A 57,671-nucleotide genomic window follows, 5' to 3' on the forward strand; every position below is an offset into this window, starting at 1 on the left:
GGTGCTGCCGCGTCGCGAAGTGCGCAGCAACTACGGCGTGGAAGGCGTGCCGATCCGCGAGCAGATCGTGCTGCGCGACGGCGACGTCATCATCACCCGCAACAGCTATGGCGCACTGTGCCTCAACAGCCCGGACGTACTGTTCGCCGACATCGACCATGCGCAGCCGCCAGCCGGCTGCGTGATGCCAGCCATCGTTGCGGCGGTCGTGCTGCTTGCCGGCGCCGTCACCGGCACGCTGCTGTGGCATTGGCTGGTGGGACTGGTGCTGGGCGTGGCGGCGGTGGTTCTGGTCAATGCCGCATTGCTGATGCGCCGCAGGCAGCGGCTGGCCGCCGCCGGGGGCGCCGAGGGGTTGGCGCTGCGACGCGTGGAAGCCTTCAGCGAACAACACCCCCACTGGCATCTGCGCGCCTACCGGACGCCTGCGGGACTGCGCGTACTGGCGATGCATGCCACGTTCTCCCCGGAGGACGAGCAGCTGCAGGCATTCTTCAAGGCACTGGGCACCGATACCCTGTACGCGCGCATGTGCCGGCTGCAGCATTGCTTCCGTGCGCGACTGACACCGAAGCCGTGGCGCGTCGGCCTGAAGTACCGCATCCGCCCGCCAGTGGCCGCGTGGTCATCCGAACAGGCCAACAATCCGGATCGATTGGCTTGGATTGCCGAGTACGAAAAGAAGAGCGCCGGCTTCGCAGCCTGCGCTTATCTACGCAGTTTCGGCGATACCACCCGGGTGCATGCCAAGGCCGAGCACGTGCGCGACCTGCATGACGGGTTATCCCACGCGCAGGACCGCCTACCGCTGGCGTGAGGGCGGGTGCTCAGTCAGCGCTCTGCACGAACGGCTGCCCTGCCAGGGTAGTGCCCAGCCGCACCGCGATCTGTTGACCGTCCTTTTCGAAGGTCGTCGCACACTGCTTTCCGTCCTTCTGGCATCCGACTTCCGGAAAGCCCTCCAGCGACTCCGGCGCGCCCTGCGCAGGTTTCGCCTGCCAGCCTGCAGCATCCAGCAGGCGCTTGGCCTTGGCGTAAGGCATGCCGGCGATGATGCCCAATTGCGTCAGCTCAGCGGGAAACGACTGAGCATATGCCGTTGAAACCTGGGCCAACGACAACGTTGCAGCAAGGAGAATGGCTTTCATTGCACCGACCTGGAACGAGCGATCAGGTTCAGCCTAGACCATTTGCGTGGCATGCGAATGTGCCGGTAACACGTCGTTACCGAGTCTCCACAGTTGATTGCAGAGCATCCATGGATGATCAATCTGCCGTTTCCTAGCGCAGGGTTCCACAACGCAGCGCCTCCAAGGCAAGGTCGCCGCGTAATCTGTTCTGAAACCAAGCGATCTTGAAGCGTTCGCGTGTGGGTTCTCCCCCAGGTAGCAGCCCCATCAATGCATCGCTCAACGCCGGACGCCACTCTTCCTGAGCACCTTCCAGAACCTGCTGATCGAAGTCCGCCGACGACAGGCGCTTCCAAGGCAGCATCATCGTGTGCTGGGAGGTGGACACCAAGACGGTATCCGGGTCGCCCAGCCGGGATACGACCACGGTCATGATGGGATAGTCATCGGTCCGGAGACTGTTGAAGTGTTCTGCAACGCGCTCCTGCAAACCCTGCCCGGCCAGAGCTTGCCGTGCCCAGGCCTGCTGCTGGGCAAACGAACATCTGGCCGGCGGCATGCTGCGCAGCTCCGGATCCAGCTTGAGTATCGCGGGCCGGTCCAGCTGCGAAGTGATCAGATCCACCGTGGCGTCCCTGGTCAACGGTGCTGCCCGCAGCGCGGCCTCGAACGCTGACAGCGCGCCGAACGGCAGAAGCTCCGGCAAACGCGGCTGGACGTCGGGCGCATCAACCACCTGTACACGGGTGGTCAAGCCATAGGCATCGCGCCGGATGACCCAGCGCTCAGATACAGAACCCCAACCAGACCAGTCGTACGTCACGTGCACGCTCATCCGGGGCTGCACCGCCATTGCCACGGGAGAAACCAACAACGTGGCCAGTACCAACATCCATGCCTTCATGAGACTTTCCTATCTCTGTCGAACAGCAGCCGAGCATGGCGCGGCTCTACAGGATGCAGGAAGGCCGCCCGAAGGCGGCCTTCTGCAAAGCAGTCGAGCACGCTCGACGCTACTTGGCGTTCTTCACGTAGGTGTCGAACCAGTTCAGCATCTCCGACACCAGCTGCTCGTTGGACTCCAGCGCGGTGTACCAGTGCGGTTCGTTCGGCAGCATCACCAGGCGGGTGGTACCGCCGTTGCCACGAATGGCCTGGTACAGCTTGCGCGACTGGAACGGTTCGGTACCCGGGTTGGCGTCATCCTCACCGTGGACCAGCAGCAGCGGCAGCTTGATCTTGTCGGCATAGAAGAACGGCGAGGCCTTCAGGTACACGTCCTGCGCCTGCCATACCGAGCGACGCTCGTTCTGGAAGCCGAACGGGGTGAAGGTCTTGTTGTACGAACCGCTGGTCGCCACGCCGGCCTTGAACAGGTTGGTGTGCGCGATCAGATTGGCGGTCATCAGGCCGCCGTGGCTGTGACCGGTCACGCCGATGCGGTTGCGGTCGACCACGCCCATGTCCACGGCCTTGTCCACCGCTGCCTTGGCGTCGGCTTCCAACTGCTCCAGGTAGGTGTCGTAAGCGTTCTTCGGGTCACCCACGATCGGGAACGAGGCGTTGTCGATGATCGCGTAGCCGGCCAGCAGCATCAGGCGGTAGGGTTGCAGGCGGGTGAAGGTCTGCTGCGAACCAGACACCTGGCCGGCCTGCGCGGCATTGGCGAAGTCGGCCGGGTAGGCGTACAGGATCGCCGGCACGCGCTGGCCCTCCTTGTAGCCCGGCGGCGTGTACAGGGTGAACGACAGGTCCACGCCATCGGCACGCTTGTAGGTCACCAGCTGCTTCTTGATCTGGCGCACTTCCGGGGTCGGGTCGACCAGTTTGGTCAGCGCGGTCGTGGTCGACGCGAACTGCGCCTCGCCGGCCTTCGCATCGGCCACTGCCTCCCCCTGCTGGCGGATGAAGGCGTTCGGCGGATCGATCACCGACTGGTGCCAGGTCAGGTAGCGCCCCTGCGTGTTGCTGAAGCCGAGGAACTGTTCGTAGGCGTCGGCACTGCTACGGAACAGGCGCTCGCTCTTCAGCGTGCCCAGGTCCAGGCGGTCGAGGAACGGACGATCGCCCTGCGGCGAGGCGCCACGGCCGCTGAGGAACACGTGGTTGCCCTCACGGCGCACGACCTGCGCACCATTCGGCAGACGGGTGAACACCAGGTTGCCGGGATTGCCGTACAGCTCATCGCTGGACATGTCCCACAGCAGGCGGCCTTCCTTCTTCGGCTGGTCCACATCGACGATGCGGGTCTGCATCCAGTGGCGGTTCTCGTCGTTCTCGTACTGGAAGGCTACGGCCGGATCGGCGGTCCACGCAAACCCTTCAAAACGCTGCGCGGTACGGGTGATTTCGGTCGGCTTGCCGTTGAACGGGGCCTTCAGCATCAGCACGCGGTCACGGTGCGGTACGCTGACCTTCCAGTCGCCCTTGTCCAGCGCTTCGGCATAGACCAGGGTCGCCGGATCGGTGGCCCGCCAGTCGAAACCGCGCGGGCCTTCCGGTACGCCGTGCACCGGCACGCGATCCGCCAGCGGCAGGCTGGCGATCGGCGTGCTGCGGCCATTGCTTACGTCAAGCACCGCCACATCATTGGCGAAGCGCTGATAGGTCACCGCATGTGAGTACGGCGCCTTGATCGATTCGGTCAGCACGTGCACGCCATCGGGCGCGGCGCTGACCTCGTTGAACAGCGCAGGCTGCCCGACCGGGCGCACGCTGCCCGCGGCGGTATCGACCACGGCCAGCTGCGAAGCGCCGTAGTAGGCGAACAGCTTCTCGTCATGCACGCTGGTCAGCGTGTCGCGAGCTTCATAGGTGCTGCTCTCGCCGCTGCTGCCCAGCGACTCCTGCGCATCCGGACCGGTCGGCACGCCGCCGTTGGACGGCGCCGGACCCTGATTGGCCGGCACCAGTTTCACCAGAAGGTTCTGGCTGCCACCCAGCCACTGCACGGTGTAGCCGAAGATCGGGTTCAGCTGTACGTTCGGCACCTGCTTCACCTGGCCGGTGGCCGCATCGCCCACCCACAGCTGCACGCTGGTATCGACCGCATTCTGGAAGGCGAAGTGGCTGCCATCGGCCGACCACAGCGCGCCGGTGGCGCAGCCCTGCGGCAGGTTGACCTTGGTCTCCTTGCTGCTGCCGATATCGACCAGGGTGAAGTCGGCCACGCAGGCCGGAATACCGTAGCCGCCGGGGGTGTCATGCCGACTGCGGTTCTTCGGCTCCAGCCGAACGCCGGCCAGCTTCAGGTACGGCTGGGCGACGCGGCTGATCGACGGATAGGTCTGCGCGGTGGTCAGCAGCAGGCGCTGGCCGCCCGGGGCCACGTTCGGTGCTGGCGGCGGCGGTGCCTTCAGCACCTTGAGCAGGTGCTCCGGCGGCTTCGCGTAATCGGCAAGCGCCGGGCCAGCGGCCAGCAGGCCGACGGTGGCAACGGCAACGGCCGCTGCCAGAGAGGTTCGACGGATCAGCATCCTTATCCCCTGGGGTGTGAATGGGTACCCGGAATCGGGCATGGCCCCGAATCTAGCACCGCAGGGGTTGTCGTGAATGGGCCGGAAGGGCTAGTGGCCGGATGGGGCAAAGTGCAGCTCCGGCAGGTGCCGGGGAGCTGCCGGCACCTGCCAGGCATGGCCTGGCACTACTGCTGGGCGTGCAGGTCCCAGGCGGTGAGATAGTCCGGGTCGACCACGATCATGCCGCTGTTGCTCATCCGGTACTCTCCCGGCTGGGCCGGCAGGTACTGGTCGAGCATCGGCGGCAGGTAACGCTCGTGGCCATCGTTCTCGTCGGCCAGCACCACACCTTCATCGGCACTGATGCGCAGCACCGTTCCCGCGTACTGCTCCAGTCCCTGCACCTGGCCGTCGCCGCCGTAGCGGGTCACCCCGACCAGCACCAGTTTTCCGATCATTTCCTCGACCTTGGCATCGTCCAAGGCCGGTAGCATTCGTTCGTATTGGTCGCTCATCGGTGCACCTCCAAAGCCTGCAGGATCATCATGGACAAGCCAGCCTCCGCGCTGCGAAGGCCATCGGGCAACGCAGAGGACAATCTGGCGGGCGTATGTCTGTATTGCAGGGCCGGCAAGAGCATGCCGGGACCGCATCGGGTGAACAGTGGCAGATGCTGTGGGTGGCGGCCATCCGTGCCGGCAAAGTGGCCGTATCAGACCAGGGTCAACACCACGCGTTGCATTGCATGCAGGGTAAAGCGTGACAGCTGCGCAGTTGTTGCATGACGGCCTCCTGTTGAAGGTCACACGCGAAGTTGATGTTCCATGGACCCGATGCTGACATCGCGCCCGGAATGGTCAAGTGAAGAATGCGCACCCGTTCACCTTTTGTAACGCATTCGGATGCCTCGATTACGCTTAACCTCTGCTTCATCCGGCTGGCCCTAGGGTCAGCCTTCAATCTGCAAGGATCGCACATGCCCCGGTACGCATTCATACGACCGTGGACGCTCGCACTTTCAGCGGCCGCGCTCTGCGCCTGCGCACATGCCGCCGACCGCACGCCGACTTCTCAAGGAACCGACACCATGCCCCCCGCCGTATCCGAGACCACTTCGCCCTCCCCGCTCAATGCCGAGCAGTTGCTGCTGCGCCTGCTGGACCTGATCAAGGTCACGACCTCCACCCGCGAGCTCACCGCTGAGCGCCTGTCCGCAGCGATGCAGGCGCCGGCGCAGGTCTTCGGCCCCGGCCACTTCGGCTATGGCGGCACGCTGACACCGGAATGGGGCTATGGACTGGAAGTGCAGCGGGCCGGCACTGCCGACGCGCGGCTGGACCTGAACTTCATGGACACCAGCAGCGATCGCAAGGCCTCGGCTGCGGCGATCTGCCAGGTCGACTTCAACCACTTCGCTTCGGCACTGGATGCCGCCGGCTTCAAGCGCGAGACGGTGCGCGGCGAACACGGCCGGGTGATCTACGATCGCTTCGATCGACCGCAGCTGAGCATCAAGGTCGACACCATGCCCGAGAACCCTCACGCCCTCGGCGACGCCACGCATGCCTGCGTGCGTCTTGTCACCGTGCAGTAAGGGGAGCCATCAATGACGATCCTTTCCGCAGAAACGGAACGCCTGCTGGGCGAGTTCGCTGGCAAGACCGACGTCACCAGCGACCAGGTCGACAACCTGCGCAACGTCATCGCGGGCTCGCCCGTGCTGGCAAAGCAGGTGGACGCCGCCATCGCGGCAGGCTATCTGGAACGCTTCGAACTGTTGCCCGCCACAAGCAACGCGGGCGGCACCTACGAGACCGGCACGAAATCCATCAACCTGCCCGCCAGCAGCTTGTCGACCCCGGCGGCCCCGGACAGGTTCGACGCGGCCGAGGTTGCCTTTGTGCTCGGTCACGAGATCCAGCACGGCTTCAACGATGCTGATGTCGAGCGCGCCTACGTGCAGTTCGAAGCCGACGTGGAGCAGGTCGCGGGCCGTACAACGAGCCATGATTACACCGAGGCCATCGGCACCCTGCTCGCGGCCAACCGCCGCGATGAGGCTTCTTCGAACATCGCAGGCTGGAATGCGCTGGTCAGCCAGGTACGTGCCAACAACCCGGACGCTACCCTGCGCGACCTGTATGAAGCCAGCACCCGCTCGACAGATGTCATCCAGTCGCGACCCGGCCCGCCGATCACCTATGCCCCGCACCCGGAGCTGACCCTCAATGCGGACCTGACCATCTCCCCCACCGCAGCCAACATCGAGGGAATGGCCAGGCACTATTACGATCAGGGCGTCAGCACCGGCCTGGGCCATCATGGGAATTCGGACTACCAGAATTTCTACGGCGCCCTGGCGATCGGACTGGCCAGCGAATACGAGGCCGCGAATCCAGCGCCCGATGGCGTCAGCCGGATGGAAGTGAACATGAAGAAGCTGGGCCTGGATGAGCGCCTGCTGGAGCAGAACGGGCTCAACCTCGGCGAGGGCTCGCCCCCGCGCCAGCCCTACTTCGATACCAGTACCTCGCCGTCGACGCTGCATTACTTCAACCACACTGAGGGCACGCATACGCATGTGCCGATCACCACACAGCATGCGGTGGAGGGCGATGGCTTACCGACGCTGCTTGCGGAAGGCCGTGACCGTTCGCTGCACGAGCAGATCCGCGGCAAGGTAGCTGAGCTGGATGCTGCCAACGGACGCAGTTTCGATGCGTCCAGCGAGCGCCTGAGTGCCAGCCTGCTGGTGCTGGCCCGCGAAAACGGGCTGGACCGCGTCGACCATGTGGTGCTCAGCCGCCAGACCGAGGGTGTGGGCGCGGCACAGAACATCTTTGTGGTGAAGGGGCCGCTGGATGATCCGGCCTCGCTGCGCGCCTCATCACCCACTGCCGAGGCCGCCCAGCGCCCTGTGCAGGACAGCCTGGATACGCTTGCCGTGGTCAACCAGCGGCAGGCCGATCAGGCCACGCAGGAACAGGTCCGCGTGCAGGAGCAGCAGCGCGGCGCGCTGACGCACTGACGGGGAACGACATGGAGCCGCCGGGACGCGCCCGGCGCTCCCTTGGCGGCACCCACGCTAGAATGCGCGCATGCGCACCGTACATGCCCTCCGCTACATCACCCCCTTGCGGGAAGGTGGCTCCCTGCCGGCCGTGGTCGAGACCGACGACGACGGCATGGCCGTGCTGAAGTTCCGTGGCGCCGGCCAGGGCCCGAAGGCGCTGATCGCCGAGCTGATCGCCGGCGAGATGGCGCGCACGCTGGGCCTGCCGATTCCGGAGATCCTGTTCGTGGAGCTGGACCGCGAGTTCGCCCGCACCGAGCCCGACCCGGAGATCCAGGAACTGATACGCGCCAGTGAAGGTTTGAACCTGGGCCTGGACTACCTGCCCGGTGCGATCAACTACGACCCGGCGGCGATGCCGGTGGATGCCGACCTGGCCTCGCGCATCGTCTGGTTCGATGCGTTCACCAGCAATGTCGATCGCACCACGCGCAACCCCAACCTGATGGTGTGGCACCGCAAGCTATACCTGATCGACCACGGTGCGGCCATGTACTTCCATCACGACTGGGCCAACGCCGGCGATGCCTGCGAGAAGCCGTTCGTGCTGATCCGCGACCATGTGCTGCTGTCGTTCGCCAGCCGCATCGCCGAGGTGGATGCCGAACTGGCCGCGCGCCTGACCGATGCCGAGATCGAGCGCATCGTCGGCCTGGTGCCGGACAGCTGGCTGGTGGACGAACCGGCGTTCGACAGCCCGCAGGCCTACCGGCAGGGTTATATCAACTACCTCAAGCACCGCCTGAAGGTGCGTGCGGTGTTCGTGCAGGAGGCCATCCGTGCCCACGCTGCACACGTATGACTACGCCGTCATCCGCGTGGTACCGCGGGTGGAGCGCGAGGAATTCATCAACGTCGGGGTGATCGTCTCCTGTCCCGGCGCGCGTCATCTGGAGGCGGCCATCGAGATCGATCCGGCACGCCTGCACGTGTTCGCCCCAGCGCTGGACCAGGAGGCGCTGCAGCCGTGGCTGGATGCGATCGTGGCCATCTGCCGCGGCGATGCCAGCGCCGGGCCGATCGCACAGCTGCCAGCGCGTGCGCGCTTCCATTTCCTCACCGCCAAGCGCAGCTCGGTGGTGCAGATGTCGAGCACGCATGTGGGCCGCACGGCGGACCCGGCGGGTGTGGTGGAACACTTGATGACGAAGATGGTGCGGGTGCCGCGCTGACGCGCCCGTCTCTCACTTCCGGGCGCGCGCCCTGTGCCAGGCAATGAGCGCACAGGCTGCTGCAGCGGCAATCAACACCCACCCGGCTGCCGCTTGTCCATGCAGGTAGCCTTGTGCATACGCAGCACTGGCACCTTCGCTGGCCATGGCCGGAACACCCTTGAGTATCACGTGCACCCCACGCAGCAGCAGCACCATGCTGGCGACCAGACACACCACGGGAAGAAGTCGGCTCATGGCCCGATTCTGGTCCGCCACCCGCCCCAGCGTCAACATCGCTGCGGCATAGTCGCTCGGGACTACAGCGGCACTCTTCGCGCGATGTAGTTGACCACATTGCCGATCGCATCCGGATCGACATTGGCCAGCCCAACGATCACATAGCCCTGCGCGGGTAGCACCACGATGGCACTGTTCGATCCGGGCGCACCGCCTTCGTGGCCGTACTGATGCTCCCTGCCCTCGCCCTGCACCAGGAAGCCGAACCCGTACCAGCCCTTGTGGTTCTGCGCCGTGGTGGCCTGCTGCAGCAATACAGGTGAGACCAGCTTTCCGCTGCGCAGCGCCTCGGCGAACTTCACCATGTCGCTCACCGTGCTGTAGCCACCACCGGCTGACATGCCGCGCCAGGGCAGCGACCTCGTTTCACGGACCCATTGCCCATCCTGCTTCGTATAGGCGACGGCACGCTGTGGCACCGTCACTGTTTCCGGTTCGAAGCCGGTGCCGGTCATGCCGGCCGGGCGCAGGATGTGTTGCTCCACATAGGCATAGTACGACTGCCCGGAGACGGCCTCGATGATCCGCCCAAGCACGATGAAGCCATAGTTCGAGTAGCTGTCCTGGCTGCCGGGCGTGAACTGCGGCGCATCCTTGGCAAAGCGCTGCACGTAGTCATCCAGCGTCTTCAGCGACGCGGAATACTGCTCGAAATCGTCGCCGAAGAAATCCCCCAGGCCACTGGTGTGTGACAGCAGCTCGCGCACGGTCACGCTGTTGGCGACGGCCTTGTTCGGATAGTCCGGCAGGTGCTTGCCGATCGTGTCGTCGAGACTGAGCCTGCCATCCTGCACCCGCTGCAGGATGGCCACGGCAGTGAACATCTTGTTGGAGGACGCAAGGCGGAACTGCGTATCCACGCCCACTGGAATGCCAGCGGTGCGATCGGCCTCGCCACCGCGCCAGTCCAGCAGCACCTTGCCGTTCCGTGCCACCTGCAACGCACCCGACAGCGCGTCCTGGGCCCGCAGCGCCTCCAGCCTTGCTGTGGCATCGGCCATCAGGGCAGGCAAAGCAACCCTCTCCGGCTTGAGCTTGTCCGGCGTTTCAGTGCCTTCGATCTGGAACTGCTTCAGGTGCGCCGGATTGTCCGGGTCCATGCTGGCCGTCACCCACATCGCGCGCTCGTTCAGCTGGCCCATCACCAGCACCTTCGCGTGACCGGGCGCGCTCTGGCGTGTTTCCAGCACACGCAGCGGGCCGGTGCTCTCGCGGAACTCGAGATAGTCCTTGGGGCTGCTGCCTTCCTTCTTCGCGTAGGTATCGGCGAACGCCTGCAGTTGCTCGAGGCTGCCAGCGTTGAAGGCCGCCAGCCAGTCATCGATGGCGTCCTGCGCACGTGGATGTGCACTCTCGGAAGATGTAGCGCCGATTGCTGGAAAAACCGGGGTAACCAGTAGAACCGAACAGGCCAGTGCATTGCAGAGAAACAGGCGTCCAACAACCCTCATGGCAGTTCCTTTGCGGGGATTCCTGGACGCATCCTAGACCAAGGATGCGGCCGCCGCATCGACACCAGGGACTCTGCTGCAACACCTCAACAGTGACGCTGAATGCATCGATGCGCTGCCATCCACTCCGCGTGCGTGGTGGAATGCGCACAGCCCCGGATGCAACGTGAGTGCGAGATCCTTCGCAGTTGATGGAAACCCTGCTACCCGATGGCCCCGCTATCGCCTTGCCATCGTCTGTTCGCTGAATCTCGCCACGCAGAAGTCCAGGAAGCTGCGCAGCTTGGGCGTCAGCTGGCGATCGCGCGGATACACCAGGTTGATCCAGGTCGACACCGGTACGTAGTCCGGCAGCACTTCCACCAGCTCACCACGCGCCAATGCTCCGGCCAGCATTTCGTGCGGTTGCAGGATCAGCCCCAGCCCTCCGATGGCGGCGGTCAGCAGCGGCTCGGCCTGGTTGACCATGAAGCGGCTGGACACTGGCACGGTCAGCACGCCGCCATCGGTATCGCGAAAGCTCCAGCGGGTGCGGATGATCGAATGCGCGAAGCCCAGGCACTCGTGGCGGCTCAGGTCATTGGGATGGGCAATGGCCGGGCGCGAAGCCAGATAGTCCGGCGAGGCACACAGGACCAGCGGATACGGCCCCAACCGCCGCGCCACCAGCCCACTGTCGGCCAGATCGCCAGTGCGGAACACCAGGTCGTAGCCGTCTTCAACGATGTCCACCAGACTGTTGGACAGGTTCAGATCGACCTGCACGTCCGGGTACTGCTGCAAGTAGGCCACCACCGCGGGACCCAGCGCGTGCACGCCGAAGGTGACCGGCGCACTGATGCGCAGGCGCCCCATCGGTCGCCCGCGCGCCACTTCGGCCAGCTGCTCGGCCCACTCCACTTCCTCCAGGATCACCCGCGCCCGCGCCAGGTAGGCCTGGCCGAAGTCGGTCAGGCTCTGCTTGCGCGTGGTGCGGTTGAGCAGGCGCACCCCCAGATGCTGCTCCAGCGCCTGGATGTGCTTGCCGACCAGCTGCGGCGACAGGTCCAGTGCCTCGGCAGCGGCGGCGAAGGAGCCGACCTCGGCCACCTTGGCGAAGGTCCGCAGGGGAACGATCAGGTCCATTGCAAACAATTGTTTTTCAATGAAACGCCAGATTACCCCTTATTCTGGATGCAGACTACGCGCACAGTAGCGCTCACCCTTTCGCCGGCGCCCTCGCCGGCCCTTCCTTGGAGCCCCCCATGAGCCAGGTTGTCCGCATCCACGAATATGGCACTGCCGATGTACTGCGCATCGACGATATCGACGTTCCCGCCCCCGCCCCTGACGAAGTCCAGATCCGGGTGAAGGCGATCGGCCTGAACCGCGCCGAGGTGATGTTCCGTAACGGCGCCTACTTGCAGGAAGCGCAGTTCCCCAGCCGCCTGGGCTACGAAGCGGCCGGCGTGGTTGAAGCCGTCGGCAGTGCAGTGAGCGGATTCACTGCGGGCGATGCGGTCAGCGTAGTGCCGCCGCTGGATATCGCGCGCTGGGGCACCTACGGCGAACTGGCCAACGTGCCGGCACGACTGGTAGTCAAGCATCCGCAGGCACTGGACTTTGAAACGGCCGCCGCGGTGTGGATGCAGTACGTCACCGCCTGGGGGGCGCTGTTGGAGCAGGCGCACTTGTCCGCCGGGGATTTCGTCATCATCACCGCCGCCAGCAGCAGCGTCGGCCTGGCCGCCATCCAGATCGCCAATGCAGTCGGCGCCACGCCGATCGCTGTGACCCGTGGCCCGGGCAAGCGCCAGGCCCTGCTCGACGCCGGTGCCGCCCATGTCATCGCCACCCAGGAACAGGATCTGGTGGCCGAAGTGGCGCGCATCACCGGCGGCGCAGGTGCCCGCGTGGTGTTCGATCCGATCGGTGGTCCGCAGTTCGTACCGCTGACCGAAGCCATGGCGCGTGGCGGCATCCTGCTGGAATACGGCGCGCTGAGCAGTGAACCCACCCCGTTCCCGTTGTTCAACGTGCTGGGCAAGTCACTGACGCTGAAGGGTTACCTGTACTCGGAAATCGTCTCCGACGATGCCGCGCTGGCACGTGCCAAGGCCTTCATCGTCAACGGCCTGGACCAGGGCACGCTGGCGCCAAAGATCGCCAAGGTATTCCCGTTCACGCAGATCCAGGACGCACACCGTTACCTGGAATCGAACGAGCAGATCGGCAAGGTGGTAGTGACGGTGTGATCCAGCGTCATGCAACGGGGGCGGCCCACCGCCCCCCTTGCGGTTACCTCGGCAACGCAAACGCCATCACGTAATCGCCGTTCGGGGTTTCCATGAAATGGTGGCCGCCGGCCATGATCACCACGTACTGGCGCCCGCCCTGCTCGTACACCATCGGGTTGGCCTGACCTCCCGCGGGCAGCTTGGCATGCCACAACTCCTTGCCGGTCCTCAGGTCGATGGCGCGCAGCAGGTCATCGGTGGCGGCGGCGATGAAGATCAGGCCGCTGGCGGTCACCACCGAACCGCCATTGTTCGGTGTGCCGATCTCGATCGGCAGGCCGGAGCGGATGCCGAAGGGTCCGTTGCCGCGCGCACTGCCGAATGGACGGTCCCACAGCAGTTTGCCGGTGCGCAGGTCGATGGCACGGATGCCGCCATAGGGCGGCTGCTTGCACAGCAAACCGGTGAACGGCAGGCGCCAACCGGCATTGACCTGGATGGCGTAGGGCGTGCCCACCTGCGGGTCACCCGCGCCTTCTGCTCCGCCCTTGTCGAACCGGATCTTTTCGCGCGGCAGCCAGCCCAGCCGGTCGGCCTCCGCGCGTGGCACCAGCCGGTTGTAGTTCGGCATGTCGTTGTAGTTGGCCACGATCACGCCGCGGCGCGTATCGATGGACACGCTGCCCCAGTCCGAGCCGCCGTTGTAGCCGGGGTACTCGATGGAATGGCGGTCACTGCTCGGCGGCGTGTAGAACCCTTCGTAGTAGGCCTTGCGGAACTGGATGCGGCAGACCAGCTGGTCGATCGGGGTGATGCCCCACATGTCACGTTCGGTCAGCTCATGCTCGCGACGCAGCGTGTGGTACAGCGAGAACAGTTGCGTGGGCGAGCGCTGCTCGGGCTCAACACCACCGATGGGCACCTTGCGCTCTTCGGCCGCGGTCAGAAGCTGGCCGTTGCGGCGGTCGAGGATGTAGATGTCGCCCTGCTTGGTCGGCAACAGGATCGCCGGCACTTTGCCGGCCGCCGTCGGGTAGTCGATCAGGCTGGCCTGCGAACCGAGGTCGTAGTCCCACACATCCTTGCGCACCGCCTGGAAATGCCAGACCGGCTTGCCGGTGGCCACGTCGATCGCCACCAGTGACGTCGCATAGCGGTTCTGGTTTTCCGTGCGTGAGCCGCTCCAGTAGTCACCCGCGGAATTGCCCAGCGGCAGGTAGACCAGGCCCAGCGCCTCATCACCGGTGGCGGTGGTCCACATGTTGGGCGTGCCGCGCGTATAGGTCTGCTCGCGCGGCGGCAGACCGCTGCGCTCGGGCTGGTCCATGTCCCACGCCCAGCGCAGCTTGCCGGTGATGGCATCGTAGGCCTGGATCACGCCCGACGGCGCATCGCGGCGCTGCCCGTCCAGCACCTGGTGACCGGTCACGATCACCCCGCGCACGATCGCCGGTGGCGAGGTGATCGACACGTAACCCGGTGGCACCTCACCCATGCCCAGGGTGATGTCGACCTGGCCGTTGTTGCCGAAGTTGGCGCAGGGGCGGCCGCTGTCTGCGTCCACCGCGATGATGCGGCCGTCCAGGGTGCCTTCGATGATGCGGGCCCAGCACGCCGGGCGATTGCCCGGTGCAGCACTGCGGGTGACGCTGGGCGGCGGCTCCGGCAGCGCCAGATCAGCGGCGACATCGGCCAATGCCGCATCGGCAATGGTCGGCGTGCGGGGCTGCTCGTAGTAGCTCACCCCGCGGCAGGCGGCGGTGTACGGAATCGAGGCGTCCTTCACTTTGGGATCGAACCGCCACAGTTCCTTGCCGCTGGCGGCATCGAGTGCGATCAGGCGGTTGCGCGCGGTGCACAGGTAAAGGCGATCGCCGATCTTCAGCGGCGTGGTTTCCGCGCCCCAGCGATTCTTGGGCATATCGCCGGTACGGAACTGCCAGGCTGGCTGCAACGTGGCCACATTGGCCGGGGTGATCTGCTGCAGCGGCGAATAGCGGGTGGCGGCGTTGCTGCGGCCCCACGCCGGCCAGTCGCCCTCGGCGGGCTGGTCAGCCGGCTGCAGGCCCGTGGTATCACGCGTAGGTTCCAGTCCGGCGCTGACCGCGCCTTCCGGGAACGGCTGATGCCCATCCACTTCACCATGCGGCGCAAAGGCCAGGCCGAAGGCGGCCACGAACACCAGCATCAGCACACCCGCCGCGCTGCGCGACAGGCGTTTGGAGACCGGCTCGTGCAGGGTGGGCGCCAGCAAGGCCAGCACGATGCCGAGTGCGGTCACCAGGCCCAGCCGGGGCACCCAGCGCCAGTAGTCGCTGCCTGACTCCCACCAGGTCCACAGCAGCGTGCCGACGAACACCAGCGCGTACAGCAATGCACCGCTGCGGCGGTTGCCGAACAACAGGATGCCGCTGGCCAGCAGGCCGAGCCCGGCGATGGCGTAGTACGCCGAGCCGCCAAGGCTGAGCAGCCACGCACCGAGCCCGCCGATGACCAGGCCGAGCACGACCAGCAGCAGCGACAGCACGGTGACAAGGGGGTGCCGGGAGGCGCGAACAGGGGCAGGAGCGGACTGCGGCGTGGCGGACATCGTCGATCTCCGGGGGCAGCATGCGCCGTTATCCCACCGCCTGCGTGAAGCGCGCGCGTATGTGCGGCATCCGGATACGACGACGCCGGCACAGGGCCGGCGTCGTCGGGTACCTCAGGCTCGCGGCAGGATCACTCCTGCGCGGCGTCCTCGCTGCTGGCAGCCGCCGGTGCGCCGTCGGTCGCGGCCGGTGCGGCGACGGCCACCTCGTCCTCGTCTTCGTCGATCGAGGCATCCATGCGCTCCACCGCCTGCAGCTTCTCGTCCTTGGACAGGCGGATCAGGGTCACGCCCTGGGTGTTGCGGCCAACGCGGCTGATTTCCGAGCCACGCGTACGCACCAGGGTGCCACCATCGGAGATCAGCAGCACTTCGTCGCTGGAGCCCATCAGCACTGCGGCGACCAGCTTGCCGTTGCGCTCGGTGGTCTGGATGCCGATCACGCCCTGCGTGCCACGGCCCTTGCGCGGGTAGTCCGGCAGCGGGGTGCGCTTGCCGTAGCCGTTCTCGGTGGCGGTGAGGATGTACTGCACGCTGGCGTCATCGGCGCCGTCGATCACCGCATCGCCATTGGCTGCGGTTTCCTCGACACCGTTGTCGTCCTCGTTCTCATCCTCGCTGCCACCGGCACTCTCGGCCACGATCAGGCTGACCACTTCCTCGCCGGCCGGCATCTTGATGCCACGCACGCCGGTTGCGGTACGGCCCATCGAGCGGACCTTGTCTTCACCGAAGCGCACGGTCTTGCCGTTGGAGGCGAACAGCAGGATGTCGCGCTCGCCGTCGGTCAGGCCGACGCCGACCAGGGCATCGCCCTCGTCCAGATTGATTGCGATCTTGCCGCGCGCCAGACGGAAGGCGAACTCGCCCAGCGGGGTCTTCTTGACCGTACCGTTCTTCGTGGCGAAGAACACGAACTGGCCATCGGCGTATTCGCGCACCGGCAGCACGGCCTGCACGCGTTCGCCCGGCTCCAGCGGGATCCAGTTGATGATCGGACGGCCGCGGGCGTTGGAACCGGCTTCGGGCAGCTGGTAGACCGGCAGCCAGAACACCTTGCCCGAGCTGGTGAAGGTCAGCAGCGTATCGTGCGTGTTGACAAGCCACAGCTGTTCGATGAAATCCTCTTCCTTGGTCGCTGCCGCACTGCGGCCGCGGCCGCCACGGCGCTGTGCGCGGTACACGCTCACCGGCTGCCGCTTCACGTAACCGGCATGCGACACGGTGACCACCACGTCTTCCGGCGCGATCAGGTCGAGGATGTCCAGGTCTTCTTCGCTGTGGCGGATTTCGGTACGACGCTCGTCGCCGAACTCGGCCTTGACGTTGACCAGCTCCTCGCGGATCACCTGCAGCAGGCGGTCGGGATCTTCCAGGATGTGGATCAGCCCGGCGATCACTTCCAGCAGCTGCTTGTACTCGTCGGTCAGGCGGTCCTGCTCCAGCCCGGTCAGGCGGTGCAGGCGCATTTCCAGGATCTGGGTGGCCTGGATCTCGGTCAGCTGGTAGCCGCCCTCGATCAGGCCCACGCCCTTGGGCAGGTCTTCCGGGCGCGAGGCTTCGGCACCGGCGGCACCCAGCATCGCACCGACCAGGCCCGGCTCCCACACGCGCGCCAGCATGCGCTCGCGTGCTTCATTCGGGTTCGGCGAGGTCTTGATCAGCTCGATCATCTCGTCGATGTTGGCCAGCGCAACGGTCAGGCCTTCCAGCACGTGGGCACGGGCGCGCGCCTTGCGCAGCTCGAACACGGTGCGACGGGTGACCACTTCGCGACGGTGGCGGACGAACGCCTCCAGCATCTGCTTGAGGTTCATCAACTGCGGGCGGCCATCGACCAGCGCCACCATGTTGATGCCGAACACCGATTCCATCTGGGTCTGCTGGTACAGGTTGTTCAGCACAACCTCGGCAGATTCACCGCGCTTGATCTCGATGTAGATGCGCATGCCGTCCTTGTCGGACTCATCGCGCAGCTCGCTGATGCCTTCGATCTTCTTTTCCTTGACCAGCTCGGCGATCTTCTCGATCAGACGCGCCTTGTTCACCTGGTAAGGAATTTCGGTGACGATGATCGATTCGCGGCCGTTGTCGGCCACTTCGATATCGGCCTTGGCACGGATGCGCACACGGCCGCGGCCGGTGCGATAGCCAGCGACGATGCCGGCAGTGCCATTGATGATGCCGGCAGTCGGGAAATCCGGGCCCGGGATGTACTCCATCAGGCCGTCGACATCGATTTCCGGATTATCAATCAGCGCGATGCAGGCGTTGATCGATTCGCTCAGGTTGTGCGGCGGGATGTTGGTGGCCATGCCCACCGCGATACCGGCCGAACCGTTGACCAGCAGGTTCGGGAACCGGGTCGGCATGACCGTCGGCTCCAGTTCCTTCTCGTCGTAGTTGGGCTGGAAATCGACGGTTTCCTTGTCGATGTCCGCCATCAGCTCATGCGCGAGGCGCGACATGCGCGCTTCGGTGTATCGCATCGCCGCGGCGGAGTCGCCATCGATCGAGCCGAAGTTACCCTGGCCATCGACCAGCATGTAACGCAGCGAGAACGGCTGTGCCAGGCGCACCAGCGTGTCGTACACCGACTGATCGCCATGCGGGTGGTACTTACCGATGACGTCACCGACGATACGCGCCGACTTGAAGTAGGGCTTGTTGCTGTGCGCGTTGAGTTCGTTCATCGCGAACAGCACGCGGCGATGCACCGGCTTGAGGCCATCGCGCGCATCCGGGAGCGCGCGGCCCACGATCACGCTCATGGCGTAATCGAGGTAGCTCTTGCGCATCTCGTCTTCCAGGTTGACCTGGATGATTTCCTTGGCGTTTTCTGCCATTCGGGTTCCGTTGTCTGGTAGCGGTCCAGTCCGGCGCAGCCCTCTGCGGGAGGGGGTCGTGCCGGAACCTCGATTCAACCTGTGGATACTACCACAACAGGCCGCTCCCTGCCTCCATTTACGGGGATTTTACCGGCACAAATCAGGAACTTAGGGGGGTACCGGCCAGCGGCCGGCACTACCGGGGGCGGAGGTCACGCTGCCCCCTCCCCTGTGCCTCACCCGCCGAAGGCGGCGCGCATGTTCTCGATGGTCGGGTTCAGGATCACCCCGCGCTCGGTCACGATGGCATCGATCAGTTCACCCGGGGTGACGTCGAACACCGGGTTCCAGGCGGCGATGCCTTCGGCCACGGTGCGGGTACCGCCCACGCCGTACAGCTCGCCCGGGTCGCGCTGCTCGATCTCGATCTGGCTGCCATCCACGGTCTCCATGTCCACGGTCGAGGACGGCGCCACCACCATGAACTTGACCCCGTGGTGGCGAGCGGCGATGGCCAGCTGATAGGTGCCGATCTTGTTGGCGGTATCGCCGTTGGCGCAGATGCGGTCTGCACCAACGATCACCCACTGCACGGCACCGGTCTTCATCAGGTGCGAGGCTGCCGAATCGGCGATCAGGGTGGCGTCGATGCCATCCTGCTGCAGTTCCCACACGGTCAGGCGTGCGCCCTGCAGCCACGGACGGGTCTCGCCGGCGAACACGCGGGCGATGCGGTGCTGGGCCATGCCGGCACGGATCACGCCCAGTGCCGTGCCGAAGCCGGCGGTGGCCAGCGAGCCGGTGTTGCAGTGGGTCAGCACGCCGCTGCCGGCCTCGATCAGGCCCGCGCCCAGCGCGCCCATGTGGCGGTTGGCGGCCAGGTCCTCCTCGGCAATGGCCTGCGCTTCGGCTTCCAGCAGGGCCTTCCAGTCGGCGCCGGCGACGTTCAGGCAGCGACGCATGCGCGCCAGCGCCCAAGCCAGATTGACGGCGGTCGGGCGCGATGCGTTCAGGCGCTGCAGCGCCGTCTCCAACTGCTGAAGCGCATGCGCGCCATCAGCGGCCTGCACGTCCCGCGCCGCCAGCACCACACCCCACGCTGCGGCAATGCCGATCGCGGGCGCGCCACGCACGGTCAGCGCGTGGATGGCGCTGGCAACTTCGTCACTGTCATGGCAGACCACGTGCTCGACCACGAACGGCAGCTTGCGCTGGTCCAGCAGTTGCAGGGCATCGCCGGTCCAGAGGATCGGGCGGATGTGGTCATAACGGGCGTAGTCGATGTCGGAGACAGTGTTCATGGGCCCATTGTAGGGCCACGCCCCGCGTGGTTGGAGCCTGCCCGGGCTCAATTCACCGAGAATTCGGCGCGGCAGCCGCCGTCCACCCAGATCCCGTTGCGGTTCCAGCCCCAGGTGTTGCCTTCCTCGCACGGGGTGCTGGACAACTGCTCGGTAACGATCGCGCCGACCGAAATGCTCGCCCCACAGAAGCGGCGCTTCTTCGACTTCGACTCGCAGGTCAGGCGGCGTGGCACGTCGACAAAACGGCCGTCCTCGTCAGCCACTTCGAAATCGCCCTGGCAACCACGGCTGGTCCAGACTTCATTGCGCTTGTAGCCCCAGCCCTGCCCTTCGCGGCACGGCAGCACCGACAGCTGGCGCAGCAGGCGCACCGGCGCCCCGTCCAGGCGCACCGGGCAACTCTGCGGGCGGCCATTGGATTCGCAGCGCACCACACGGCGGACCAGGCGCTTGCCTTCCGTTGCCGCAGGCGCTGCACCTTCCGCACGACGCGCACGGAACTCTGCGCGGCAGCCAAGGGTGACCCACACGCCACTGCGGTCGGTGCCCCACTCGCTGCCACGGATGCAACTGTTGCTGGACAACTGGCGCACAAGGTCGATGCCATTGCTGACGTCGATATCGCAATGCACCCAGCCCATGTCGCGCGATTCGCAGGTCACCACTTCGCCGTCATAGCCCGCCTGCTGGGCCGACGCCGATGACGGCAGCCAGGCACCCCAGAGCGCGATGGAGTACACCGGTGCAGCGACAACCGCAAACCACTTGACCAAAGCCTTCCCCAGCAGGAATGGATGAACTGCGTGCCAGTGTCCGGCATCTGCCGTGATAAGAGCATCATCCTGCTTACCGAAGCAAGCGCGGAAACGCGGAATTCCGTTCAGTCTTCGATGTTCAGGAACGTGCGCACCGCGCTCACGCGTGGGCGAAGTCGTAGGCCAGCACATCGGCGATACGCGGCGTGCGGCTCATCGCCATCAACAACCGATCGACACCCACCGCCACGCCAGCGCAGGCAGGCATCGATGGCAACGCCGACAGCAGCGCCTCATCCACGGACGGTTGCACCTGGCCCCGCTCATGGCGGCGCTGCAGGTCACGCTGGAATCGCGCACGCTGTTCTTGCGCGTCGTTCAGTTCGTGATAGCCGTTGGCAAGTTCCACGGCCCCCAGATAAAGCTCGAAACGCTCGGCCAGCGGCGGCGTGCCGGCTCGAATGCGCGCCAGTGCGGCCTGGCTGGCAGGCCAATCGTGGACCACGGTCATCACCGCGTCATCGAAATGCGGCTGGATATGATGGGTCATCAGCAGATCCAGCCAGTCATCGCGGGTCAGCCCGACCGGGTCGATATGTACCTCGCCCAGCGCGGCACGCAGCGCGGCCTCGTCGGCATCGAACGGATCCACACCCACGTACTGCTGGAACAGCTCGCGGTAACTGAGCACACGCAGCGTCGCACTGCGCCCGACCAGGGCCAGCGCCTGGCCGACCAGCTCGGCGGTTTCCTGCACCAGGCGATGGTGGTCCCAACCGACCCGGTACCACTCCAGCATGGTGAATTCCGGATTGTGTCGGCCGCCCGCCTCGCCGTTGCGGAACACCCGGCCCAGTTCGTAACAGTCACCCACGCCCGCCGCCAGCAGGCGCTTGAGCGGATACTCCGGCGAGGTGCGCAGCCAGCGGCGGCGGCCACCGGCATCGACATGGCCGGTGAAATCGGTATGGAAGCTGTCGATGTTCGGCTCGGTGTTGCCGGCCACCGACAGGATCGGCGTCTCCACCTCCAGCACATCGCGATCGGCGAAGAAGCGGCGCACCAGCGCGTTGAGCGCGGCACGCTGCTGCAGCGCGCGCAGCAGGGCCTCGCTCACAGGATGCCCTCCGGGCGCGGATGATCCAGCGGCAGGGTCAGCAGATCGCGGGTGTCATCGATGTAGCCACTGGCCAGGTACAGGCGCCGGGCCAGTTCGTTGTGGTGGTTCACTTCCAGCCGCAGGCGGCTGACGCCACGCCCGCGAGCGCGCTGTTCGCAGATGGCCAGCGCCTGCTTGCCGCGGCCGCGGCCGCGCGCGCGGTGGCTCAGGTACAGCTCGTCCAGCAGCATGAAGTGGCCGCCCTGCTCCAGGCTGAAACCCATCGCGATCACTGCGTAGCCCACCACCTCGGCGGCCTCGTCCAGCCACAGCAGCACCTCGCCATTGCGCGGATCGGCCAGCAGCGCGTCCACGCCGCGACGCACGCGCGCGTCGTCGAAGTCGATCTTGTCTTCGGCATAGAACTCGCGCATCAACGCGATCAACAGTTCTTCGTCGGCACGGGTGGCCAGGCGGAAATCCAGCGGAGCGGTCTGCATCGGTGTTCCTTTGTGTTTCATGCCGGGCGCCAGGCACCCGGCGGGGTCATCATTCGTGTTCGGCGAGGTAGGCCAGCAGGCGGTCTTCGTCCCATACCGGCACGCCCAGCGACTGCGCCTTGTCCAGCTTGGAGCCGGCCTCGGTACCGGCCACCACGAAGCTGGTCTTCTTCGACACGCTGCCGGAGACCTTGGCACCCAGCGCTTCCAGGCGTTCCTTGGCGGCATCGCGGGTGAGCTGGGCCAGGGTGCCGGTCAGCACCACGGTCTGCCCATCCAGCGGGCCGGCCACGATCTCGGCCAGCGCCGGCGCCTTGGCCAGGATCTGCTGCATCGCCTTCTCGGCCGCCAGCAACATCGCGCCATGGCCATCGGCATCGAGCCACGCAGCCAGGCCGCGTGCAGTGTCATCGGGCAGGCCGGCGTTGACGAACTGGCCATGCTCGGCGTCGAGCACTGCTTGCGCGCCGGAAAGCGCAGCGACCAGTTTTTCGGCGCGCAGGCGGGTGATGCCAGGGATCTCCGATTCGACCAGCAGCTGCGCCAGATCCAGCCCTTCGCGCAGCTTGGCACTGGGCGCATGCACATCGCTGATGCGCACCTGACCGACCTGCAGCAGGTCATCGATGGCCTGCTGGTTGCCCTGCTGCTCGAAGAAATGACCCAGCGAACGCGCCACTTCGCCGCCGATGTCCGGCACACGCTTGAACAGCGGCCACGGCAGGTGGCGGATAAGCTCCAGGTCACCGAACCACTGCGCCAGCGCCTTGGCCGTGCTCTCACCCACGTGCTCGATGCCAAGCGCGAACAGCAGGCGCTCCAGCGTGGCCGCACGGCTGGCGTCGATCGCCGCGATCAGGTTGTCGGCCCACTTGGTGGCGATCTTCTTCGTGTTCCATTCGAAGCTGGCCGGCTGTGCCAGCGCCTGTGCTCGCCAGCCCGGATCGTTGCCATCCAGCTTGAGCACCGCATTGAGCACCGCACCACTGCCTTCGGCGGGCAGGTGCAGCTTCAGCGCAGCCGCCAGTGCGGAAGGGTCCTCGGCATCCAGCACCAGCTTCAGATGCAGCAGCTGGTCACGGTTGAGCCGGTACAGATCGGCCACGCTTCTGACGATGCCGGCGTCGACCAGGGTTTCGATGTACTTGTCACCCAGGCCATCGATATCCATCGCGCGACGCGAGGCGAAATGGGCGATGGCTTCCTTGCGCTGCGCCGGGCAGGACAGTTCGCCCGAGCAGCGCCATGCGGCAGCACCTTCCTCGCGCACGATTTCCGAGCCGCACACCGGGCAGCGCGTCGGCATCTGCCACGGCGTGGTGCCCGGCGGGCGGCGATCAAGGATGACGCTGACCACTTCCGGAATCACATCACCGGCGCGGCGCACGATCACGCTGTCACCCACGCGCACATCCAGGCGTGCGATCTGGTCGGCGTTGTGCAACGTGGCGTTGGACACGATCACGCCGGCCACCGCCACCGGTGCCAGCCGCGCGACCGGTGTGGCAGCACCGGTGCGGCCGATCTGGATCTCGATCGCCTCTACCGTAGTGCTCTGTTCCTGCGCGGGGAACTTGTGCGCGATGGCCCAGCGCGGCGCACGCGAAACGAAGCCCATGGCCTGCTGGCCGGCGCGGTCATCCAGCTTGTAGACCACGCCATCGATATCGAACGGCAGGCCATCGCGGCGCTCACCGATATCGCGGTAGTAGCCGAGCAGGCCGTCGGTGCCTTCCACGACCTTGCACAGCTCACTGACCGGGAAGCCCCAGGCACCGAGCTGGGCCAGTGTGCCCGAATGGGTGTCCGGCAGCTCGCCGCCCTGCACTTCGCCGGTGCCGTAGGCGAAGAAACTCAGCCGGCGCTGCGCACTGATCTTCGGGTCGAGCTGGCGCAGCGAACCGGCGGCGGCGTTGCGCGGGTTGGCCAGCACCTTGCCGCCCTGCAGGCGCGCACGCTCGTTGTAGGAGTCGAAGTCGGCGCGGGCCATGTAGACCTCACCACGCACCTCCAGCACATCCGGCCAGTCCTTGCCGTGCAGCCGCTTGGGAATATCACCGATCTCGCGCAGGTTGGCCGTCACGTCCTCGCCGGTACTGCCATCGCCGCGGGTCGCGCCGAGTACGAAATGACCGTCCTCGTAGCGCAGGCTGATCGCCAGGCCGTCCATCTTCGGCTCGGCCGAGAACCGCAGGCTGCGTCGGCCCAGGCGCTCGTCGATGCGGCGCACGAAATCTGCCACTTCCTCGTCGCTGAAGGCATTGGACAGCGACAGCATCGGCACCGCGTGGCGCACTTCCGGGAAGCGGCCGGAGGGGCGCGCACCGACCTGCTGGGTCGGGCTGTCGGCACGGGCCAGCTCCGGATGCTCGCGCTCCAGCGCTTCCAGCTCGCGCACCATCCGGTCGTAGTCGACGTCGGGGATCTCCGGCGCGTCCAGCTCATGGTAGGCGCGGTTGGCCTGGGCGATCTGCCGGCGAAGGTCTTCGGCGCGTTCGGCGGGGCTGGGGCTCATCGGGATCCGGTGGTTCTGGGATGGCCGGGGATTCTACCGCGCCCGACCGTCAGGCCCTGTAACGCTCCCGCCTTTGTAGCGTCGAGCTTGCTCGACTGGTGCTCCCTCGCTCTGGCAGGTGCCAACCACTCCCCCATCCTGGTACGTGCCAACCACTCCCCAGCTCTGGTACGTGCCAACCACCCTCCCGCTCTGGTAGGTGCCAACCACCCTCCCGCTCTGGTAGGTGCCAACCTTGGTTGGCACATCTGCAGTCAAGCATGGTTCGACTCCACAAAAAGCAGCTTGCCGCCCATCCCCACCGGCGCTAGCGTGCGACGGTCTTCCCTTCGGAATCCCGCCCGTGACCCTGCCTGCCTCCCGTCGACGCTTCCTGCAACTGGCCGGTGCTGGCCTCGCCGTCGCCGGCACCGGCCTGCCGCAGCTCGGCCATGCCCAACCCGCGACAGCCGCCGCCCCAGCCCCTGCCGAAGGCGCCGTACTACTGAACTTCAACGAATGCCCGTACGGCCCCTCGCCCGCCGCCCAGCAGGCGGCGCGCGACAGCATCGCCAGCTGCGGCCGCTACCGCTTCGAACTGGCGGGCCAGGTGCGCGATGCCTTCATCGAGCAGGCCGGCATTCCAGCCGACCATATGCGCCTCTATCCGGGCTCCAGCGAACCGCTGAACCGCGCTGCCACGCTGTGGACCGGCCCGCAGGCGGGGCTGGTGGTGGCCGACCCGACCTTCGAGACGCTCGGCGAGGTCGCCGCCGCACACGGTGCACACGTGCAGAAAGTGCCGCTGCGCGAGGACGGTGCACACGATCTGCGTGCGATGGCCGCCGCCGCACACGCACGCCCGACCGGGCTGCTGTATGTGTGCAACCCGAACAACCCGACCGGCTCGATCAGCCCACCGGATGAGCTCGCCTGGCTGCTGGCCCACAAGCCCGCTTCCACCCGCGTGCTGTTGGACGAGGCGTATCTGCAGTACAGCGAACAGCCGAGCCTGATCGCGCGGGTGGCGCAGCGCGATGACCTGATCGTGTTGCGCACGTTCTCCAAGCTATATGGCATGGCCGGCCTGCGCCTGGGCGTGGCGACCGCACATCCCGACCGCCTGCGCGAACTGGCCAGCCTGGGCGACAACCCGCTGCCGGTTCCGGCGCTGGCGGCGGCACTGTCCAGCCTGCGCGATCCGCAGTTGATTCCACAGCGCCGCCTGCAGAATGCCAAGGTGCGGCAGGCCACCATCGCGTGGCTGGGCAAGCGTGGTTTCAGCTGCCTGCCGTCGGAAGCGAACTGCTTCGTGGTCGACGTGCAACGCGATGGCAGCGCGTTCGCCAAGGCGATGGCGGACAACGGCGTGGTGATCGGACGCAGCTGGCCGATCTGGCCACAGCGCGTGCGCGTGACCGTCGGCACCGAAGAGGAAATGGCCGCGTTCCGCCATGCGTTCGCGAAGGTGGCCGGCGTGCCGGCCTGATCCTGTTGGTGGGGGCGAACCTTGGTTCGCCCCATCCACGCATGGCGTGGATCTACTGTTGTGGGTGCCGACCTGGGCCCCTGTAGAGTCGAGCCATGCTCGACTGGGGCTTTCCCTACAAGCCTTACCGCACTCAAGCGATATCCAAGCTGCCTCGGCCAGCCAATGCTGAGGCATGCCCAGTCCACGTCTCCTGAGAGGCCGTTGGTCGCAACTGCGGAACGTCTACGCGATCACCACTGTCACTCACCAGCGCCATCGGCACTTTGATGATCCACACCAGGCCGCCGTCGTTGTAGCGGGCCTGCAGTGGATTCAGCAGGAGGGTCGATGCCTTAACCTCGCATGGGCGGTCATGCCAGATCATGTGCATTGGTTGATGCAACTGCGCTCAGGAACCCTTGCCGCGTCGGTCCAGATGATGAAATCCCGCTGCAGCCGACTCATAGGCATCGACGGGCCGCTCTGGCAGCGTGGTTACCATGATCACGCTGTGCGATGTGATGAGTCCCTGAGAAACCAAGCTCTGTACATCGCAGCGAATCCTGTGCGCGCCGGGCTGGCGGCACAGCTCGGCGATCATCCGTTTGCCTGGTGCCGGTGGTTCGATCGATCGCCCTAGAGGCGAGTCAGGGATGGCCGACCCTGTAGAGTCGAGCGATGCTCGACTGGGGCTTACCCTGGGATCCGCAAGTCGAGCATGGCTCGACTCTACAGAAAGGCAGTCGAGCATGGCTCGACTCCACAGTTGGGGGCTTACCAGCGCGGGGTCTTGGTCAGCGGCGGGGCCTGGTGCTGGCGATCGTAGGCGCGCAGCTCGTCACGGATGTGTGCGATGCGCTGGCGGCCCAGGGCATTGCGGCTGTCATCGAGCACCACGCCATCCAGCAGTTCAGCCATGCGCTGCACCGTCGGCAGCATCTTCTCCCAGGCGTCCAGCGCGGTCAGCGGCGCCGGCAGGGTCAGGAAGAAGGCGATGGCCGGGGTTTCCATGGCACGGATGTTGGCCATGTCGAAGCTGCCCGGCTTCATGATGCTGGCCATCGAGAAGATCGGGCCGCGCTCGGGGTGGCCTTCCACCAGACGGTGGAACACGTTCATGTGGCCGAACACCAGGCCGGTCTTCTCAGCCGCCACCACGATGTCCTCACCACGAAGCTGCTCGCCGGCCCGGGCAGCCACGAACAAGGAGACGATCTTGTCGAAATCCTGGGTGGCGCGCTTGCCGAGATCACTGGCGCCCGGGTCGGTTTCGCCCAGACCAAGTTCGGCCTGCTCGCCTTCCGTGCCCATGCCCGGTTCGACGCGGCCATCGGCCACGGCGACGCCGTCTTCGCCCAGTACCGGTTCGCGGCGCTCGCCGCTGGTCGGTTCCGCGCCTTCCACGCGGCGCCCCTGGGGCTTCTTTTTCGGACGGCCAAACAGGAAGATCGCGGCGATCAACAGCAGGCCGGCGGCCAGGATGCCGATGCGCAACAGTGCCGTGTCGGACATTCGATAGGTTCTCCGGCTGGTTCATTCAGGTAACTAGGATGGCACGTCAGGCCGCGCCCGCCAATCGCGCGGCTTCTTCCAGGTCCACGCTGACCAGGCGGCTGACGCCCGGCTCGCGCATGGTCACGCCCGACAGCTGGTGCGCGGCCTCCATCGTCGCTTTGTTGTGGCTGACGAACAGGAACTGCACCTTTTCGCTCATTTCCTTGACCATGTTGGCCAGGCGGCCGACGTTGGCTTCGTCCAGCGGCGCGTCCACCTCGTCCAGCAGGCAGAACGGCGCGGGGTTCAGCTGGAAGATGGCGAACACCAGCGCCACCGCGGTCATCGCCTTCTCGCCGCCGGACAGCAGCGAGATGCTGGACACGCGCTTGCCCGGCGGACGCGCCATGATGGTCACACCGGTGTCGAGCAGGTCTTCACCGGTCAGTTCCAGGTAGGCGTGGCCGCCACCGAACAGGCGCGGGTACAGCGCCTGCACGCCAGCGTTGACACGATCGAAGGTGTCCTTGAAACGACCGCGGGTCTCGCGGTCGATCTTGCGGATGGCATCCTCAAGGGTTTCCAGCGCCGTGGTCAGGTCGGTGTGCTGCGAATCCAGGTAGTCCGAGCGCTGCGAAGCCTCGCCGTACTCGTGGATGGCGGCCAGGTTGACCGGCTCCAGCCGGCGCATGCGGCCATCGATCTGGTGCACGGCCTGCTCCCAGTCACCCAGGCGGGCGTCCTCGGGCAGTGCGTTGAGCACGTCCTGCAGCACGAACCCGGCCTTCTCCACCGCGCCCTGCAGGGTATCCGCGCTGAGCACCAGCGCCTGCTGGTCCAGCTTGCGCTGCGAAATACGCTCGCGCTGGGCCAGCGCCTGTTCGTCACGCTGGTGACGGGTCTGCTCGTAATTGCGCAGCTCGGCGTCGATGCCGTCCAGCAGCGTGCGCGCCTCGGTCAGCACGCGATCGGCACGCACACGCTCTTCCAGTGCGTTCTGGTGCTCGGCCTGCAGCGACTCGACCGGCGAATCACCTTCGTCCAGCTGCGAATGCAGTTCGCCCAGTCGCGAATCCAACTGCCCGCGCTGGGTACCCATGCGTTCCAGCGCTTGGCTCAGTGAAGCCAGCTGCGCCCGCTGCGATTCCAGGGTCAGCGCCAACGAGTGCGAGCGCTCGCGCACCGCTCGCGCGGCGTCTCTGGCCAGGTCGCGGGCCTCGGTCAGCTGGCGGCGCTCACCCTCCAGCCGTTGCCGGGTCGATTCCAGGTCGCCCATGCTGCTGACCGCGTTTTCCAACCGCGACCGCGCTTCACGCGCCTGCTCGTTGTTGGCTTCCAGCGTTTCCTGCAGCTGCTTCAGTTCACCTTCGATGCGGTCGATGCGCGTTCGCGCCGCCTCCACCTTGCCCTGCTGTCCCTGCAATTGGCCAGCCAGTTCAGAGACCGCACGATGGGCCTGGTACAGCGCACGCTGCGCGTCTTCGAGCTGCTGCTCGGCGGCCTGCAACTGCTCGCGGAAACCACTCAGCTGTTCTTCCAGCTCGGCTTCGCGATCCTGCAGTTGCTCGATCTGCTCACGCAGCTCGTTGATCTCACGTTCGCGCAGCAGCGCGCCCTGCTGGGCCGCACCGGAGCGCGACACGCGCAGCCAGCCCTGGCCCAGGCGCTCGCCGCTCTGGGTGATGATCGAATCGCCTTCCGGAAGACTGCCCTGCAACACCTTCGCCTCGGACAGGTCCTTGGCTGCGTGCAGGTGCGCCAGCAGGCGACGGATCGCGGCCGGGCCACGCACGCGGGCCGCCAGCGAGGTTGGCGCGACCTTCAGGTCCGCGCCATCGTTGGCAACCAGCGCGATGTGGCCCTCGCCCAATTCGCCTAGGGCACCGACCAGGCTGGCCGGATCATCAACCAGCACGCCTTCGATCAATTGGCCGAGCGCGCTTTCCACCGCGTTCTCCCAGCCGGCATCAACGTCCAGGCGTTCGCCGACACGCGCCGCCGAATCCAGTCCACGCGCCTTCAACCAGGCCACGGCCGCGCCCTGCTCCTGGCCCAGCGCGGCCTGCTGCAGGGTTTCCAGCGAAGCCAGGCGACCGCGCAGGCCGTTGGCCTGCTTGCGCAGTTCGGCCAGTTCGTTCTGGCCATTGCGCTGCTGTTCCTGCACCGTCGCCACGCCCTGCTTGCGCAGCTCGACGTCTTCGCTCAATTCATCCAGCGCGGTCTTCTGCGTGTCGTGCTGCAGGTGCAGCTGCTCGAAGGCTTCTTCCAGCGCGTCCACGTCCAGCCCGGCGCGCTCGGCGGCCAGGGCCTCGCGACGCCGGTCAGCGTCGAGGATCTGCTTGTCCAGGTAGTCCACGCGCGTGCGCTCGACATCGCCGGCGCGCGACGCCTCCGAACTCTGCGAGGTGTGCTGCTCCCAGCGCTGCTGCCAGCTGGCCAGCCGGTCCTCGGCCTCGCGCAGGCTTTCCTGCTTGATCTCGTTCTCTTCCTGCAGTTCTTCCAGCTGCGGGGTGGCGGCCTCCACCGCCTCGCGCAGCACCATCAGCTTGGCTTCGTCGCCGCTGATGTGCTGGCCCAGTTCGGCCAACGCCTGACGGGTCTCGTCGCGCGCCTTGTGCAGGCGCTGCGACAGTTCGCGCTGGTGCTGGATCTGCTGCTCCAGGCGCGCCAGCGTGCTGCCGACCTGATAGACCGCAGCCTGCGCGGTGTTGAGCGCGTCGGCGGCCTCTTCGCGTCGAACGCGCGAGGTCTCGATGCGGGCCTCGGCATCACGCTGATCGGCGATCAGCTGCTGCAGCTTGGTCTCTTCCTGCGACAGCCCTTCGCGCAGCTTGGACAGGCGACCGTCCAACCCGCGGAATTCCAGGGCCTTCCACTCGGCATCCTTGACCCGGCGCTCTTCCTGCAGCGCCTGGTACTGCTCGGCCTGCCTGGCCTGGCGCTTGAGGTGTTCGAGCTGCTTGCTGATCTCGTCGCGCAGGTCGCCCAGCCGGTCCAGGTTCTCGCGGGTGTGGCGGATGCGGGTCTCGGTCTCCTTGCGGCGCTCCTTGTACTTGGAGATGCCGGCCGCCTCCTCCAGGTACACGCGCAGGTCTTCCGGGCGCGCCTCGATGATCTGGCTGATCATGCCCTGTTCGATGATCGAGTAGCTGCGCGGGCCCAGGCCGGTGCCGAGGAACAGGTCGGTGATGTCGCGGCGGCGGCACTTGGTGCCGTTGAGGTAATAGTTGCTGGTGCCGTCGCGGCTGACCGTGCGCTTGACCGAGATTTCGTTGAACGAGGCGTACTCGCCCGAGATCGTGTGGTCGGAGTTGTCGAAGATCAGCTCAACCGTGGCCTGCGACACCGGCTTGCGGGCGTTGGAGCCGGAGAAGATCACGTCGGTCAGCGAGTCGCCACGCAGGCGGCTGGCCGAGCTCTCGCCCATGACCCAGCGCACGGCGTCGATGATGTTCGACTTGCCGCAGCCATTGGGGCCCACCACGCCGGTCATGTTGGTCGGCAGGTGCAGGGTGGTCGGATCGACGAACGACTTGAAGCCGGACAGCTTGATCGTGGAAAGACGCATAGGGGTTCCGGACTGGGGCCGGCAAGCGGCCTGCGTTTACCCTCCAAGTCATTGATCCTGCTGGGATCGATGCCCGTGGAACGGGTGTGACGCCCTGAGTATACCGATGTGGCCGTGTTCTACGAATGGGCGTGGAACATTGTCCAGCCCCACCCCGCCGGCCGGACGTGGCCCGACGCCACGAAACGGAGCCATAAAACAAAACGGGCACCCTTGCGGGCGCCCGTTCTGCGGTGATTCCAGGCCTTGCGGCGTGGGATCAGGCTTCGGCGACGACGACGACCTTGACGGTGGTCTCGACGTCGGCGTGCAGGTGGACCAGCACGTCGTATTCGCCGATGTTGCGGAAGGCGCCTTCGCCCAGGATGACTTCGCTCTTGCTGACCGGCAGGCCGGCAGCGGTGAAGGCATCGGCGATTTCGCGGGCGCCGACCGAGCCGTACAGCTTGCCTTCGGTCGAAGCGTTGGCCGGGATGGTCACGCTCGCGCCTTCCAGCTTGGCCTTGCGGGCGTCAGCGTCGGCGTGGATGGCCTGGGCCTTGGCTTCGTATTCGGCGCGCTTGGCTTCGAACTCGGCCTTGTTGCTCTCGGTGGCCGGAACGGCCTTGCCCTGCGGCACGAGGAAGTTACGGCCGTAGCCCGGCTTCACGTCGACCAGGTCGCCCAGATTGCCGAGGTTGGTGACTTTCTGCAGGAGGATCAGCTGCATGGTATTGCTCCAGATAAGTTATTCGTTAGCGAGGCGATGCCCCGCAACAAAGGCTGTCCGAATAGCTGGCACAGCGGGGGCGGCACCGGGCCGCCCCGCCGGGCATCAGACGTCGTGGTTGTCGGTGTACGGGATCAGGGCCAGGAAGCGAGCGCGCTTGACGGCGGTCGCCAGCTGACGCTGGTACTTCGACTTGGTACCGGTGACGCGGCTCGGCACGATCTTGCCGTTCTCGGTCAGGTACTGGCGCAGGGTGTTGAGATCCTTGTAGTCGATCTCCTTCACACCTTCAGCCGTGAACTTGCAGAACTTGCGGCGACGGAAGAACTTGGACATGGGAAGGCTCCTTAGGCGGCGGAAGCGGCGTCGTCGCCGGCTTCGTTGTCAGCGGTGGTGGTGGACTCGCCTTCTTCGTCGTCACGACGACGGCGCTCACCGCGCTCCGGCTTGTCACCCTTCTCGTCCTTGCTCTTCATGATCAGCGACTGCTCGGTGTCAGCCTCGTCACGCTTGATGACCAGGTTGCGCAGCACGGCGTCGTTGAAGCGGAAGCTTTCGGTCAGTTCGTTCAGAACGGCCTGGTCGGCTTCGATGTTCATCAGCACGTAGTGGGCCTTCACCAGGTTCTGGATCGGGTACGCCAGCTGGCGGCGGCCCCAGTCTTCCAGACGGTGGATGGTGCCGTTGCCGTTCTCGACCAGCGACTTGTAGCGCTCGATCATGGCCGGGACCTGCTCGCTCTGGTCCGGGTGGACCATGAACACGATTTCGTAATGACGACTCATGTTTTTTCTACCTTTCGGATGTGGCCTCGCGGCCGGACAGCCCCCCGCCGTTGAGACCGCGGTGGGGCAAGGATTCCCGCCAGGAAGGCAGGAAGCCGCGCATTATGGCGCAGATGGGGTGGCTGGGCAACCGGCGGGTCACAGGGCAACCTGAACCGGGCTACCCCAGATCCACATGAAGGCGGTGCTGGCCGCATTCCAGGCACTGGAACAGGCAGCCAATCATCTCCCCGTCCCGGCTCAGGTGTTCCAGCACCCAGTCGGCGTCGCGCGGGTTGACCTCGATCACGACGGGCCGGACCTCGTCGAGGATGGGCTGGAGATCCTCGCTACCGGCGTAACCGAGGAAGGCGCAGGGCCGCTCACAATGGCTGAGCCAGACCGACTGCTGCCAGGACGAGTAGCCCGGGGTGCGCTCGCAGATCTCCAGCAGCAGCTCGCGGGCGATGGTCGGCGGCGGATCGGCCGGATCCGGGGATACCCCCTCGATATCGCTCCAGCCGGTGAATTCACCCTCGTAACTGGCCGCTGCCCTGCCATCGGCGATACACCAGGGGCACAGGTAATCGGGGCTCAGAACGGAGTAGAACGGCCCCCGGTAGCGCAGTGTGCGCGGCTGACCGCAGCAGTCGCAGACCCCGTCGACCTCTTCGAAGGAGAGGGCGTAGGCGTTGGGGTGATAAATGAAAAGCGGTCGTTCCACCCGTGGATCCCTTCCCTGCCGACCAAGGTCGGCATCTACCAGCGCCCGGCCATGCCCGGCGGACGCCAGAACCAGCCCTCAGGCCTTGTCGGCGTCGGTGGTGAAGCTTTCACCGCAGCCACACTCGGCGGTGGCGTTCGGGTTGCTGAACGTGAACGTTTCGCTCAGGCCGTGCTTGCCGAAGTCGATCACGGTGCCGTCCACCAGCGCCAGGCTCTTGGCGTCGACGTAGATCTTCACGCCGTCCTGGTCGAACACGGTATCGCCCTCGCGCTCGTCGCGGGCCAGGTCGGTGATGTGACCCCAGCCCGAGCAACCGGTCTTGGTCACGCCGAAACGCAGGCCCAGCGCGCCGGGGGTCTGGGCGACAAAGCGCTGCACGCGCTCGAAGGCAATGGGGGTCAGGCTGACGGCCATGGGGCTACTCCATAGGTACGGGGACATTATAAGGAGCCGTTGCCACGAAAAATGCCTCGCAAGCAGAACGCTGCAACCGGTAAACTCCCGTGTTCACAGATCGAGTCGATCAGCAGAGGATTCAAGTCATGACGGTGGTCAGCGTTGAACATGCGCTTGCCGGGAAGATCCCGGAAGGCGGCGAAGTCACGGTACGCGGATGGGTGCGCACGGTGCGCGGTTCAGCGAATCTGGCCTTCGTGAATGTGAGCGACGGCTCCTGCTTCGCCCCGATCCAGGTCGTGGCCGGCGACAGCCTGGCCAACTTCGACGAAATCAAGCGCCTGACCAGCGGCTGCTCGGTCATCGCCACCGGCACCCTGGTGAAGTCGCAGGGCAAGGGCCAGTCGTTCGAGATCCAGGCCAGCACGCTGGAAGTGGTCGGCTGGGTCGAAGACCCGCTCACCTACCCGATCCAGCCCAAGCCGATGTCGCCGGAGTTCCTGCGCGAAGTGGCGCACCTGCGCCCGCGCACCAACCTGTTCGGCGCGGTCACCCGCATCCGCAACTGCCTGGCCCAGGCCGTGCACCGTTTCTTCCACGAGAACGGCTTCAACTGGATCAGCACCCCGATCATCACCACCTCCGACGCCGAGGGCGCCGGCCAGATGTTCCGCGTGTCCACCCTGGACATGGTGAACCTGCCGCGTGACGAGAAGGGCGCGATCGATTTCAGCCGCGACTTCTTCGGCAAGGAAACCTTCCTGACCGTGTCCGGCCAGCTGAACGTCGAGGCCTACTGCCTGGCGCTGAGCAAGGTCTACACCTTCGGCCCGACCTTCCGCGCCGAGAACAGCCACACCACCCGCCACCTGGCGGAGTTCTGGATGATCGAGCCGGAAATCGCCTTCGCCGACCTGGCCGAAGACGCGCGCCTGGCCGAAGAGTTCCTGAAGTACCTGTTCCGTGCGGTGCTGAACGAGCGTGGCGACGACCTGGCCTTCATCGCCGAGCGCGTGGACAAGAACGCGATCACCAAGCTGGAAGACTTCATCAATGCGCCGTTCGAGCGCATCGACTACACCGATGCGGTCAGCCTGCTGCAGAAGTCCGGCAAGAAGTTCGACTTCCCGGTCGAATGGGGCCTGGACCTGCAGACCGAGCACGAACGCTGGCTGACCGAAGAACACGTCGGCCGCCCGGTGGTGGTGACCAACTATCCGGAGCACATCAAGGCCTTCTACATGCGCCTGAACGACGACGGCAAGACCGTTGCCGCGATGGACGTGCTGGCCCCGGGCATCGGCGAGATCATCGGCGGCAGCCAGCGCGAAGAGCGCCTGGACGTGCTGGATGCGCGCATGGCCCAGTTCGGCCTGGATCGTGAGCACTACAGCTGGTATCGCGACTTCCGCCGCTATGGTTCGGTGCCGCACGCCGGCTTCGGCCTGGGCTTCGAACGCCTGGTGGTGTACGTCTGCGGGCTGTCCAACATCCGCGATGCGATCCCCTACCCGCGCGCCCCGGGCAGCGCGGACTTCTAAGCCCCACACGACCACGGAGGTACCGCTCCCATGACCCTGTTCTTCGCCCTCTGTTTCGTCGGCGTTGCAGTGGCCGGGTTCAGTGCCTTCGTGATCTTCTGGCCGCTGACCCTGGTGCACGTACGCGATCGCCATCCGGCGCTCGCCGAGCGCTTCGGCAGCGGTGCCTTCCTCAAGCCCGATGCCCTGGCCTGGCTGCTGCGCCGTGACTATCGCCAGCAGCCGGACCGCTCGCTGTCCGGGCTGGCGACGCCGGCCTGGGTATCGCTGCTGACCCTGCTGGCCGGACTGGGCATGGCCGCCCTGCTCTGGCTGGCCTCGCTCTGGTAACACATCCATGAATGACATCACCGCCTCGCGCGACAGCTGGTGGCTGGCCAGCCTCGGCAACACCCTGATCTGGGCGCGCCTGCGCGTGCGCCCGGCCGGCACCGCCGAAGTGCTCGACAGCGATGGCAACACGCTGAGCTATGACAGCGAAGACACCGCGCGTTCGCAGCTGTTCGACGCCGAATTCGTCGAGTACGACGGCCTGGACGAGGAAGACGCGCTGGTGCGCGGCTTCAGTCTGCACGAAGTGCAGCCGCCGCAGGCCGACAGCGATGAGGGCCTGCGCGGCCGCATGATCCAGTCGCTGGGCGGGCGCGCCTGACCCCTGCATGTTCACCCCGCGCGCCTTCGCCGAGACCGACCTGCTCTGGCTGGACCGCCTGCTGGCGCGCGACCCGTTCGTTACCGTGCTTACGCCCGGCAGCGATGGCCTGCCGGAGCTGACCCGGATGCCGGTGCTGTACCGGCGTGACGGCGACCAGATCGAACTGCGCGGCCACTGGGCGCGCGCCAACCCGCAGTCGCGCCACCGCGGCGCGGCCAAGGTACTGATCGATGGTCCGCATGGCTACGTCTCGGCCAGCTGGTATCCGGACAAGGAACCCGCTGCGCGGGTACCCACCTGGAACTACGCCGCTGCCGAGCTGCGTGGCCAGCTGCAGACCTTCGACGATACCGAGGCGCTGGCCGAACTGGTCGGCGCGATCAGCGACCGCTTCGAAGCGAGTGTCGGCCAGGCCTGGCAGTTCGATGCCACGCGTGCCGAACATGGCCCGGAGCTGCGCGCCATCGTCGGCTTCCGTTTCCAGGTCGAACAGGTGCAGCTGAAGCTCAAGCTGAGCCAGAACCATCCCGATGCGAACCAGCGCGCGGTGATCACCGAACTGGAACAGCTGGGCACCCCCGCTTCCACCGAGTTGGCGCAGTGGATGCGCTGGCACCGCGAACAGGCCGCCCGCAGCGACTGAACGCCCCAGATTCCCGCGACGACGCAGCCGGACGGCTGCGGCGCGCCCCCACCCGACGCCAGGGACCCATACATGAAAGACATCCACAAACTGCTGCAGAACAACCGCGACTGGGCCGACCGCATCGAGAAGGAAGACCCCGAGTTCTTCCACCAGCTCGCCAAGCAGCAGCACCCCGAATACCTGTGGATCGGCTGTTCCGATTCGCGCGTGCCGGCCAACCAGATCATCGGCATGGCCCCGGGTGAAGTGTTCGTGCACCGCAACGTCGCCAACGTGGTCGCCCACACCGATCTGAACTGCCTGAGCGTGGTGCAGTACGCGGTAGACCAGCTGAAGGTGAAGCACATCCTGATCGTCGGCCACTACGGCTGCGGCGGCGTGCATGCCTGCCTGCACAACACCCGCGTCGGCCTGGCCGACAACTGGCTGCGCCACGTTGGCGACGTGATGCAGAAGCACACCGGCATCCTCGATGCGATCGAGACCGACGAGCTCAAGCACGCACGCCTGTGCGAACTGAACGTGATCGAGCAGGTGGCCAACCTGTGCCGCTCGACCATCGTGCAGGACGCCTGGGCCCGCGGCCAGAAGCTGATGGTGCACGGCTGGGTCTACAGCCTGAAGGACGGACGCGTGCGCGAGATGGGCATCGACGTCGGTTCGCAGGAAGAACTGCAGCCGGCCTACGAAAAGGCCCTGTCCTACGTCCCGCGCAAGGGCAAGCGCGACTGATCCCTTACGGATGACCACCATGCTCGCTTCGCCGATCAACCTGCACGCTTGGATCGAAGAAAACCGCCACCTGCTGAAGCCGCCGGTGGGCAACAAGATGATCGACAACGGCGACTTCATCGTGATGGTGGTGGGCGGGCCGAACTCGCGTACCGACTTCCACTACGACGAAGGCCCCGAGTGGTTCTACCAGCTCGAAGGCGAGATGGTGCTGAAGGTGCAGGAAGACGGCGCAGTGCGCGACATTCCGATCCGCGCCGGCGAGATCTTCCTGCTGCCGGCAAAGGTTCCGCACTCGCCGCGGCGCCCGCCCGGTGGTATCGGTCTGGTGGTCGAGCGCAAGCGCCTGCCGCACGAGATGGACGGCGTGATCTGGCACTGCGAGCGCTGCAACCACAAGCTGCACGAAGAGTATTTCCCGCTGCAGAACATCGAAACCGACCTGCCCAAGGTGTTTGCGCGCTATCACGCCAGCCTGGAACTGCGTACCTGCAGCGAGTGCGGGCACGTGGACCCGCTGCCGGCGCCAGCGGTCGGCTGAGCCTCGAACGGTAGTCGCCCACCCTGGTGGGCGCATGCTCGCCCCCGCTCTGGTAGATGCCCACCTTGTAGATGCCCACCTTGGTGGGCGCTTGCTTGTACGTGCGCCAACCAAGGTTGGCGACAACCGGGTCATGCGGCGCTGGCGTTGGGTTGGCAGCTACCGGGCCATGCCCCAGGCGCTACACTGGCGGTCCCGTTGCAGCCTGTTGCCCGACCATGTCCGACCTGCTCAGCCGCACCCACGCCATTGCCCTGGACGCCGCCGATCCGCTGCGCCCGCTGCGCAATGAATTCCTGATTCCGCGCCATGGCGGCGGCGAGCAGACCTACTTCGTCGGCAACTCGCTGGGCCTGCAGCCGCGTGGCGCGCAGGCGGCCGTGCAGGAAGTGATGAAGCAGTGGGGTGAGCTGGCGGTGGAAGGCCACTTCACCGGCCCGACGCAGTGGCTGTCCTACCACCGCCTGGTGAGCGCGCAGCTGGCCCGCGTGGTCGGTGCGCTGCCCAGCGAGGTGGTTGCAATGAACACGCTGAGCGTGAACCTGCACCTGATGATGGTCAGCTTCTACCGGCCCACGGCCGAGCGCCCGGTGATCCTGATGGAAGCCGGCGCATTCCCGACCGATCGCCACGCGGTGGAAGCACAGATCCGCTTCCATGGTTTCGACCCGGCCGAGTGCCTGGTGGAAGTGCAGCCGGACGAGGCCAACGGCACGATTTCACTGACCGCGATCGAGCATGCCATCGCCGAGCACGGTTCACGCCTGGCGCTGGTGCTGTGGCCCGGCGTGCAGTACCGCACCGGCCAGGCCTTCGACCTCGATGCGATCACCCGCGCCGCACGCCTGCAGGGCGCGCGTATCGGCTTCGACCTGGCACACTCGGTCGGCAACCTGCCGCTGCGCCTGCATGACGTGGCCCCTGATTTCGCCGTGTGGTGCCACTACAAGTACCTCAACAGCGGCCCGGGCGCGGTTGCCGGCGCCTTCGTCCACGAGCGCCATCACCGCGACACCAGCCTGCCGCGCTTTGCCGGCTGGTGGGGCCATGAGGAATCCACCCGCTTCCAGATGGCACCGCAGTTCACGCCGGCCATCGGTGCCGAAGGCTGGCAGCTGAGCAATCCGCCAATCCTCGGCCTGGCGCCGCTGCGCGCCTCGCTGGACCTGTTCGAGCGCGCCGGCATGGAGGCGCTGCGCAGCAAGTCGCTGGCACTGACCGGCATGCTCGAAGCACTGGTCCGTGCGCGCCTGTCCGGCGTGCTGGACATCATCACCCCGGCCGAGCCGCAGCGCCGTGGCTGCCAGTTGTCGCTGCGCGTGATCGGTGGCCGCGAGCGCGGCCGTGCGCTGTTCGAGCATCTGCGCGGCATCGGCGTGCTCGGCGACTGGCGCGAACCCGACGTGATCCGCATCTCGCCCACGCCGCTCTACAACCGCTACCTGGACGTGCACCACTTCGTCGAGGAAGTGGAAGCCTGGGCCGGCCTCTAAGCCGGCCCCTCCCCTACTGCTGGACAGTTCGTTGATCGCACACGCTTCCCGCTCGTTGAGCATTATCGGTGCCGGCCTTGCCGGGTCCCTGCTGGCCATCCTGCTGTCACGCCAGGGCTGGCGCATCACCTTGTACGAACGCCGCGGCGATCCACGCGTGGCCGACTACGAGAGCGGCCGCTCGATCAACTTGGCGTTGGCCGAGCGTGGGCGCAACGCACTGCGTCAGGCGGGCGTGGAAGACGAGGTGATGGCGCGCGCGGTGATGATGCGCGGGCGCATGGTGCACCCGCGCGAGGGCGAACCGCAGCTGCAGCGCTATGGCCGCGACGACAGCGAAGTGATCTGGTCGATCCACCGCAGCGACCTGAACACCACGCTGCTGGAGCTGGCCGAACAGGCCGGCGCCACCGTGCACTTCCATCGCCGCCTGCACACCGTCGATTTCGATGCGGGTTACGCACGCTTCATCGATGACCGTGACGACAGCCCGCACGACATCCGTTTCGACACCCTGATCGGTGCCGACGGTGCCGGTTCGGCACTGCGTGCGGCGATGAACCGGCGCGCGCCGCTGGGTGAGGACATCGCCTTCCTCGACCACTCCTACAAGGAGCTGGAGATCCCGCCGGCTGCCGATGGCAGCTTCCGCATCGAGCGCAATGCACTGCACATCTGGCCGCGCGGCCACTACATGTGCATCGCCCTGCCCAACCATGAAGGCACCTTCACCGTCACTCTGTTCCTGCCCAACCAGGGCGACCCCAGCTTCGCCACGGTCAACACCGGCGCACAGGCCGAGGCGCTGTTCGCGCGCGAGTTCGCCGACACCCTGCCGTTGATCCCGAACCTGCGCGCGGACTGGGAGCAGCATCCGCCGGGCCTGCTTGGCACGCTCACTCTGGAACGCTGGCACCAGCAGGGCCGCGCCGTGCTGATCGGCGACGCCGCGCATGCGATGGTGCCGTTCCATGGCCAGGGTATGAACTGCGCGTTCGAGGACTGCGTTGCGCTGGCCCGTCACCTGATGGAGGCCGATGATCTGGAAGGCGCGTTCGCCGCGTTCGAAGCCGAGCGCAAGCCAAATGCGCGCGCAATCCAGCAGATGGCGCTGGAGAACTACCTGGAGATGCGCGACCGCGTGGCCGATCCCGCCTTCCTGCTGCAGCGCGAGCTGGAACAGGAACTGCAGCGGCGCTGGCCGACCCGCTTCGTACCGCACTACACGATGGTCACTTTCCTGCACACGCCGTACGCCGAGGCGCTGCGCCGCACCGAACTGCAGCGCGACATGCTGGTGGCCGCCACCGCCGGTCACGATTCACTGGACAACATCGACTGGACCGCACTGGAAGCACAGATCCACGCCCAGCTGCCGGTCCTGGAGGGCGCGCACTGATGGCTGACAGCTTCCTGTTCTACGACCTGGAAACCTTCGGCCAGGACCCGCGGCGCACGCGCATCTCGCAGTACGCCGCGATCCGTACCGACGCCGATCTCAACGAAATCGACACGCCGGTCAGCTTCTTCGTGCGCCCGGCCGATGACCTGCTGCCCTCGCCGATGGCCACGCTGGTCACCGGCATCACCCCGCAGCAGGCACTGGCCGAGGGCATCAGCGAGGCCGAGGCCTTCGATCGCATCAACGAGCAGCTGTCGCGCCCCGGCACCTGTGCGCTGGGCTACAACACGCTGCGCTTCGACGATGAGTTCGTCCGCTACGGCCTGTTCCGCAACTTCCACGACCCGTACGAACGCGAGTGGCGCAACGGCAATTCGCGCTGGGACCTGCTGGACATGCTGCGGCTGATGCGCGCGATGCGCCCGGACGGCATCCGGTGGCCGCTGCGCGAGGATGGCGCCACCTCGTTCAAGCTCGAGCACCTGGCCGAGGCCAACAACGTGCGCGAAGGCGATGCGCACGAAGCGCTGTCCGACGTACGCGCCACCATCGGCATGGCACGCCTGTTCAAGCAGTCGCAGCCACGGCTGTGGGAGTACGCGCTGAAGCTGCGCGACAAACGCTTCGTCGGCAGCCTGCTGGACGTGGCCGCGATGAAGCCGGTACTGCACATTTCCATGCGCTACCCGGCCAGTCGCCTGTGCGCGGCCCCGGTGCTGCCGCTGGCCGCGCACCCGACCATCAACAACCGGGTGATCGTGTTCGACCTGGAAGGCGAGATCGACGATCTGCTGGAACTGCCGGCCGAGGTGATCGCACAGCGCCTGTACATGCGCGCCAGCGAGCTGCCCGAAGGCGTGGCGCGGGTGCCGCTGAAGGAAGTGCACCTGAACAAGGTGCCCGCGCTGATCGCCTGGAACCACCTGCGCGCCGATGACCACGCGCGCCTCGGCCTGGACGTGGCCGCGATCGAGGCCAAGGTGGAACGCCTGCGCGCGTTCGCCCCGCAGCTGGCCGAGAAGGCCCGGCAGGTCTACAACCAGCCCCGCGCCGCCACCGTGGCCGATGTCGATGCCTCGCTCTACGACGGCTTCCTCGGCAATGGCGACAAGCCGCTGCTTGCGCTGGCACGCACCACCGCGCCGGAGCAGCTGGCCGCGCTGGAAGGCCGCTTCCGCGACCCGCGCCTGCCGGAGCTGCTGTTCCGCTACCGCGCGCGCAATCATCCCGACAGCCTCGCGCCGGCTGAACGCCAGCGCTGGCAGGATTACCGCCGCCAGCGCCTGCTCGGAGATGGCGGGCTGGGCGAACTCAACCTGCCCCAGTACCAGCAGCAGCTCGATGCACTGGCCGCTGAAGCGCCCGACGACGCGCGGCGCCAGGCCCTGCTGCAATCGCTGCGCGACTGGGGCCAGCACCTGCAGGAGACCTTGTGAGTACCTATTTCTCGGACGCCAGCTTCAAGTTCCTGCGCAGCCTGGCGCGGCATAACGACAAGGCGTGGTTCAACGACCACCGCCAGCAGTATGAAGACCACGTGCGGCAGCCATTCCTGCGCCTGCTGGGTGACCTGCAGCCGGCGCTGGCCGAGGTCAGCGACCACTTCCGCGCCGATACCCGCGGCGTCGGCGGCTCGCTGTTCCGCATCCATCGCGACGCGCGCTTCTCCAACGACAAATCCCCGTACAAGACCTGGCAGGGTGCACGCCTGTTCCATGAGCGCCGCCGCGAGGTGGCCGCGCCCTCGTTCTACGTGCACCTGCAGCCGGGCGAGAGCTTCGTCGGTGCCGGCCTGTGGCATCCGGAACCGGAGACCCAGCGCCGCGTGCGCCACTTCATCCTCGACAACCCGGGCAGCTGGAAGGCCGCAGCGCATGCACCGGCCCTGCGCAAGCGCTTCGACTTCGAAGAGAGCGAGAAGCTGGTGCGTCCGCCGCGCGGCTTCCCGGCCGACTTCGAATTCATCGACGACCTCAAGCACCGCAACTGGGTGATGTGGCGCTCGCTGGACGACGCCACCATGACCGGCCCGCGCCTGCTGTCCACGCTGGGCAAGGACCTGGCCGCGCTCGGCCCGTTCGTCGACTACCTGTGCGCGGCGCTGGACCTGGAATTCTGATGCCGTTGGCACAGCAACGCCGCACGCTGGGCCGCACCGGCCTGGCGGTTTCGCCGGTGGGCCTTGGCTGCTCCGGCTTCTGGGGGCATCGCCGCTTCCCGGAACAGTCGGCCGCGCACGTGGTCGAGCATGCACTGGCACAGGGCGTGAACCTGTTGGACACCGGCCACAACTATTCCGGTTTCCACGCCGAGCCGCGACTGGGCCGCATCCTGCGCCCGTTGCTGAAGCGATACCCGCGCGAGTCGCTGGTGATTTCCAGCAAGGGCGGCACGCTGACCGGCCAGGCCGGCGTCAGCGGCGCCGAGCAACGCAATTTCTCGCCGGCAGCCATCACTGCCAGCTGCGAGGCCTCTCTGCGCAACCTCGGCCTGGATTACCTGGATATCTACCAGCTGCACGGTGCCAGCCAGCACGACATCAACGATGACCTGCTGGCCGCGCTGCAACGCCTGCGCGAACGCGGGCTGATCCGGCACACCGGCATCAATACGCACACGGCATCGACCCTGCGCTGGATGATCGACCATCCCACGCTGTTCGACGTGGTGCTGCTCGATTACAACGCCCTGCAGCAGGACCGTGAACCCCTCATCGACCAGTTGCACGCGGTGGGCATCGGCGTACTGGCCGGCACCGTGCTGGCGCAGGGCCATCTGCTGCCACCACGCCCGCGCCTGCCACGACCGGCGGATGCCTGGTACCTGGCCAGGGCCTGGCTCAAACCGAGCAGCCGCACACTGATGCACAGCGCACGCAACATGCGGAAGGCACTCGCCGCCATCCGCAGCCAGCGCCCGGCCCAGACCGCGTTTGCCTACGCCCTGGGCCATCCCGGCGTGGCCAGTGGCATCCTGGGCACCACCCGCACCGGCAGCCTGGACGAAGTACTGGCGACGCGGCTTGAGGCACTGACCGCAGCCGAACGCCAGCAGCTGGTGGACGCCTTCGGTGATGGCCGCGGATCTCCCAGTCATTGAGTCTTCACCCCATGCTGCTGCGGTTGCGGCAGTCTGGGCGGCATGAAGAAACTCACCGCACTCGTTGGGCTGCTGGTCCTGGCCTTGGCCGCCTGGTGGTTCGGCGGCCCGTACATGACCGTCAATGGCCTGTCCAAGGCCATTGAGCAACGCGACACCGCGCGCCTGGAGCGTTACGTCGATTTCCCGCGCGTGCGCAGCAGCCTGCGCGCGCAGCTCAATGACTATCTGGTGCGCCAAGCCGGCCCGGATGTGGCGGCCAGCCCGTTCGGTGCCCTGCTGTACGGGCTGGGCGACCAGCTTGGTGGTGCCGCGGTGGACACCATGGTGACCCCGACCGGGATCGGCGCGATGCTGCAGGGCCACGTGCTGTGGAAGCGTGGCCGCAATGAACTGCAGGGCGGCGATGCCTTCGGCCCGACCGAACCCGCGCGGCCGCTGAAGCATGCCGAACATCATTTCGAAGCGCTGGACCGCTTCGTGATCGATGTCGATCGCGGCCCCGGCCAGCCGCCGATGAAGGTGGTGCTGGAACCGCAGGGCCTGCGCTGGAAAGTGGTGGACCTGCAGCTGGGGATGTCCGGCAGCCCTTGACGGGACCCGTGGCCCGACGGCAATGCCAACCAAGGTTGGCGACTACCGGGGCATGGCGCTCTGGTAGATGCCCACCTTGGTGGGCATGGATGCATGGCAGTGCCAACCAACGGTTGGCACCCACCCGGCATGGTTTTCACCCCTCGTTGGCAACGCCATGCGGCACGTGGCCGGCGGCTACATGCTCTCGGGCGCTGTCGATGTTGTGCTGCGAATCATCGAAGAAGATGTCGGCGCCGAACGCCTGCAGGAACGGGCCCTTGTGGCGGCCACCGAGGAACAGCGCTTCGTCCAGGCGCACACCCCACTCACGCAGGGTGCGGATCACCCGTTCGTGCGCAGGTGCCGAACGCGCGGTCACCAGTGCGGTGCGGATCGGTGCACTGTCTCCGGCCGGGAACACTTCCTGCAGCGTGTGCAGCGCCGACAGGAAGCCACGGAACGGCCCGCCGCTGAGCGGCTCGCGGGCGCGCTCGCGTTCGTGGCGGCCAAAGGCTTCCACGCCCTGCTCGCGCGAAATGCGCTCACTCTCGTCGCCGAAGATCACGGCGTCACCGTCAAAGGCGATGCGCAGCTGGCCGGCCGGGCGACCGGTATCGATCTGGTCGGCCGCCGCAGCGGCGGTCTCGCCCGGCGGCTTGGGCAGGATGGTCGCCGCCGCGATGCCATGGCGCAGCGCGCTGCGCACCGATTCGGGGTTGGCCGACAGGAACAGGTCGGTGCCGAATGGCTTCACGTACGGCCAGGTCGGCTCGCCGGCGGTGAACGTTGCGCGGATGATGCCCAGGCCGTAGTGCTGGATCGAATTGAAGATGCGCAGGCCGGTATCGGCCGAATTGCGCGACAGCAGGATCACCTCGACCCGCGGGTTCTCCGGGCTGGCGCCCTGATTCAGCGCCAGCAACTTGCGCACCACCGGGAAGGCCACGCCGGGCCCGAGGATATCGTCCTCGTGCTGGCGCTGGAATTCGGCATAGGCCGCCACGCCATCGCTCTCGAACAGCGCATGGCTTTCCTCGAGGTCGAACAGGGCGCGCGAGGTCACCGCGACGGTCAGCAAACGGGGGGAGTTGTCGCCCATCGGTGGGGGTCCTTCAAGCGGTCGGCGGGGCCGGCCGCCTATTGTCGTCAAAAAACGAACTGTTCGCTCAGGATCCGGTCTTCCAGGTTGTGCTCCGGGTCGAACAGCAGGGTCACGCGGCGGTCCTTCGACTCGCGGATGGTCACCTCGACCACGTCGCGGGTCTCGTGCGAATCCGCTGTAACGCTGACCGGGCGCTTGTACGGATCAAGCACGCGGAAACGCACCTCGGTGTCGGCCTTGAGGATCGCCCCGCGCCAGCGTCGCGGCCGGTAAGGGGCCAGCGGCGTCAGCGCGATGGTATGCGAGCCCAGCGGCAGCACCGGTCCGTGCGCGGAATAGTTGTAGGCGGTACTGCCTGCCGGGGTGGCCACCAGCACGCCGTCTCCGATCAGTTCGGCCACACGTTCCTGGCCGTTGAGGTCGATGCCGATATGCGCCGCCTGCCGGGTCTGGCGCAGCAGCGACACATCGTTGTAGGCCAGCGAACCGGTACTGGTGCCCGACTCGGTCAGCGCCACCATTTCCAGCGGGCGCAGGTTGGCCGGTTCGGCACGGGCGATGCGGGCCTGCACGTCATCGTCGCCACGGTACTGGTTCATCAGGAAGCCGACGGTGCCCAGCTTCATACCGAACACCGGCTTGCCCAGGTGCCCGTGCCGATGCAGGGTCTGCAGCATGAAACCGTCGCCGCCCAGTGGGCACAGAACGTCGGCCTGCTCCGGCGCGTGGTCACCATAACGCGAGACCATGGCCGCGCGGGCCATCTGCGCGGGCTCGGTGGTGCTGGCCAGGAAAGCGATGCGGGGGGTGTCGCTCATCGGTGGATCCGGGGGGGACTGGTGAAGAGCATAACCGAGCGCCGGGGGTGGACCGCGCGGGGCGGATGACCGGCATATCCGCCGGGACACGCCGTAAACCCGTCCCTGGGGGCTCGATCGCGCCATCCATGGCGCTCACGGTCCCGGCGGATATGCCGGTCATCCACCTGACAGGTCGACGGCCGGCGTCGGGTCAGTGATCGCAGAAAAACAGGCAGAAACAGAACGGCCCCGCTTTCGCGGGGCCGTTCCTCCAACTGCTGCAGATCAGGAGCCCCCCTGAGTCAGGGGGGCGCGCCAACGGCGCGGGGGTCTGGGAGCATGGTTGGCATGGGGCCCACGGTTTGCAGAGCAAACCGTGGGGCGTCAGCGCGAATGCGCTTACGCACCATGCGCGGCCAGCTGGCCCAGGCGCTGGACGGCGACCGAGACGGTCGGGTAGTCCAGGGTCTTCTGCTCGGCCAGTTCGGCCAGCATCGCCAGGGTGAAGCGCAGGCTGTTGTCATCGCGGCCCATCCATGCGGCCACCTTGGCTTCGGCACTGCCACCCTTGGTGCCCAGCACCTGGCCCGCCAGGTTGCGGTGGTTGGCGGCCAGCTCGTCGCGCAGCACGCCACGTGCCACGGCGTGCCAACGGCCGTTGACCTCCAGCGCGTCGACCTGCTCGAACAGCCATGGCAGCTGCAGGGCATCGCCCAGGCGGAAGTGGACCTTGGACACGTCCACCGGCTTCAGCTTGCGGGTACGGGCCAGTTCGATGATGTCGAACGCCGGCTCCAGGAAGTGCAGTTCGGCCAGCTGCTGTGCCAGCGCGGACGGCAGGCCCTTTTCCTTCCACTCGGCCACCAGGGCTTCGTAGGTCGGACGCTGCGAATCCGGCAGCACACCCGAAGCAACGCGGATGTCGTTGAACGGACCCTGGTAGCGGTTGACCGCTTCGGTGATGCCCGGCATCGCGCCCGGGCGCGACAGCAGCCAGCGCACGAACGAGCGCTGCAGCTTCCAGATCACTTCCAGTGCATCGATCTGCACCGACTCCGGCACCTTGCCGTCGAGGGCATCGATCTGTGCCCACAGCGCGCGCGCATCCAGCGTTTCACGGCTGATGGTGTAGGCCTTGGCGACCTCGGCGATGGAACGGCCGGTGTCTTCCTGCATGCGCATCAGGAAGGTGGCGCCCATGCGGTTGATGGTCTGGTTGGTCACGGCCGTGGCGATGATTTCGCGCTTCAGGCGGTGACGCTCCATTGCGTCGGCGTACTTCTTCTGCAGCGGGGTCGGGAAGTAGCGCTGCAGCTCCTTGGACAGGTACGGATCTTCCGGAATGTCCGAATCCAGCAGCTGGGCGAACGCCACCAGCTTGGAGTAGGACAGCAGCACCGACAACTCCGGACGGGTCAGGCCCTGGCCGCGTGCCTTGCGCTGCGACAGCTCGGCATCGGACGGCAGGAACTCGATCTGGCGATCAAGCAGGCCCTGCTGTTCCAGGGTACGGATGAAGTGCTGCTTGGAGCCCAGGCGCTTGACTGCCATCCGCTCCATCAGGCTCAGCGCCTGGTTCTGGCGGTAGTTGTCGTTGAGCACCAGCTCGGCGACTTCATCGGTCATCGAGGCCAGCAGCTTGTTGCGCTGCTCGACGGTCAGCTTCTTGGCCCGCACCACATCGTTGAGCAGGATCTTGATGTTGACTTCATGGTCGGAGGTGTCGACACCGGCCGAGTTGTCGATGAAGTCGGTGTTGAGCAGCACGCCGGCCTGGGCAGCTTCGATGCGGCCCAGCTGGGTCATGCCCAGGTTGCCGCCCTCGCCCACCACCTTGCAGCGCAGCTCGCCACCGTTCACGCGCAGCGCGTTGTTGGCGCGGTCGCCGACATCGCTGTGCTGCTCGCTGGCGGCCTTGACGTAGGTACCGATGCCGCCGTTCCACAGCAGGTCGACCGGTGCCTTCAGGATCGCGCTCATCAGGTCGTTCGGCGACAGCGCCTTGACGTTCTCGTCCAGGCCCAGCACTTCACGCACCTGCGGGGTGATCTCGATCGACTTCAGGCTGCGCGGGTACACGCCGCCGCCCTTGCTGATCAGCTTGGCATCGTAGTCCGCCCAGCTCGAACGCGGCACGGTGAACAGGCGCTCACGTTCGACGAACGTGGTGGCTGCATCCGGGTTCGGGTCCAGGAAGATGTGGCGATGATCGAACGCAGCGACCAGGCGGATGTGGCGCGACAGCAGCATGCCGTTGCCGAACACGTCGCCGGACATGTCGCCGACGCCGACTGCGGTGAAGTCCTGGCTCTGGCTGTCACGGCCCAGCGCACGGAAGTGACGCTTGACCGACTCCCACGCACCGCGTGCGGTGATGCCCATGCCCTTGTGGTCGTAACCCACCGAACCACCAGAGGCGAACGCATCGCCCATCCAGAAGCCGTGCGCGATGGCCAGGCCGTTGGCAATGTCGGAGAAGGTCGCGGTGCCCTTGTCGGCAGCCACCACCAGGTACGGATCGTCCATGTCGTGGCGCACGACATCCACCGGCGGCACGATCTTGTTGTTGACGATGTTGTCGGTGATGTCCAGCAGGCCCTGGATGAACAGCTTGTAGCAGGCCACGCCGTTGGCGAAGATCGCGTCGCGGTCGCCGTTCACCGGCGGGGTCTTGGCGAAGAAGCCGCCCTTCGCGCCGACCGGCACGATGACGGTGTTCTTGACCATCTGCGCCTTGACCAGGCCCAGTACTTCGGTACGGAAGTCTTCGCGACGGTCCGACCAGCGCAGGCCACCACGGGCGACCGCGCCGAAGCGCAGGTGGGTACCTTCCACGCGCGGGCCGTAGACGAAGATTTCGCGGTACGGGCGCGGCTTCGGCAGGTCCGGCACCAGCGCCGAATCGAACTTGAAGCTGATGACATGGCCGTGCTGGCCGTTGGCATCGGTCTGGTAGTAGCTGGTACGCAGGGTCGCGTCGATCACGCCCATGAACGAGCGCAGGATGCGGTCCTCGTCCAGGCTGGACACGCGGTCCATCAGCTTCAGCAGCGCATCGCGCGCGGCCTGCATCTGCGCGTCGCGGTCACCCTTGCGGGCGTCGACCACGGTCTTGAGCACCTTCAGGGTGGCGTCGTCGCCGGCTGCCAGCACATCCAGGTGTGCCTTCAGCTGGGCCTGGCCGGCGGCGATGTCATCCTTGCTTTCGTGGCCGGTAGCCGGATCGAAGCGGGCTTCGAACAGCTCGACCAGCAGGCGGGCCAGCAGCGGGTAGCGCGCGAAGGTGCCTTCCACGTAGGCCTGCGAGAACGGCACGCCAGTCTGCAGCAGGTACTTGCAGTAGCCACGCAGCATGGCGACCTGGCGCCAGTGCAGGCCAGCGGCCAGCACCAGGCGGTTGAAGCCGTCGTTCTCGGCATCGCCGTGCCAGACGCGGGCGAAGGTCTCGCCGAAGGCTTCATCGACGCTGGCGGCATCGATCGCGCCGGCGGTCGACTCGACCTCGAAGTCCTGCACGTACACCGGCGCGTTGTCGACCGACAGGCGGTACGGACGCTCGGCGATCACGCGCAGGCCCATGTTTTCCATCATCGGCAGCGCGTCCGACAGCGGAATGTCGTCCAGCTGGCGATACAGCTTCAGGCGCAGGCCATCGCCGCTTTCGCGCGGCACGGCCTGCAGGCTCAGGCGCAGGTCGTCCGGGCCGGTCAGGGCATCGAGCTGGCTGACATCGTTGGCGGCAACGGCGGTGCTGTTGTCTTCAATGTAGCCGGCCGGCAGTGCCTTGCCGATACGGGCAGCGATGCGCAGGCCTTCGGTTTCGCCATGGCGGGTCACCAGCGCTTCGCGCAGGTCGTCCTGCCAGTTGCGCAGCACCTGGGCCAGCTTCTGCTCCAGTTCGGCGGTATCGACGTCCAGCATTTCGCCCGGCTTGGGGCGCACGATCAGGTGCACCTGGGCCAGCGGCGATTCGCCCAGCACCACCGAGCTGTCCACGTACTCGCCGTGCAGCGCGTCCTTCAGCATCGCTTCGATGCGCAGGCGCACGTCGGTGTTGAAGCGCTCACGCGGCAGGTAGACCAGCGCGGAGATGAAACGGCTGTACTTGTCGCGGCGCAGGAACAGGCGGCTGCGCACGCGCTCCTGCAGGCCCAGCACGCCCATGGCAGTGCGGAACAGTTCGTCCTCGCTGGACTGGAACAGTTCTTCGCGCGGCAGGGTTTCCAGGATGTGGCGCAGGGCCTTGCCGCTGTGGCTGGCCGAGGCCAGGCCCGACTGCTTCATCACGTGCTCGTGGCGCTGGCGCACCAGCGGGATTTCCCACGGGCGACGGTTGTAGGCGCTGGAGGTGAACAGGCCGAGGAAGCGCTGCTCGCCGATGATCTTGCCCTTGGCGTCGAATTCCAGCACGCCGATGTAGTCCATGTAGCCGGCGCGGTGCACGCGCGAACGGGCATTGGTCTTGGTCAGGATCAGCGCGTCCTTCAGCCCGGACGTGGTGTTCAGGCCCTGCGCGGCCAGGGTCTTGACCGGACGGGCGGCGGACTTGTCCTTGCCGCGCATCAGGCCCAGGCCGGTGTCGTTCAGCGGCGCCAGCACCTCTTCCTTGCCCTGCTTCTCGACGCGGTACTCGCGGTAGCCGAAGAAGGTGAAGTGGTTGTCGGCGGCCCAGCGCAGGAATTCCTGTGCTTCCTTGCGCGACGCGTCGTCGACCGGCAGCTGGCGGCTGCCCAGGTCGTCGGCCAGCGCCAGTGCCTTGTCCTTCATCGGCTGCCAGTCGCGCACGATCGCACGCACTTCGTCCAGCGCCTTGCTGATGGCCTGCTCGATGGCCGCCATGGCTTCGGCCGGCTGGCGGTCGATCTCCAGCAGCATCACCGACTCGGCATCACCCTCGCCGACCTTGACCAGCTTGCCGGCCTTGTCGCGGGTGAAGCGCAGCACCGGGTGGCCCAGCACGTGGACGCCCACGCCCTGTTCGGCCAGCGACATGGTGACGGTATCGACCAGGAACGGCATGTCGTCGTTGACGATCTGCAGCACGGTGTGCGGCGATTCCCAACCGTTGGCCTTCGCGGTCGGATTGAACACGCGGACGTTGGCCTTGCCGGCCTTGCGGGCACGGGCGAATTCCAGCGTCTCAGCCGCGAGCGCGGCCCACTCTTCAGCGCTGTGGTGCGGGAACTCGTCCGACTCCATGCGCTTGTAGAAGTCAGTGGCGAAGGCCACCGCTTCGGCCTGTGCGGCCGCGGGGTAACGCTTGCGCAATGCCGTGTACACCGGCTCCAGGGAGAAACCAGCGGTCACTGCGACCTCCGACTCTGCTGGTTTGGTCTTGTTTTTCACGGTCTTGGCTGCGGTTTTTTGCGGTTTCATGGCAGAGCGATGCGCTTGCTCAGTTGGGAAAATGAAATTGTAGCCCTACCGCACGAAAAGGCCTTGCTGCAGGACGGAATAAGTAGATTCGGGTTTGCTGCGGTTTAGACGCCTATTCAGTTCGCACCGGTATGGTGCTGGCGCGCGCTTCAGCACTGCCGACAGGATCGGCAAAGCGTGTTACCGGAAGACACACGCGGCGACGCCGATTCGATTCCACAATCCTGAACTGGACGGTATAGTCCACCGCGTGAACCCGGCCTACCTCCCCGTTGCCCTCGACGCACGCGATGAGCGCGTGTTCGATGCCGTGCGCGAGCTGTTGGCCCAGCAGGGCATGCAGATGAGCATGGACGCGGTGGCCCAGCATGCCGGCTGCTCCAAGCAGACCCTGTACTCGCGCTACGGCAACAAGCAGGAACTGCTGCGCCGGGTGATGCAGCGCCATGTCGGCCACGCTACCGGCGCCATGGTTCGTGCACTCCGCACTGACGACCTGCGTGCCAGCCTGCTCCAGTTCGCCACCGACTTCCTGGAGCATTTCAACCAACCGCACGTAGGGCAGGCCTGTCGGCTGATCGCCGCCGACGCGGCCCAGTTTCCCGAAGAGGCGCGTACGCTGTACCGGCATGGCGCCGGCGCGCTGACGCTTCATCTTGCTGAATGGATTGAAACCGTTTGCATGCGTGGCCAGCTCCGGCATGACGACCCGCACTTCATGGCCGAACTGCTGCTGAGCATGATCGCCGGTCAGGATTTCGACAAACAGCGTTTCCATACCCCCCATCGTGATGACGCGCAGCTGCGTCGGCGCTGGGCAGAGTTCTCCGTCGACAGCTTCCTGCGCGCGTTCGCGCCTCAGCCGTCGGCGGCCCCGTCTTCAAACCAACCCCGGAGTTCCTCCTGATGACCGCCCCACTCCGCACCCTTGCCCTGACGTGCGCCGTTGCTGTCGCGCTGGCTGCCTGCAAGAAGCCGGAACAGCAGACGCCCCCGCCGCCGGAGGTGGGCGTGATCGACGCCAAGCCGCAGACCCTGCCGCTGCAGCGTGAGCTGGTCGGCCGCCTGTCGCCGTTCCGCAGCGCCGACGTGCGTGCGCGCGTGCCGGGCGTACTGCTCAAGCGCGTCTACCAGGAAGGCTCGCAGGTCAAGCAGGGCCAGCCACTGTTCCTGATCGACCCGGCGCCGCTGCGTGCTTCGCTCAATGCCTCCGAGGCCCAGCTGGCCTCGGCCCGCGCGACCTACGCCAACGCCAAGGTCGCCGCCGACCGCGCGCGTTCGCTGGCGCCGCAGCAGTTCGTCTCCAAGTCTGACCTGGACAACGCCGAATCGGCCGAGCGCACCGCGCTGGCCGCGGTCAAGCAGGCCGAAGCGGCGGTGACCTCTTCGCGCATCAACCTGGGCTACACCGAAGTGACCGCACCGATCAGCGGCGTGGCCAACAAGCAGCAGGTCACCGAAGGTGCGCTGGTCGGCCAGGGCGATGTGACCCTGCTTACCACCGTTGACCAGCTCGACCCGCTGTACGTGAACTTCTCGCTGAGCGTGGACGAGTTGACCCAGCTGCGCGCGCAGCAGGCCAAGGGTGCGCTGGCGCTGTCCGGTGACGGCAAGGCCACGGTCAACGTCAAGCTGGCCGACGGCAGCACCTACAGCGAGCCGGGCACGCTGGACTTCTCTTCGACCACGGTCGACCCGGCCACCGGCGCGGTGTCGCTGCGTGCGCTGCTGCCGAACCCGCAGCAGATCCTGCTGCCCGGCGCCTTCGTCAGCTTCCAGGCCAACCTCGGCGAGCGCAACAACGCCTACCTGGTGCCGCAGCAGGCGCTGCTGCGCGACACCACCGGCGGCTACGTGATGGTGGTCGGTGCCGACGGCAAGGTGGTGCGCAAGAACGTGAAGACCGATGGCGCGCAGAACGGCAACTGGCTGGTCAGCGACGGCCTGGCCGCCGGTGACAAGGTGATCGTGGCCGGCGTGCAGAAGGTCAAGGAAGGTGCGCCGGCAGTCGCCAAGCCGTGGACCCCGGGGCAGGACGCCAACGGCAAGCCTGCCGCAGGCGGCGCCGCTCCGGCGGGCGCAGCACCGGCCGCAGGCAAGGCACCGGCCGACGCGGCCAAGCCCGAGCAGGCCGATGCGGCCAAGCCGGCCGCCACCGATTCGAACAAGCAGTAACGGGAACCTTCCGTCATGCCTAAATTTTTCATCGAACATCCAGTCTTCGCCTGGGTGGTTGCGATCCTGATCTCGCTCAGCGGCGTGATCGCGATCCTCAACCTGGGCGTGGAGTCCTATCCCAACATCGCCCCGCCGCAGGTCACCGTCTCGGCGACCTACCCGGGCGCCAGTGCGGACACCACCGAGAAATCGGTCACCCAGGTGATCGAGCAGCAGCTGACCGGTATCGATCACCTGCTGTACTTCAGCTCATCGTCCGCCTCCAACGGCCGCGCGCAGATCACCCTGACCTTCGAGACCGGTACCGATCCGGACATCGCCCAGGTGCAGGTGCAGAACAAGGTCTCGCTGGCCACGCCACGCCTGCCTTCGGAAGTGACCCAGCAGGGCGTGGTGGTGGCCAAGGCCAACGCCGGCTTCCTGATGGTGATCGCGCTGCAGTCCGATACGCCGGCCATCAACCGTGACGCCCTGAACGACATCGTCGGTTCGCGCGTGCTCGATCAGGTCTCGCGTATTCCCGGCGTCGGCAGCACCCAGCAGTTCGGTTCCGAGTACGCCATGAACATCTGGCTCAACCCGGAGAAGATGCAGGGTTATGGCCTGTCGGCCAGCCAGGTGCTCGCCGCGGTGCGTGCGCAGAACGTGCAGTTCGCTGCCGGTGCGCTGGGTTCGGACCCGTCGCCGGAAGGCCAGCACTTCACCGCCACGGTCTCGGCTGAAGGCCGCTTCAGTTCGCCGCAGGAGTTCGAGAACATCATCCTGCGGGCAAATCCGGATGGTTCGCGGGTGCTGATGAAGGACATCGCCCGCGTTGCCTTCGGTGCCAACAACTACGGTTTCGACACCCAGTACAACGGCAAGCCGACCGGTGCCTTCGCCATCCAGCTGCTGCCGGGCGCCAACGCCCTGAACGTGGCCGATGCGGTGCGCGCCAAGATGGACGAGCTGCAGCCCAGCTTCCCGTCCGGGGTGACCTGGTTCTCGCCGTACGACAGCACCACCTTCGTCAAGATCTCCATCCAGGAAGTGGTCAAGACACTGTTTGAAGCAGTGTTCCTGGTGTTCCTGGTGATGCTGATCTTCCTGCAGAACTTCCGCGCCACCCTGATCCCGACCCTGGTCATCCCGGTGGCCCTGCTCGGCACCTTCCTGGGCATGTGGATGATCGGCTTCACGATCAACCAGCTGACCCTGTTCGCGATGGTGCTGGCGATCGGCATCGTGGTCGATGACGCGATCGTGGTGATCGAGAACGTCGAACGCATCATGACCGAGGAAGGCCTGGCGCCGAAGCCGGCCACGCAGAAGGCGATGACCCAGATCACCGGCGCGGTGGTGGCGATCACCGTCGTACTGGCCGCGGTGTTCATCCCGTCCGCCCTGCAGGGCGGCGCCGCCGGTGAGATCTACAAGCAGTTCGCGCTGACCATCGCCATCTCGATGGCGTTCTCGGCGTTCCTGGCGCTGGGCTTCACCCCGGCGCTGTGCGCGACCTTCCTCAAGCCGACGCACAACGACAACCCGAACATCATCTACCGCACCTTCAACAAGTACTACGACAAGATCAGCCACACCTACGTGGGCCACATCACCTCGGCGGTGCGCCATGCGCCGCGCTGGATGATCCTGTTCGTGGTGCTCACCGCGCTTTGCGGCTTCCTGTTCACCCGCATGCCGGGCAGCTTCCTGCCGGAAGAAGACCAGGGCTATGCGCTGGCGATCGTGCAGCTGCCGCCGGGCTCGACCAAGGGCCAGACCAACGAAGTGTTCGCGCAGATGCGTGGCATCCTGGAAAAGCAGGATGGCTATGAAGGCATGCTGCAGGTGGCCGGTTTCAGCTTCGTCGGTTCCGGTGAGAACGTGGGCATGGGCTTCATCCGCCTGAAGCCATGGGAGGAACGCAAGTTCACCGCGCCCGAGTTCATCCAGAACATGAACGGCGCGTTCTACGGCATCAAGGAAGCGCAGATCTTCGTGGTCAACCTGCCCACCGTGCAGGGCCTCGGCCAGTTCGGCGGCTTCGACATGTGGCTGCAGGACCGCAGCGGTGCCGGCTACGAGCAGCTGACCCAGGCGCGCAACATCCTGCTTGGCCAGGCTGCGCAGAAACCCGATCATCTGGTGGGCGTACGCCCGAACGGCCTGGAAAACGCCCCGCAGCTGCAGCTGCATGTCGACCGCGTGCAGGCGCAGTCGATGGGCATGTCGGTGTCGGACGTGTACAGCACCATCCAGCTGATGCTGGCCCCGGTGTACGTGAACGACTTCTTCTACGAAGGCCGCATCAAGCGCGTGACCATGCAGGCCGATGGTCCGTACCGCACCGGCCAGGAGTCGCTGAAGAGCTTCTACAGCCCGTCCAGCCTGACCACGAATGCCGACGGCACCAATGCGATGATCCCGCTCAATACGGTGGTCAAGTCCGAATGGGTGTCGGCACCGCCGTCGCTGAGCCGCTACAACGGCTACTCGGCGATCAACATCGTCGGCTCGCAGGCACCGGGCACCAGCTCGGGTGAGGCGATGCAGACCATGGAAGGCATCGTCAACGACGATCTGCCGGCTGGCTTCGGCTACGACTGGTCGGGCATGTCCTACCAGGAAATCCTGGCCGGCAACGCGGCGACGCTGCTGCTGGTGCTGTCGATCGTGGTGGTGTTCCTGTGCCTGGCCGCGTTGTATGAAAGCTGGTCGATCCCGGTGGCGGTGCTGCTGGTGGTGCCGCTGGGCGTGCTTGGCGCCCTCGGCCTGTCGATGCTGCGTGGCCTGCCGAACGATCTGTTCTTCAAGATCGGCCTGATCACCGTGATCGGCCTGGCCGCCAAGAACGCGATCCTGATCGTCGAGTTCGCGGTGGAACAGCGCGCAGCAGGCAAGACCCTGCGCGATGCCACCATCGAGGCGGCACGCCTGCGTTTCCGACCGATCCTGATGACCTCGTTCGCGTTCATCATGGGCGTGATCCCGATGGCGATCTCCACCGGCGCCGGCGCCAATTCCCGCCACGCCATCGGCACCGGCGTGATCGGCGGCATGCTGTTCGCCACCCTGCTCGGCCTGCTGATGATCCCGGTGTTCTTCGTGGTCGTGCGCCGCATGCTGGGTGACAAGCTGGATGAGTCCTCCAAGGAATTCATGGAGCGCCAGCGTGACGCGGAAGCCGCGCATCGTCCGGATCGTTGATCCGGCGGTGGGTTGAAACGAAAAGGCCCCGGAGCGATCCGGGGCCTTTTCATTCGTGCCATGAAGCCGGTAGTCGCCAACCTTGGTTGGCGCCGCTGGGTCCATGCCAACCAAGGTTGGCGCATACCAAGCCGGCGTATCAGCGCAGCAGTGCAACCACCACGCACACCACCACGAGAGCCAATGCAGCCCATTGCATCGGCACAAAGAAGAAATGATGGGGTGCAGCCATACCCTTCTGCCGGGGCGCACGGTTGAGCCACAGACCCAGCAATACGTTCACCGCTGCGCCGATGCCTGCACCCAACAGAACCTGGGGCAGCGGCGTGTTGCCCCTGGAGCCTTCATGCGGAAAGAAGTACGCCAGCAGCAGGATGGCTGCAATCGGCGTCACCAGCGTCATGAATCCCCAACCTCGATAGATCATCTTTGCAGATCGCGTAAAAACCGGCTTGCATTGGACCAGATCGGGTATCGCTCGGCCAGAAAGACCGTGTATCCACGCATGGCGTGGATCTACTGGCCGCGCCGCCGTTGCAGCGGCGCGGCCGGTCGAACTCAGCGCAGCCCGGTCTCGTTGCGGGCGATCACCAGGCGCTGGATTTCCGAGGTGCCCTCGTAGATCTCGGTGATCTTGGCATCACGGAAGTAGCGCTCCAGCGGCATTTCCTTCGAGTATCCCATGCCGCCATGAATCTGCACGGCCTGATGGGTGATCCACATCGCCGCTTCCGAGGCCGTCAGCTTGGCCACCGCCGCTTCGGTGCTGAAGCGCTTGCCTTGGCCCTTCACCCACGCCGCGCGCAGGGTCAGCAGCAGCGCTGCGTCCAGCTTGCACTTCATGTCGGCGATCTTGGCCTGGGTCA

General features: G+C 66.2%; 49 protein-coding genes (2 of these 49 cut by a window edge). 23 read left to right on the plus strand and 26 right to left on the minus strand.

Annotated elements, in window-relative coordinates; genetic code table 11:
• Positions 1-817: the 3' portion of a hypothetical protein gene (locus ACZK13_RS13480; protein ID WP_180837533.1), read on the plus strand. Its footprint begins 167 nt before the window's first position; 817 of the gene's 984 nt are visible here — the last part of the coding sequence; its start codon lies beyond the left edge, outside the window; the stop codon is at positions 815-817.
• 10 nt (positions 818-827) lie between these two features.
• Here ACZK13_RS13480 and ACZK13_RS13485 read toward each other — a convergent pair whose 3' ends face one another.
• From ACZK13_RS13485 to ACZK13_RS13500, 4 genes are all read right to left on the minus strand, one after another.
• Positions 828-1,148 (minus strand): hypothetical protein, encoded by a 321-nt coding sequence (locus tag ACZK13_RS13485; RefSeq protein WP_253144078.1) that lies wholly within the window; start codon positions 1,146-1,148, stop codon positions 828-830.
• 133 nt (positions 1,149-1,281) lie between these two features.
• Positions 1,282-2,034, minus strand: a complete 753-nt coding sequence (locus ACZK13_RS13490; RefSeq protein ID WP_478481802.1) for a hypothetical protein — start codon at positions 2,032-2,034, stop codon at positions 1,282-1,284.
• A 109-nt stretch (positions 2,035-2,143) separates the two neighbouring features.
• Positions 2,144-4,606, minus strand: coding sequence for a S9 family peptidase (locus tag ACZK13_RS13495; protein WP_125892063.1), 2,463 nt, complete (start codon positions 4,604-4,606; stop codon positions 2,144-2,146).
• A gap of 167 nt (positions 4,607-4,773) precedes the next feature.
• Positions 4,774-5,103: a hypothetical protein gene (locus ACZK13_RS13500; protein WP_006376346.1), complete on the minus strand. Its 330-nt coding sequence runs from the start codon at positions 5,101-5,103 to the stop codon at positions 4,774-4,776.
• Between the two features lie 572 nt (positions 5,104-5,675).
• Here ACZK13_RS13500 and ACZK13_RS13505 point away from each other — a divergent pair.
• From ACZK13_RS13505 to ACZK13_RS13520, 4 genes are all read left to right on the plus strand, one after another.
• Positions 5,676-6,182, plus strand: a complete 507-nt coding sequence (locus ACZK13_RS13505) for a hypothetical protein (RefSeq protein WP_260467252.1) — start codon at positions 5,676-5,678, stop codon at positions 6,180-6,182.
• Positions 6,183-6,194: 12 nt separating this feature from the next.
• The gene (locus tag ACZK13_RS13510) at positions 6,195-7,616 is read left to right on the plus strand and encodes an XVIPCD domain-containing protein (RefSeq protein WP_125892067.1); all 1,422 of its coding nucleotides are present in this window, start codon (positions 6,195-6,197) and stop codon (positions 7,614-7,616) included.
• Between the two features lie 70 nt (positions 7,617-7,686).
• A complete protein-coding gene (locus ACZK13_RS13515) occupies positions 7,687-8,463 on the plus strand; it encodes a HipA family kinase (protein WP_049422090.1) in 777 nt (258 codons plus the stop codon).
• Positions 8,441-8,833: a DUF3037 domain-containing protein gene (locus ACZK13_RS13520; protein ID WP_032127694.1), complete on the plus strand. Its 393-nt coding sequence runs from the start codon at positions 8,441-8,443 to the stop codon at positions 8,831-8,833. Before ACZK13_RS13515 ends, ACZK13_RS13520 begins: the two co-directional genes overlap by 23 nt.
• Positions 8,834-8,845: 12 nt before the next feature.
• Here the strand turns inward: ACZK13_RS13520 and ACZK13_RS13525 are convergent, their stop codons facing one another.
• The 3 genes from ACZK13_RS13525 to ACZK13_RS13535 all read right to left on the minus strand — a co-directional run bounded on the left by ACZK13_RS13525 (position 8,846) and on the right by ACZK13_RS13535 (position 11,688).
• A complete protein-coding gene (locus ACZK13_RS13525) occupies positions 8,846-9,070 on the minus strand; it encodes a hypothetical protein (RefSeq protein ID WP_125892069.1) in 225 nt (74 codons plus the stop codon).
• Between the two features lie 62 nt (positions 9,071-9,132).
• Complete coding sequence (locus ACZK13_RS13530; RefSeq protein WP_478481804.1) at positions 9,133-10,563, minus strand: serine hydrolase domain-containing protein; 1,431 nt, start codon at positions 10,561-10,563, stop codon at positions 9,133-9,135.
• A 219-nt stretch (positions 10,564-10,782) separates the two neighbouring features.
• The gene (locus ACZK13_RS13535; protein WP_478481805.1) at positions 10,783-11,688 is read right to left on the minus strand and encodes a LysR family transcriptional regulator; all 906 of its coding nucleotides are present in this window, start codon (positions 11,686-11,688) and stop codon (positions 10,783-10,785) included.
• Between the two features lie 119 nt (positions 11,689-11,807).
• Between ACZK13_RS13535 and ACZK13_RS13540 the strand changes: the two genes are divergently transcribed.
• On the plus strand, positions 11,808-12,797 hold the full coding sequence (locus ACZK13_RS13540; RefSeq protein WP_012511544.1) for a zinc-dependent alcohol dehydrogenase family protein: 990 nt from the start codon (positions 11,808-11,810) through the stop codon (positions 12,795-12,797).
• Between the two features lie 43 nt (positions 12,798-12,840).
• Here ACZK13_RS13540 and ACZK13_RS13545 read toward each other — a convergent pair whose 3' ends face one another.
• The 7 genes from ACZK13_RS13545 to ligA all read right to left on the minus strand — a co-directional run bounded on the left by ACZK13_RS13545 (position 12,841) and on the right by ligA (position 24,376).
• Positions 12,841-15,369 carry a membrane-bound PQQ-dependent dehydrogenase, glucose/quinate/shikimate family gene (locus ACZK13_RS13545; protein WP_478481807.1) on the minus strand — a complete coding sequence of 843 codons (2,529 nt, stop codon included), beginning with the start codon at positions 15,367-15,369 and terminating at the stop codon, positions 12,841-12,843.
• A 131-nt stretch (positions 15,370-15,500) separates the two neighbouring features.
• On the minus strand, positions 15,501-18,215 hold the full coding sequence (gyrA, locus tag ACZK13_RS13550) for a DNA gyrase subunit A (protein ID WP_049400193.1): 2,715 nt from the start codon (positions 18,213-18,215) through the stop codon (positions 15,501-15,503).
• A gap of 218 nt (positions 18,216-18,433) precedes the next feature.
• Positions 18,434-19,498, minus strand: a complete 1,065-nt coding sequence (gene mtnA, locus ACZK13_RS13555; RefSeq protein ID WP_478481809.1) for an S-methyl-5-thioribose-1-phosphate isomerase — start codon at positions 19,496-19,498, stop codon at positions 18,434-18,436.
• Positions 19,499-19,545: 47 nt separating this feature from the next.
• A complete protein-coding gene (locus ACZK13_RS13560) occupies positions 19,546-20,274 on the minus strand; it encodes a DUF3011 domain-containing protein (RefSeq protein WP_346484854.1) in 729 nt (242 codons plus the stop codon).
• A 142-nt stretch (positions 20,275-20,416) separates the two neighbouring features.
• The gene (epmA, locus tag ACZK13_RS13565) at positions 20,417-21,373 is read right to left on the minus strand and encodes an EF-P lysine aminoacylase EpmA (protein WP_329893689.1); all 957 of its coding nucleotides are present in this window, start codon (positions 21,371-21,373) and stop codon (positions 20,417-20,419) included.
• The gene (locus tag ACZK13_RS13570) at positions 21,370-21,855 is read right to left on the minus strand and encodes a GNAT family N-acetyltransferase (RefSeq protein ID WP_032127684.1); all 486 of its coding nucleotides are present in this window, start codon (positions 21,853-21,855) and stop codon (positions 21,370-21,372) included. Before ACZK13_RS13570 ends, epmA begins: the two co-directional genes overlap by 4 nt.
• 49 nt (positions 21,856-21,904) lie before the next feature.
• Positions 21,905-24,376: an NAD-dependent DNA ligase LigA gene (ligA, locus tag ACZK13_RS13575; protein ID WP_478482524.1), complete on the minus strand. Its 2,472-nt coding sequence runs from the start codon at positions 24,374-24,376 to the stop codon at positions 21,905-21,907.
• A 337-nt stretch (positions 24,377-24,713) separates the two neighbouring features.
• On the opposite strand from ligA, the gene ACZK13_RS13580 reads away from it, so the two are divergent.
• The gene (locus ACZK13_RS13580; RefSeq protein ID WP_478481811.1) at positions 24,714-25,838 is read left to right on the plus strand and encodes a pyridoxal phosphate-dependent aminotransferase; all 1,125 of its coding nucleotides are present in this window, start codon (positions 24,714-24,716) and stop codon (positions 25,836-25,838) included.
• A 175-nt stretch (positions 25,839-26,013) separates the two neighbouring features.
• Positions 26,014-26,460 (plus strand): REP-associated tyrosine transposase, encoded by a 447-nt coding sequence (locus ACZK13_RS13585; RefSeq protein ID WP_080103081.1) that lies wholly within the window; start codon positions 26,014-26,016, stop codon positions 26,458-26,460.
• Positions 26,461-26,594: 134 nt separating this feature from the next.
• Here the strand turns inward: ACZK13_RS13585 and zipA are convergent, their stop codons facing one another.
• The 7 genes from zipA to ACZK13_RS13620 all read right to left on the minus strand — a co-directional run bounded on the left by zipA (position 26,595) and on the right by ACZK13_RS13620 (position 33,496).
• The gene (zipA, locus tag ACZK13_RS13590; protein WP_006376490.1) at positions 26,595-27,332 is read right to left on the minus strand and encodes a cell division protein ZipA; all 738 of its coding nucleotides are present in this window, start codon (positions 27,330-27,332) and stop codon (positions 26,595-26,597) included.
• Between the two features lie 46 nt (positions 27,333-27,378).
• Positions 27,379-30,882, minus strand: coding sequence for a chromosome segregation protein SMC (gene smc / locus ACZK13_RS13595; protein ID WP_478481813.1), 3,504 nt, complete (start codon positions 30,880-30,882; stop codon positions 27,379-27,381).
• A gap of 259 nt (positions 30,883-31,141) precedes the next feature.
• The gene (rplI, locus tag ACZK13_RS13600; RefSeq protein WP_014037734.1) at positions 31,142-31,591 is read right to left on the minus strand and encodes a 50S ribosomal protein L9; all 450 of its coding nucleotides are present in this window, start codon (positions 31,589-31,591) and stop codon (positions 31,142-31,144) included.
• A 105-nt stretch (positions 31,592-31,696) separates the two neighbouring features.
• Positions 31,697-31,927 (minus strand): 30S ribosomal protein S18, encoded by a 231-nt coding sequence (gene rpsR, locus ACZK13_RS13605; protein ID WP_002804494.1) that lies wholly within the window; start codon positions 31,925-31,927, stop codon positions 31,697-31,699.
• A gap of 11 nt (positions 31,928-31,938) precedes the next feature.
• Positions 31,939-32,376 carry a 30S ribosomal protein S6 gene (gene rpsF / locus ACZK13_RS13610; RefSeq protein ID WP_006452997.1) on the minus strand — a complete coding sequence of 146 codons (438 nt, stop codon included), beginning with the start codon at positions 32,374-32,376 and terminating at the stop codon, positions 31,939-31,941.
• Between the two features lie 160 nt (positions 32,377-32,536).
• Positions 32,537-33,079: a CbrC family protein gene (locus ACZK13_RS13615; protein ID WP_180837524.1), complete on the minus strand. Its 543-nt coding sequence runs from the start codon at positions 33,077-33,079 to the stop codon at positions 32,537-32,539.
• Positions 33,080-33,157: 78 nt separating this feature from the next.
• Positions 33,158-33,496 (minus strand): HesB/IscA family protein, encoded by a 339-nt coding sequence (locus tag ACZK13_RS13620; protein ID WP_006376495.1) that lies wholly within the window; start codon positions 33,494-33,496, stop codon positions 33,158-33,160.
• Positions 33,497-33,624: 128 nt separating this feature from the next.
• Here ACZK13_RS13620 and asnS point away from each other — a divergent pair, with 128 nt between their 5' ends.
• The 12 genes from asnS (at position 33,625) to ACZK13_RS13680 (ending at position 44,181) form a co-directional block, all read left to right on the plus strand.
• Entirely contained in the window at positions 33,625-35,019 is a 1,395-nt protein-coding gene (gene asnS, locus ACZK13_RS13625; protein ID WP_049400203.1) for an asparagine--tRNA ligase, read from the plus strand.
• A gap of 30 nt (positions 35,020-35,049) precedes the next feature.
• Positions 35,050-35,349 carry a hypothetical protein gene (locus ACZK13_RS13630; RefSeq protein WP_005417403.1) on the plus strand — a complete coding sequence of 100 codons (300 nt, stop codon included), beginning with the start codon at positions 35,050-35,052 and terminating at the stop codon, positions 35,347-35,349.
• 7 nt (positions 35,350-35,356) lie between these two features.
• The gene (locus ACZK13_RS13635) at positions 35,357-35,671 is read left to right on the plus strand and encodes a hypothetical protein (protein WP_006453002.1); all 315 of its coding nucleotides are present in this window, start codon (positions 35,357-35,359) and stop codon (positions 35,669-35,671) included.
• Positions 35,672-35,678: 7 nt separating this feature from the next.
• Complete coding sequence (locus ACZK13_RS13640; RefSeq protein WP_180837523.1) at positions 35,679-36,317, plus strand: FMN-binding negative transcriptional regulator; 639 nt, start codon at positions 35,679-35,681, stop codon at positions 36,315-36,317.
• A 72-nt stretch (positions 36,318-36,389) separates the two neighbouring features.
• The gene (can, locus tag ACZK13_RS13645; RefSeq protein ID WP_014037740.1) at positions 36,390-37,052 is read left to right on the plus strand and encodes a carbonate dehydratase; all 663 of its coding nucleotides are present in this window, start codon (positions 36,390-36,392) and stop codon (positions 37,050-37,052) included.
• Between the two features lie 19 nt (positions 37,053-37,071).
• The gene (locus tag ACZK13_RS13650; RefSeq protein WP_032127723.1) at positions 37,072-37,593 is read left to right on the plus strand and encodes a 3-hydroxyanthranilate 3,4-dioxygenase; all 522 of its coding nucleotides are present in this window, start codon (positions 37,072-37,074) and stop codon (positions 37,591-37,593) included.
• Between the two features lie 218 nt (positions 37,594-37,811).
• Entirely contained in the window at positions 37,812-39,086 is a 1,275-nt protein-coding gene (gene kynU, locus ACZK13_RS13655) for a kynureninase (RefSeq protein ID WP_032127677.1), read from the plus strand.
• A 31-nt stretch (positions 39,087-39,117) separates the two neighbouring features.
• On the plus strand, positions 39,118-40,485 hold the full coding sequence (locus ACZK13_RS13660; protein WP_032127676.1) for an FAD-dependent oxidoreductase: 1,368 nt from the start codon (positions 39,118-39,120) through the stop codon (positions 40,483-40,485).
• Positions 40,485-41,924 (plus strand): exodeoxyribonuclease I, encoded by a 1,440-nt coding sequence (sbcB, locus tag ACZK13_RS13665; protein WP_180837521.1) that lies wholly within the window; start codon positions 40,485-40,487, stop codon positions 41,922-41,924. Before ACZK13_RS13660 ends, sbcB begins: the two co-directional genes overlap by 1 nt.
• Positions 41,921-42,607, plus strand: a complete 687-nt coding sequence (locus ACZK13_RS13670; protein ID WP_032127674.1) for a DUF2461 domain-containing protein — start codon at positions 41,921-41,923, stop codon at positions 42,605-42,607. Before sbcB ends, ACZK13_RS13670 begins: the two co-directional genes overlap by 4 nt.
• Complete coding sequence (locus tag ACZK13_RS13675) at positions 42,607-43,587, plus strand: aldo/keto reductase (RefSeq protein ID WP_253144061.1); 981 nt, start codon at positions 42,607-42,609, stop codon at positions 43,585-43,587. Before ACZK13_RS13670 ends, ACZK13_RS13675 begins: the two co-directional genes overlap by 1 nt.
• Before the next feature lie 42 nt (positions 43,588-43,629).
• Entirely contained in the window at positions 43,630-44,181 is a 552-nt protein-coding gene (locus ACZK13_RS13680) for a DUF2939 domain-containing protein (protein ID WP_253144059.1), read from the plus strand.
• A gap of 136 nt (positions 44,182-44,317) precedes the next feature.
• On the opposite strand, the gene ACZK13_RS13685 is transcribed toward ACZK13_RS13680, so the two are convergent.
• From ACZK13_RS13685 to ACZK13_RS13695, 3 genes are all read right to left on the minus strand, one after another.
• A complete protein-coding gene (locus ACZK13_RS13685) occupies positions 44,318-45,262 on the minus strand; it encodes a 5'-nucleotidase (RefSeq protein ID WP_005417414.1) in 945 nt (314 codons plus the stop codon).
• A gap of 47 nt (positions 45,263-45,309) precedes the next feature.
• On the minus strand, positions 45,310-46,083 hold the full coding sequence (locus tag ACZK13_RS13690; protein ID WP_006376667.1) for an NAD kinase: 774 nt from the start codon (positions 46,081-46,083) through the stop codon (positions 45,310-45,312).
• A gap of 381 nt (positions 46,084-46,464) precedes the next feature.
• Entirely contained in the window at positions 46,465-51,441 is a 4,977-nt protein-coding gene (locus ACZK13_RS13695) for an NAD-glutamate dehydrogenase (RefSeq protein WP_253144057.1), read from the minus strand.
• A 250-nt stretch (positions 51,442-51,691) separates the two neighbouring features.
• Between ACZK13_RS13695 and ACZK13_RS13700 the strand changes: the two genes are divergently transcribed.
• Genes ACZK13_RS13700 through ACZK13_RS13710 form a run of 3 tightly spaced genes read left to right on the plus strand, consistent with a single transcriptional unit; the run spans position 51,692 to position 56,805 of the window.
• Entirely contained in the window at positions 51,692-52,348 is a 657-nt protein-coding gene (locus ACZK13_RS13700; protein WP_032127669.1) for a TetR/AcrR family transcriptional regulator, read from the plus strand.
• The gene (locus tag ACZK13_RS13705; RefSeq protein WP_253144056.1) at positions 52,348-53,616 is read left to right on the plus strand and encodes an efflux RND transporter periplasmic adaptor subunit; all 1,269 of its coding nucleotides are present in this window, start codon (positions 52,348-52,350) and stop codon (positions 53,614-53,616) included. Before ACZK13_RS13700 ends, ACZK13_RS13705 begins: the two co-directional genes overlap by 1 nt.
• Before the next feature lie 15 nt (positions 53,617-53,631).
• A complete protein-coding gene (locus ACZK13_RS13710; RefSeq protein ID WP_049400218.1) occupies positions 53,632-56,805 on the plus strand; it encodes a multidrug efflux RND transporter permease subunit in 3,174 nt (1,057 codons plus the stop codon).
• Between the two features lie 139 nt (positions 56,806-56,944).
• Here ACZK13_RS13710 and ACZK13_RS13715 read toward each other — a convergent pair whose 3' ends face one another.
• Both ACZK13_RS13715 and ACZK13_RS13720 read right to left on the minus strand, forming a co-directional pair.
• Positions 56,945-57,208: a hypothetical protein gene (locus tag ACZK13_RS13715; RefSeq protein ID WP_080355173.1), complete on the minus strand. Its 264-nt coding sequence runs from the start codon at positions 57,206-57,208 to the stop codon at positions 56,945-56,947.
• A gap of 155 nt (positions 57,209-57,363) precedes the next feature.
• Positions 57,364-57,671, minus strand: the final stretch of a protein-coding gene (locus tag ACZK13_RS13720; RefSeq protein ID WP_032127665.1) for an acyl-CoA dehydrogenase family protein. Its footprint extends 841 nt past the window's final position; the window shows 308 of its 1,149 coding nt (coding positions 842-1,149); its start codon lies beyond the right edge, outside the window; the stop codon is at positions 57,364-57,366.

Source organism: Stenotrophomonas sp. 99219_Sma, assembly GCF_056480785.1.

Excerpts from the sequence above, each read along its gene's own strand:
- ACZK13_RS13545 (WP_478481807.1), bottom strand. The coding sequence starts at position 15,369 with ATGTCCGCCACGCCGCAGTCCGCTCCTGCCCCTGTTCGCGCCTCCCGG.
- ACZK13_RS13695 (WP_253144057.1), bottom strand. The coding sequence starts at position 51,441 with ATGAAACCGCAAAAAACCGCAGCCAAGACCGTGAAAAACAAGACCAAA.
- kynU (WP_032127677.1), top strand. The coding sequence starts at position 37,812 with ATGTCCGACCTGCTCAGCCGCACCCACGCCATTGCCCTGGACGCCGCC.
- ACZK13_RS13525 (WP_125892069.1), bottom strand. The coding sequence starts at position 9,070 with ATGAGCCGACTTCTTCCCGTGGTGTGTCTGGTCGCCAGCATGGTGCTG.
- ACZK13_RS13650 (WP_032127723.1), top strand. The coding sequence starts at position 37,072 with ATGCTCGCTTCGCCGATCAACCTGCACGCTTGGATCGAAGAAAACCGC.
- ACZK13_RS13515 (WP_049422090.1), top strand. The coding sequence starts at position 7,687 with ATGCGCACCGTACATGCCCTCCGCTACATCACCCCCTTGCGGGAAGGT.
- zipA (WP_006376490.1), bottom strand. The coding sequence starts at position 27,332 with ATGTCCGACACGGCACTGTTGCGCATCGGCATCCTGGCCGCCGGCCTG.
- ACZK13_RS13680 (WP_253144059.1), top strand. The coding sequence starts at position 43,630 with ATGAAGAAACTCACCGCACTCGTTGGGCTGCTGGTCCTGGCCTTGGCC.
- rpsF (WP_006452997.1), bottom strand. The coding sequence starts at position 32,376 with ATGAGTCGTCATTACGAAATCGTGTTCATGGTCCACCCGGACCAGAGC.
- ACZK13_RS13620 (WP_006376495.1), bottom strand. The coding sequence starts at position 33,496 with ATGGCCGTCAGCCTGACCCCCATTGCCTTCGAGCGCGTGCAGCGCTTT.
- ACZK13_RS13675 (WP_253144061.1), top strand. The coding sequence starts at position 42,607 with ATGCCGTTGGCACAGCAACGCCGCACGCTGGGCCGCACCGGCCTGGCG.
- ACZK13_RS13500 (WP_006376346.1), bottom strand. The coding sequence starts at position 5,103 with ATGAGCGACCAATACGAACGAATGCTACCGGCCTTGGACGATGCCAAG.
- ACZK13_RS13685 (WP_005417414.1), bottom strand. The coding sequence starts at position 45,262 with ATGGGCGACAACTCCCCCCGTTTGCTGACCGTCGCGGTGACCTCGCGC.
- sbcB (WP_180837521.1), top strand. The coding sequence starts at position 40,485 with ATGGCTGACAGCTTCCTGTTCTACGACCTGGAAACCTTCGGCCAGGAC.
- ACZK13_RS13635 (WP_006453002.1), top strand. The coding sequence starts at position 35,357 with ATGAATGACATCACCGCCTCGCGCGACAGCTGGTGGCTGGCCAGCCTC.
- ACZK13_RS13570 (WP_032127684.1), bottom strand. The coding sequence starts at position 21,855 with ATGCAGACCGCTCCGCTGGATTTCCGCCTGGCCACCCGTGCCGACGAA.
- ACZK13_RS13690 (WP_006376667.1), bottom strand. The coding sequence starts at position 46,083 with ATGAGCGACACCCCCCGCATCGCTTTCCTGGCCAGCACCACCGAGCCC.
- ACZK13_RS13710 (WP_049400218.1), top strand. The coding sequence starts at position 53,632 with ATGCCTAAATTTTTCATCGAACATCCAGTCTTCGCCTGGGTGGTTGCG.
- ACZK13_RS13535 (WP_478481805.1), bottom strand. The coding sequence starts at position 11,688 with ATGGACCTGATCGTTCCCCTGCGGACCTTCGCCAAGGTGGCCGAGGTC.
- ACZK13_RS13510 (WP_125892067.1), top strand. The coding sequence starts at position 6,195 with ATGACGATCCTTTCCGCAGAAACGGAACGCCTGCTGGGCGAGTTCGCT.
- ACZK13_RS13630 (WP_005417403.1), top strand. The coding sequence starts at position 35,050 with ATGACCCTGTTCTTCGCCCTCTGTTTCGTCGGCGTTGCAGTGGCCGGG.
- ACZK13_RS13540 (WP_012511544.1), top strand. The coding sequence starts at position 11,808 with ATGAGCCAGGTTGTCCGCATCCACGAATATGGCACTGCCGATGTACTG.
- ACZK13_RS13530 (WP_478481804.1), bottom strand. The coding sequence starts at position 10,563 with ATGAGGGTTGTTGGACGCCTGTTTCTCTGCAATGCACTGGCCTGTTCG.
- rplI (WP_014037734.1), bottom strand. The coding sequence starts at position 31,591 with ATGCAGCTGATCCTCCTGCAGAAAGTCACCAACCTCGGCAATCTGGGC.
- gyrA (WP_049400193.1), bottom strand. The coding sequence starts at position 18,215 with ATGGCAGAAAACGCCAAGGAAATCATCCAGGTCAACCTGGAAGACGAG.
- rpsR (WP_002804494.1), bottom strand. The coding sequence starts at position 31,927 with ATGTCCAAGTTCTTCCGTCGCCGCAAGTTCTGCAAGTTCACGGCTGAA.
- ACZK13_RS13490 (WP_478481802.1), bottom strand. The coding sequence starts at position 2,034 with ATGAAGGCATGGATGTTGGTACTGGCCACGTTGTTGGTTTCTCCCGTG.
- ACZK13_RS13705 (WP_253144056.1), top strand. The coding sequence starts at position 52,348 with ATGACCGCCCCACTCCGCACCCTTGCCCTGACGTGCGCCGTTGCTGTC.
- can (WP_014037740.1), top strand. The coding sequence starts at position 36,390 with ATGAAAGACATCCACAAACTGCTGCAGAACAACCGCGACTGGGCCGAC.
- ACZK13_RS13585 (WP_080103081.1), top strand. The coding sequence starts at position 26,014 with ATGCCCAGTCCACGTCTCCTGAGAGGCCGTTGGTCGCAACTGCGGAAC.
- asnS (WP_049400203.1), top strand. The coding sequence starts at position 33,625 with ATGACGGTGGTCAGCGTTGAACATGCGCTTGCCGGGAAGATCCCGGAA.
- ACZK13_RS13640 (WP_180837523.1), top strand. The coding sequence starts at position 35,679 with ATGTTCACCCCGCGCGCCTTCGCCGAGACCGACCTGCTCTGGCTGGAC.
- ACZK13_RS13505 (WP_260467252.1), top strand. The coding sequence starts at position 5,676 with ATGCCCCCCGCCGTATCCGAGACCACTTCGCCCTCCCCGCTCAATGCC.
- ACZK13_RS13495 (WP_125892063.1), bottom strand. The coding sequence starts at position 4,606 with ATGCTGATCCGTCGAACCTCTCTGGCAGCGGCCGTTGCCGTTGCCACC.
- smc (WP_478481813.1), bottom strand. The coding sequence starts at position 30,882 with ATGCGTCTTTCCACGATCAAGCTGTCCGGCTTCAAGTCGTTCGTCGAT.
- ACZK13_RS13485 (WP_253144078.1), bottom strand. The coding sequence starts at position 1,148 with ATGAAAGCCATTCTCCTTGCTGCAACGTTGTCGTTGGCCCAGGTTTCA.
- mtnA (WP_478481809.1), bottom strand. The coding sequence starts at position 19,498 with ATGAACACTGTCTCCGACATCGACTACGCCCGTTATGACCACATCCGC.
- ACZK13_RS13715 (WP_080355173.1), bottom strand. The coding sequence starts at position 57,208 with ATGACGCTGGTGACGCCGATTGCAGCCATCCTGCTGCTGGCGTACTTC.